Source organism: Ciceribacter ferrooxidans (genome assembly GCF_004137355.1).
GTDB classification, from domain to species: Bacteria; Pseudomonadota; Alphaproteobacteria; order Rhizobiales; family Rhizobiaceae; genus Allorhizobium; species Allorhizobium ferrooxidans.
In genome coordinates, this window is sequence record NZ_SDVB01000037.1 from 26,286 (window position 1) to 79,084 (window position 52,799).

Genomic DNA, 52,799 nt, shown 5'->3' on the forward strand with positions numbered 1-52,799 from the left:
CGCGCCCACCCACCGCCCACCACAACAGCGGGGCGGGGGGGGGGGGGGGGGGGGCGGGGTTTTTTGTGGGGGGGGGGGGGGGGGGGGGGGGGGGGGGGGGGGGGGGGGGGGCGCTTCAGCGAACCGCCTTGATGCCTTCGAGGATCAGGGTCGTTGCCACATCGGCATAGTCTTCCCGCGTGATGCGGCCGCCGTCCCGGAACCACATGTAGACCCAGTTCATCATGCCGAACAGCGACATGGTGACGGGCATCAGCAGCGGCCGTTCCTTGCTGTCGAGTTCGGGGTTGATTTCGCGAAGCAGGTTGGAGAAGCGCCGCACGATCCGGCGCTCGATCTCGGTGATCCCTGCCTTCTGCTCATCGGAAAGGGCGGAGGTCGCGTTGAGCTGCACCTTGTGCTGGTTGTCGGCGCCACGATAGTTCTCGAGCACCGCCCCGACCAACCGGCGCAAGCGCTTTTCAGCCGCCTCATCCGCGGCATCGGCTGCCTGGATCGCCTGGTCGAGTTCTTCCAGATGGGTGACGATGATCGCGTAGATCAGCGCGTCCTTGCTCGGATAGTAGTGATAGAGCAGTGCCTTGGAGACGCCCGAATGGGTTGCTATCTGGGACATGGAGGCCTTTTCCATGCCCTGTTCGGCAAATACGGCGGCGGCATGGTCCAGAATGCCGCGGCGTTTTTCCTCAAAGTCGGTTGCCCGGGTACGAGCCATGTTTTCGCTTTCCTGCTTGCAGAGGATCTGCAAAAGGGGGGCACTTATGCCCCGCCTCATTACAACAATTGTCCTTGAACTGTCACGGGTGACCGGTCAGCTCTTCGGGCGGTTGTCCACCACGCGCTTGGCCTTGCCCTCCGAACGGACGATGGACGTGGGGTCTCGGACCTCGATCTTGGTGCTGATGCCCACCACGCTCTTGATGTGGTGCGCTAGTTCCTTGGCCGACTGCGCCCGTGCCGCCGCATCCGTGTGGTCGGCCGCGCACTCGACATGCACCGTCATGTTGTCCATGCGGCCGGCGCGCGTCAGCTCGATCTGGAAGTGTGGGGCAAGCCCGCCGCATTTCAGGATCTGTTCCTCGATCTGGGTCGGGAAGACGTTCACGCCACGCAGGATGATCATGTCGTCCGTGCGTCCGGTGATCTTCTCGATACGCCGCATCGAGCGGGCCGTGCCGGGCAGCAGGCGCGTGAGGTCGCGCGTGCGGTAGCGCACCATAGGCAGGCCTTCCTTGGTGAGTGTCGTGAATACGAGTTCGCCAAGCTCTCCGTCGGGCAGCACTTCGCCTGTCATCGGATCGATGATCTCCGGATAGAAGTGATCTTCCCAGACGTGCAGGCCGTCCTTGGTCTCCACGCATTCGTTGGCGACGCCCGGCCCCATGACCTCGGAGAGACCGTAGATGTCGACGGCATGCATGTTGAACGCCTGCTCGATCTCCGAGCGCATGGCATTCGTCCAGGGCTCAGCGCCGAAGATGCCGACCTCGATCGAGCTTTCGCGCGGATCGATGCCCTGGCGGCGGAACTCGTCGAGGATCGACAGCATATAGGAGGGTGTCACCATGATGATGCGCGGCTTGAAGTCGTTCATCAGCGTAACCTGGCGCTCGGTCATGCCGCCCGAGATCGGCACGACGGTGCAGCCGAGCCGTTCGGCACCGTAATGCGCACCGAGGCCCCCGGTGAACAGGCCGTAGCCGTAGGCGACGTGCACGATGTCACCCGGCCGGCCGCCGGAGGCGCGGATCGAACGGGCGACGACATCGGCCCAGACGTCGATGTCATGCTTGGTGTAACCGACGACCGTCGGCTTGCCGGTGGTGCCGGACGAGCCGTGGATGCGCACCAGCTTTTCGCGCGGCACGGCGAACATGCCGAAGGGATAGGTGTCGCGCAGGTCGGTCTTGGTGGTGAAGGGGAACTTCGAAAGATCCGAAAGCGTCTTCAGGTCTTCCGGGTGGACGCCGTGTTCGCCGAAACGCTTCCGATAGAAGGGCGAGTTCTCGTAGCAATGCTTGAGCGAGCGCTTCATTCGGTGAAACTGGAGCGCCGAGATTTCGTCCCGCGAGGCGATTTCGATCGGATCCAGATCCTGGGGGCGGGTTACAAAGTCGAGCATGATTTCCTCCCTGGAATGCGCTGTTTCAGGCGGGATCGGGCAGGTGCGTGCCCTTCACCGTCCGCGACAGGCCGCGAAACTCGGCGACGAGGTCGCCACTCTGATTTGAAATGCGAATGTCGTAGATCCCGGACCGGCCCTTGCGCGATATCTCGCGGGCTTCGGCTATCAACCGGTCGCCTATTCTCCCGGGACTGATATAGGTGATCGTGCAGTTCTGCGCGACGGTCACCTGGTTGTAGCCGTTGCAGGCGAAAGCAAAGGCGCTGTCGGCGAGGGTGAAGATGTAGCCGCCGTGGCAATTGCCGTGGCCGTTGGACATGGTTTCGGTGATGTCCATCGACAACCTGGCCTCGCCCGGCGCGATGTGATCGATACGCATGCCGAGGTGCTGCGACGCCTTGTCGAGCTTCCACATGGCCTCTGCGCAGGCTTCGGCCATTTCCTGTGCGTTCATGGTCATTTGCCCGAAAACTCCGGCTTGCGCTTCTCGAGGAAGGCGGTAACCCCCTCGGCATAGTCGGCCGTGCGGCCGGCCTCCCGCTGGCAATCGCGCTCCATGTCGAGCTGTTCGTCGAGGCTGTTGGTGGCGGCCGCCTGGATGAGCCGCTTTGTGAGGCCGAGCCCGCGGGTTGCGCCCTCGGCGAGCGATCGGGCGAGCGTTTCCGCTTCCGCCATCAGCTGGTCGTCGTCGACGGCCTTCCAGATCAGGCCCCAGTCGGCGGCACGTTCGGCCATCAGCGGTTCGGCGGTCATGGCGAGCGCCTTGGCGCGCGGCTCGCCGAGAATGCGGGCGAGGCTCCAGCTGCCGCCGGCATCCGGGATGAGCCCGATCTTGGAAAAGGCCTGGATGAACTTCGCCGAGCGGGCGGCAAGCACGATATCGCAGGCAAACGCGATGTTGGCGCCGGCTCCTGCCGCGACGCCGTTGACCGCGCAGACGACCGGCTTTTCCAGCGAACGGATCAACCGCAGTGTCGGATTGTAGAAGGTTTCGAGCGTGTGCCCGAGATCAGGGGCAGGCCCGCCCTTGCGGGGATCGCGATCGCCGAGATCCTGGCCGGCAGAAAAGCCGCGGCCGGAGCCGGTCAGCAGAACGGCCCGGACGGCATCCTCATCGTGAGCGCGTTGCAGTCCCGCGCGCAAGGCGATGTGCATCTCTTCGTTGAATGAATTGAGTTTTTCCGGGCGGTTCAGCGTCAGCCGCAGAACGCCGCCATCCATCGCCACCAGAACAGTGTCGGATTGGTGCATCGCTGTCTCCCTTGCCCCACTCCAAATCCGGGGCTGCAAAAACCTCTTGCATAAACCGACCGGACGGTCAATTATAAACGACAGCAGAGGAGAATTTTGTCATGTCCGACCTGTTTAACCGTCATCGTGATCTCTTGGAAACAGCCGTCAAGGCTTTGTCCGAGCGTGGTTTCTGGTCACCCTTTCCGGAAGTGCCGAGCGGGAAGATCTACGGTGAGACGGCGAAGGACGATGGCGAGGCCGCCTTCCGGTCGCTCCAGGGTGTCCGGTTCGACCTGCCGGGGCATCCCGAGAGCAAGCGCCTTGGTTCGGAGAAATCGCCGTGGGGCCTCGATCTCGACGTGCTTTACCCGGCGAGCGACGTCACGACGCTCGTCGCCGCCTCGAAAGGGGCCGGTGAGGCCTGGGCGGATGCGGCGCCGCAGACACGGGTCGGCGTCTGCCTCGAAATCCTGACGCGTCTCAACCGCATCAGCTTCGAAATGGCCAATGCCGTCATGCACACGACCGGCCAAGCCTTTCCCATGGCCTTTCAGGCCGGTGGTCCGCATGCACAGGACCGCGGCCTCGAAGCGGTTGCCACTGCCTGGGTGGAGATGACCCGCACGCCGGGTCAGGCCACCTGGGAAAAGCCGCAGGGCAAGGCCCCGGCGATCATTCTCGAAAAGAACTGGCAGGTCGTGCCGCGCGGTATCGCGCTTGCGATCGGTTGCCAGACCTTCCCGACCTGGAACAGCTATCCCGGCATATTTGCGAGCCTTGCCACCGGCAATACGGTGATCGTCAAGCCGCATCCGGGCGCCGTCCTGCCGCTTGCGCTGACCGTGAGAGTGGCGCGTGAGGTGCTCGTCGAAGCCGGATTCCCGGCCGACGTCGTCCTCCTGGCGGTCGACGAGGCGGGTTCGGAGATCACCAGGGAGCTGGTCACGCACCCGGACATCGCCATCGTCGACTACACGGGCTCCAGCGCGTTTGGAGAATGGGTGCGCGACAATGCCGGTTCGGCTCAGGTGTTTACCGAGGAAGCAGGCGTCAATTCGATCGTCATCGCCGCGACCGACGACTTCGCCGGGATGTGCGCCAACATCGCCTTCTCGATTTCACTTTATTCGGGCCAGATGTGCACCGCCCCGCAGGATATCTTCGTTCCGCGCTCCGGCATCGAGACCGACGAAGGTCACAAGAGCTTTGACGAGGTCGCTTCAGCGATCGCCGCCGCCGTCGACGCGCTTCTGAGCGATCCGGCGCGCGCCTCCGGCGTTTGCGGCGCCATTGCCAATCCCGCGACACTGGCGCGGCTCGACGAGGCGCGCAGTCTCGGGCGTATCATCCGCGACTCCGCCCCCCTTGCCGGCGGCCGTAGCGCAACCCCTTTGATCATTGCCGTCGATGCGGGCGAAACGAAAGCGCATGAGGAAGAGTGCTTCGGTCCGGTCGCCTTCATCGTCGCCGCGGATAACGCAGAGGCCGCGATCGATCTGGCAGCCGGCCTCGCCCGCAGCAAGGGCGCGATCACGGCCGCGCTCTACGACACCGACGAGGCGCGCATCGCGCGCGCCGTCAGGGCCTTCGCGCGCGCCGGCGTCAATCTGTCGATCAATCTCACCGGCAACATTTTCGTCAATCAGTCGGCTGCGTTTTCGGATTTTCACGTCACCGGCGCCAACCCGGCCGGCAATGCCAGCCTGACCGACACTGCCTTCGTCGCCAACCGGTTCCGGCTGGCGATGTGGCGCCGCCCCAAGGCGGCGTAACGCCTTTCTTTCAATGTTCTCAGGGAGGAGACATAAATGAAGACGACGACAGTACTCGTCACACTCATGGCAATGGGTTTCGCCGGCGCGGCTGAGGCCGAGATCAGGATCGGCGCCACCGTATCGGCGACCGGGCCGGCTTCGTTCCTCGGCGACCCCGAGGCCAAGACGCTGGAAATGCTGGTCGAGGAGATCAATGCCAAGGGCGGGGTCAACGGCGAACAGCTCAAGCTCGTTCTCTATGACGACGGTGGCGATCCGAACAAGGCGCGCACTTTCGCAACCCGTCTCGTCGAGGACGACGAGGTGGTCGCCATCATCGGCGGCACGACGACCGGCACGACCATGTCGATCGTTCCCGTCGCCGAGGACGCCGAGGTGCCGTTCATCTCGCTCGCCGGCGCCATCGAGATCATCGATCCGGTCAAGCACTGGGTCTTCAAGACCCCGCATACCGATCGCATGGCCTGCCAGAAGATCTTCGAAGACATGAAGAAGAACGCGATCAGCAAGATAGGCGTCATTTCCGGCACCGACGGCTTCGGGGCCTCGATGCACAAGCAGTGCGTTGCCGTTGCGGGTGACTACGGCATCGAGATCGCAGCCGACGAGACCTATGGCCCGCAGGATGCCGACATGACGCCCCAGCTGACCAACATCAAGGGGACTGCCGGCGTGCAGGCAGTCCTGAACGCCGGTTTCGGCCAGGGCCCGTCCATCGTGACGCGCAACTATTCGCAGCTCGCTGTCGGCCTGCCGCTCTATCAGTCGCACGGTGTCGCCTCCGACGGCTTCATCGAGCTTGCCGGCGCGAAGGCCGCCGAGGGTGTGCGCCTTCCGGGCACCGCGCTGCTGGTTGCCGGCATCCTCACTGAGGGCGATTCCCAAAAGGCGGTGGTGACGGACTACAAGGCAGCCTACGAGAAGAAGACTGGCTCCGCCGTCTCGACATTCGGCGGCTATGCCCATGACGCCCTGCGCATCCTCGTCGATGCCATAGGCCGTGCCGGTTCGGCAGAGCCCGAAGCGATCCGCGACGCGATCGAAGGCACGTCCGGCCTCGTCGGCACCACCGGCGTGGTGACGATGGCGGCGGACAATCACCTCGGCCTCGATCTCTCGGCATTCCGCATGCTGGAGATCAAGGACGGTGGCTGGACCATCATCGAGTAAGCACCCGAAACGTTCCCTCGCGGGACATGGCACTGGTGCGGAGCCTGCGAAAGACCTGCAGGCTCCGCTTCACACACAAGCGGCCACAACGGGGTCTTCGATGCCAGAACTGATGCAGTTTCTCCTTTCCGGCGTGACGGTCGGTGCGGTCTATGCGCTCGTCGCGCTGGGCTTCACCATCATCTACAACGCCTCCGACGTCGTGAATTTCGCCCAGGGCGAATTCGTGATGTTGGGCGGCATGATCACGGTGTTCGCCTTCGACGCCGGCCTGCAGCTGCCGCTGGCGGCGCTGATCGCCATTGCCCTGACCGCGGCCATCGGCGTTGCCCTCAACAAGCTCGCCATCGAACCGGCGCGGGGCGCGCCCGTCGTCTCGCTGATCATCATCACCATCGGTGCATCGATCTTCATTCGCGGCGTGACGCAGCTCGTCTTCGACAAGCAGCTCCACCGCTTCCCCGCCTTTACCGGCGACGAGCCGATCAGGATTCTCGCCGCCACCATCCTGCCGCAGAGCCTTTGGGTGATCGCCGGCGCGGTGGTTGTGTTCGTCGCGCTCTGGCTCTTCTTCACCCGCACCCTGACCGGCAAGGCGGTGCTTGCCACCTCGAACAATCGCCTGGCAGCCCAGCTCGTCGGCATCAACACAAAGTGGGTCATGACGCTGTCCTTTGCACTGTCGGCGGCGATCGGCGCGCTTGCCGGCGTGCTCGTCACTCCGATCACGCTGACGAGCTATGATCTCGGCATTGCACTCGCTCTCAAGGGCTTTGCCGCGGCCATGCTTGGCGGCATGGGCAATCCGAAGGGTGCCCTGGTCGGTGGCCTGCTGCTCGGCCTCTTCGAAGCGCTGACTGCCGGCTTCATCAGTTCCCAATACAAGGACGCGGTCGCCTTCATCGTCATTCTCGCGGTCCTCTTCGCCATGCCGCAAGGCCTCTTCGGGCGCAATACGGTCAATCGGGTGTGACGATGCGGCTCACGACAAAACAGACCACACTTCTCGTTCTGGCGCTCATCATTGCCGCGACGCCTTTCTTCTTTCCGTCCGCGTTCTACTTCCGTGTCGGTTCGCTGGTGTTCGTCAACGGCGTGGCGGTGCTCGGTATCGTCATCCTGACCGGTTTCGCCGGGCAGATCAGCCTCGGCCATGCCGGCTTTGCCGGGATCGGTGCCTATGCCTCGGCACTGGCACCGGTGCATCTCGGCCTTCACCCCGCATTCGCGGCGCTGCTCGGCGCAGCGCTGTCCGCCCTGATCGCCTATGTCGTCGGTCGGCCGATCCTGCGCCTCAAGGGCTACTATCTCGCCGTCGCATCGCTCGGTTTTGGCATCCTGGTCTCGATGGTTTTGTCCAACGAAGCCTGGTTGACCGGTGGACCGGACGGCATTGCCGTTGCCGATCTCGGCCTGCGCCAGGCGCTCGGCCATATGGGGCTCAAGCTCTCGGCGCCGGAATTCTGGTATTTCTTCTGCGGGCTCTGCCTGCTGGTCGGTGCGTGGTTGGCGCTCAATCTGCACGACAGTCCGACCGGCCGCGCGCTTCGGGCGCTCCACGGTTCGGAAATCGCGGCGAGTACGGTCGGTGTCGACGTGCCCCGGGCAAAGCTTCAGGCCTTCGTCATCTCGGCGGTCTATGCCTCGGCCTCGGGTTCTCTGCTCGCCCTGCAGAACAAGTTCATCACGCCGGATGTCGCCGGCTACATGCACTCGATCGAGCTCGTCACCATGGCAGTGCTGGGTGGCGCCGGATCGGTGCTCGGAGCAATCTTCGGTGCCGGCATTCTCACCCTCCTGCCGCAGGTGCTGACCGTGTTCGCCGAATACGAGCAGGTTGTGCTCGGGCTGGTGATGATGCTGGTGATGATCTTCCTGCGCGAGGGCCTTCTGCCGTCGCTGATGCGTCAATTCACGGGGAGGGGAGCATGAGTCTCCTGAGCGTCGAAGGACTGGGGATCGCCTTCGGCGGCCTGAAGGCCGTCGATGACGTGAGCTTCTCGGTCAACCCTGGGGAAATCGTCTCGGTCATCGGGCCGAACGGTGCCGGCAAGACCACCCTGTTCAACATGATCTCGGGCGTCTACATGCCGAGGTCGGGGAGGGTGCGGCTGAACGGTGAGGACGTCACCGGCTACGCACCGCATCTGCTGGCGCGCCGCGGCATGTCGCGCACCTTCCAGAACCTGCAGATCTTCCAGAACATGACGGTGCTCGAAAACGCTATTGCCGGGTTTCACCTGCGGGAGAAGGGTTCGGTTTTCGCTGACCTCTTCGGGCTGCCGGGGTCGCGCCGGCGCTCCCGCGATGCACGGACGGGCGCGCGGGAGCTACTGGCGCGTGTGGGGCTTGCCAATGCGGCCGAGCTCGAAGCCGGCAGCCTTTCCTATGGTGCGTTGAAGCGGCTGGAAATCGCCCGTGCGCTCGCGCTCGACACCAAGGTCCTGTTGCTCGACGAACCGGCGGCCGGCTGCAATGCGGTCGAAACCGAGGAGATCGACCATCTGATTGCCGAGGTTGCTGCCTCCGGCGTCGCCATTCTTCTGGTCGAGCACGACATGAAGATGGTCATGCGCATCTCCAATCACATCGTCGTTCTCGATCACGGCGTAAAGATCGCCGAGGGCGAGCCCGGCGCGGTTTCGCGCGACCCGAACGTGATTGCAGCCTATCTCGGAACGAAGACAGAGGAGCCGTCCCATGCTCACGGTTGAGGGACTGAGATCGCGCTATGGGCGCATCGAAGCGCTGCACGGCATCGACCTGCACATCGATTCCGGCGAGATCGTCACGATCGTCGGTGCGAACGGCGCTGGCAAGACCACCCTGCTGCGCTGCCTGTCCGGCCTCCAGCCGGTGAGTGCCGGGCAGATCATCTTCCGTGGCGAGGCACTGACCACGACGCCCGCCTTCAAGCGCCTCGAGCGCGGTCTTGCGCAGTCTCCTGAAGGTCGGCAGATCTTCACCAATTTGACGGTGGAGGAAAACCTGCGTCTCGGTGCCTTCCTCTTCACCGACGACCGGGTCGATCGGGACATGGAGAACGCCTTCCGGATGTTCCCGATTCTCAAGGAGAAGCGCAATCTCGCCGCCGGCGGCCTGTCGGGCGGCCAGCAGCAGATGCTGGCCATCGCCCGCGCTCTGATGGGGCGTCCGTCCTGTCTGCTGCTCGACGAGCCCTCGATGGGGCTAGCGCCCATTCTGGTCCAGCAGATCTTCGATGTGGTCAGGAGCATGCGGGATCTCAAGGTCACCGTGCTGCTCGTCGAGCAGAATGCCTTCGGGGCACTGTCGGTCGCCGACCGCGGCTACGTCATGGAAACAGGCAGGATCACCATGGAAGGGCCGGCCGGCGAACTGCTTGCCGATCCTCGCGTTCGAGAAGCTTATCTGGGAATCTGATTGCACATGTCCGTCGTTACCATCGCCCGGGAGGGCAAGATCGCCGTCGTCACGATCGACAATCCGCCCGTCAACGCCTTGGGCCAGGCCGTGCGCCAGGGGCTGAGCGAGGCGGTGAGCACGCTGGACAGCGACCCGGAGGTGACCGCCGTCGTGCTGATCTGCGCCGGCCGCACCTTCATTGCCGGCGCCGACGTCAGCGAATTCGACAAGCCGCCGCAGCCGCCCCATCTGCCCGATGTCGTCTCGGCCATCGAACTGGCGGCCAAGCCCTGGATCGCGGCGATCCATGGTTCGGCGCTCGGCGGCGGCTTCGAGGTGGCGCTCGGCTGTCGCTTCCGTCTGGCCACGGCGGATGCCTCGGTGGGCTTGCCGGAAGTGACGCTCGGGCTCGTTCCGGGCGCTGGCGGAACGGTGCGCACGCCGCGTCTCGTCGGCATCGAGGCGGCCGTCGATCTGGTGACCACGGGTAAGCCGGTGCGTGGCCCCCGGGCTCTGGAGCTTGGCCTTATCGACCGTATCGTCGAGGGTGACCTGCGCGCCGACGCCGTCGCCTTTGCGCAGGACCTTCCGGACGAGCTGCCCGTTCCGCTCTCGTTACGACCGGCGCCGACGGTGCCGGAGACCTTCTGGGGCAATGCCGAAACCATCATCGCCAAACGGGTAAAGCGTGAGACAGCGCCGCTTCGCGCTCTCGCCTGCCTGCGCCGGGCAACCGAGGTCGATTTTGCCTCCGCGATGGCGTTCGAGCGGACCACTTTCCTGGACCTGCGTGCCTCCAAACAGGCTGCCGCGCTCCGCCATGTCTTCTTCGCCGAACGGGCAGCCCCACGGCCGGCGGCCCTTGCAGGTATCGAGACCCGTCCGCTGCGCAACGCCGCCGTGATCGGTGGCGGCACGATGGGGGCAGGCATTGCCGCGGCGCTCCGCGATGCTGGCCTGCCGGTCATCCTGATCGAGCGGGACGATGCGGCTGTCGAGCGGGGTCTTGCCAACCTGAAGGCGATCTTCGACGGCGCGGTGAAGCGCGGACGACTGACCGAAGCGGCCGCCGAGGCGCGGCTCGCCGGGGTCACGGGTTCGACCGACTATGGCGCGCTCGCCGACACCGACCTCGTGATCGAGGCAGTGTTCGAGGAGCTTTCCGTCAAGCGTCAGGTGTTCGACGAGCTCGGTCGCGTCTGCCGCGCCGATGCGGTGCTGGCGACCAACACCTCCTATCTCGACCCGCGATCGATCGCAGAAGGTCTGCCTCGTCCGGGCCGGTTCATCGGCCTGCATTTCTTCAGTCCGGCCAACATCATGAAGCTCCTCGAGATCGTGCCGACACCGGAGACGGACGCTGCGACCCTCGCCACGGGTTTCGCGCTCGCCCGCTTGCTCGGCAAGGTGCCGGTACGTGCCGGCATTTGCGAGGGCTTCATCGGCAACCGCATCCTCAAGCATTACCGTGCCGAAGCCGAAGCGCTGGTCCGGCAGGGCGTAGCGATTAGGGACGTCGACGCCGCAATGCGAGCCTTCGGCTTCGCCATGGGGCCCTTCGAGGCGCAGGATCTCGGTGGCCTCGACATCGCCTTTCTGCAGCGAGAAGGTGCACGGGCCGCCGGCCTGGACGTTTCTGAAACGCTCGGCGACATTCTCGTCAGGGCCGGCCGCAAGGGCCAGAAGACCGGCGGCGGCTGGTACGATTACGAGGCCGGAGACCGACGTCCGCTTCCCTCACAGGATGTTGATCAGCTGCTCCGCGATCACATCAAGCCCGGGAGCGCCCTGGATGCCGCGGCAATCGCCGATCGTCTGGTCGGTGCCATGGCGCGCGAAGGCGAGGCGATTTTGGCTGAAGGCACTGCCGAGAGGCCGTCCGATATCGACCTGGTCGAGATCCACGGCTACGGTTTCCCGCGCTGGCGCGGCGGTCCAATGTTCTGCACATCGGCAGGCACGTGATGGAACGGCTGACGGCAACGCAGTTGCCGTTTCTTTCCGCCGCTTCATTCCCGGCGACAGGCGGAGCCGCCTCAGTCCCGCAGATCGTTGCCTTTGGTCGTTCGCATGTGTCGTCGGATGATCTCCTCTGATTCTCGGAGGAAGTCGAAGTCGCAGCCTTCGTCCGCCTGTAGGACATGATCGCGGTAGAGCATGTCGTGCCGCGAGGGCCGGCCATTATCGGTCTTTCGGTCGGCCAGCCTCTTCTCCAGTTCTTCTGATAAGAGAAGACGGATCGCATTGTCCTTGACGCTGAGTGCGATCAGTGTCGGAGCGGCTTGAGATGATCTGTCTGTTGACCTCTCTAGGTCATCCGATTCTTGATATACCCGGCAATATGCCGAATATAATCTCGCCACGGAGATTAGTCATGTCCAGACCCGCAAGTGAAGTCGAAACTGCCCGCCTTGAGGCGCGCGTTCCCGTCCATGTCTATGAGCAGATGCAGCGCGCGGCCAAGCTGCGCGGCATGACACTGACGGGCTATCTCATCGCCACGGCGGGCGAGGATGCCCGCCGCGCAGTCGAGGAAGCCGACGTGCTGCGTTTGACGACGGAGGATCAGGTGCGCTTTGCGAAGGTGCTGATTGATCCACCCGCGTTCAATGCCCGTCTGGCCCGCGCCGCAAAGCGTCATGCCGACCTGATCGCGCGCCGGTGAGGCCAAGGTATGCAATAGAGGCGTTGACCACGGCTCACCAACGCACGACGTTCTCGTACGGCGATGAGCGGATAGGTCGCAACTTGCGCGAGGCCGTCACGCAGGACATCAATGTCGGCGACGTTCGTTCTCTCGACTGAGAGCCTCTGGGAAACCGCCAAGAAAGACCAACTGAACCAGATCGTCTCCGACAACTGCATTCGGCAGACTGGTCAACTTTCCATCAAACAAACTTTCAAGGGAGCTCGGGGAATGACCGGCAATCTCTGCCCTTGCCTAGGGGAGCATTTGGATGGCTTCCATGCGCCCCGCCAAGCTGTCGGCAAGGTTCGGCAGGGTTAGCACATTTGTAGAGCCGGTCAGTCAGAATCGGCCGGTACGGCAATCTTCATCAACCGACTTTTTGATCGCCAATAAAAGGTCAGGCGCTCGTTGCAATTCATCGATGATCGCTTGATCGAGACCTCGGATGAAGCCGACTGGATCATTGTTGGCGGCTTCCAGAACCGTTTGATCATCTAGGGTTATGTAGGTTCACTCAGAAGTAACCATCCTTTTGACGGGCGTTGTTTTGCCTGCCCGGCGTGGTCCAATAATCAGAACAATTGGCGTATCGGATAGCGCCTCATCCGCTCGCCGTTCAACAAACCGTCCAAACATGCGGTTCTCCGAATCCTCGCTGATCGGTACTATCGACTTCGGCTAATTGGAAGTCGAACGTCCGCAGATTGGGAATTTGGGGGCGGTGAGGCTACCACGGGGAGCGCCCGGCGATCGATCGGGAGAGGGCGGCAGTCGGCTCATTGACGAAACCGGACGATCATTTCAATCCGCCGTTGCCATCCAGGTCCAGGCCCTCGACGACGCAAGCGTCGAATGAAACCGATATGCGACGAGCCTCCCGCAGCCGGACCGCGGGAGGCAGAGGTGGTCCCGGGCATCTCCCGGATCAGATTTCCCTGACTTCGACGTCGAGGAAGGGGGCATATTGCTGCGCGCCGAAAATGTCGGCGTCGCCGGGGCTTCCGCTCGGGCGCAGACGCAGGATCGTGAACTTGATGGCATGGGCCGGATCATATTCGACGAAATCAGTCAGCCGTGCCCGATCGATGCCGAGGATGGCGCAGACCGTCTCCGGCGTCAGAGCCCCTGAACGTTTCACCCTGTCGTAGGTCTCGCGCTCGCGGAAGATGATGTCGAAGGTGATCTTGTCCGTGCCGGCATTCTTGCTGCGGATCGTCTTGGCGAGGTCGGAAAGTTTGGTCACGGTCATTGCGCAGCCTCGATCTGTCCGTTGGCGATGATGGCGGTGTGGGTGGGGAAGAGTTCCAGCGGGTCGCTGACCGACATCGTGTGATTGAGGGTCCAGCGGTAGGCCGGGCTCGCCTGCATCACCTCGTCGAGGACGAAGGAAACGCCACCGGCGGTGCCCTTGACGTCGGGAAGGCGGGCATAGAACAGCTGGCGCGTGCCGGTGATCGTCACTTCCTCGGCCATTTCCCTGGTTGGGGCGACGCCCTGGACGACGATCATCAGCTCGTGGCCCGGCTTGTCCTTGAGCGGCTCCATGTCGCCCATGATGCCGTTGCGGCCGAAGACGTTGTAATGCAGTTCCCAGCCTTCGGGACCGAAGCGTTCGCGCACCTGGGTTCTCGCCCATTCGATCACCTCGTCGACATGGGCGATGGTATAGGGATCGCGGATGCCGGCCATGCCGACGAAACGCTCGCCGATCTTGCCGGAGCCTTCGAGCTTGACCCGGAAGTCGGTTGCGGGAACGAATTCCATGCCGGTGACGCGGGTGGTCTTTTCCGACACCTGTTCATAGACGCAGTTGGTCATGTCGAGCATGCCGCCGGCGACATATTCGAAGAACGGGTTGGAGCGCTCGTACATGGCGTGGCCGGCAACCGAGGCCACGGTGCAACGCTGTTCGGGCGCCATGGCCGTTACCTCGACCCAGTCCTCGGTGATCTCGCCGAGAACCGTTTCCTTGGCGCCATATGGCTCGGCACAGAACGAGGCGCATTCGAGAACCTTGCCGAGATAGTAGGACTGGGCCTCGGGGAAGCCGCGCGCAAGGGCTGCGCAGGCAAAGACGGCGCTGTCGGAGGAGCGTCCGCCGATGATGACGTCGCAGCCCTGGTCGAGCAGGGCCCGGAAGGGATGGACGCCGGCCATGGCGACGACACGCTCCGTGGCGTCGAGTTCCTCCTCGCTCAGCGCCGGGCGAGCGTCGAGCCCCTGGATGGTCGAGCCGGAGCGGATCTTGGCGCGCACCAGTTCCTTGTCGACCTCGGAATAGAACCAGCCGATACGGAAAGGCGGCAGTTTGTGCTTCGCGGCGATCTCGCAGATCATCTCGACATACATGTCGACCCGGCGGTTGGTGCCGGTATCGCCGGCCGAGCCGATGATCATCGGCACGCCGATCCGGCGCGAGGCCAGCAGCATTTCCTCGAGGTCATGCTCCTGCCAGGCTTTCGGGCTGGCGCAGGTATCGTTGCCGAGCGGCACCGGGCCGATATCGTCGCTGCCGCTGTCGGCTGCGATGAAGTCGGGACCGGCATCGACGCCGATGTGGAAACTCTTGGGTTTCAGCGGCGCAAAACCCAGATGCCCGTTGGGGCAGATGATCTTCATAGATCGCATGCACTTTCTCCATTGAAGAACGAGAACCGTCTTGTCCTGGAGAATGCATGCAACGTGCCAAACGTGGATGCACGTCTAAGTTATTGAAATTGCATCGCGAAAAGCACCGACATAATCTGACGCCGCAGGGTTGCGCGAAACGCACGCGGCGTGTCGTGCGCTGCGCGCCGGCTCAATCGCTGATCAACCCGAGCTTGATCATCTGGTGACGCATGGCGTGCCGGCTGAGTTTCAGGGTTGCCGCAGCGCGCTGGGGATTGCCAGCCGCTGCCGCGAGCGCCGCCTCGATCAGTTGCTTCTGATAAAGAGCGGTGGCCCCGTGAAAACCGAGCGAGAGATCATCGACGGAGGCTTGCTCCTTCGGGTGAGACACGACGCCCGCAGCCTTCGCCCTGACGGTTCGCAAGATGCGGTCCGGGAGGTGTCGTGGCAGGATCAGGTCGTCGTCCTCAAGAATGAAAATGCGCTCGATCAGGTTTTCAAGCTCGCGAACATTTCCAGGCCAGGGATAGTCCAGGAATATCTGCTGGACCTCCTCGCTCATGCCTTTGATTCTGCGACTGTACTGGACGTTGAACTTGTCGACGAAGTGTTGCGCCAGGATCAAGGTGTCAGAGGCGCGTTCCCTGAGTGCCGGAAGGTTGATAGCAACCACCTGCAGCCGATAATAGAGATCCTCGCGAAAACGTCCGGAATTGACCTCGCCGAGCAGGATCTTGTTCGTCGCGGCGACGAGCCTGACGTCGACCGAGGTCGAGGTGACGGCTCCGACCCGACGGAATCTCTGCGTGTCGAGGAAGCTCAGCAACTTGGCCTGCAGCACGAGGTCCATTTCGCGGATCTCGTCGAGAAAGACCGTGCCGTGGTTTGCCATCTCGACCAGGCCGGCCTTCTTGACCTGGGCGCCGGTGAAGGCGCCGCGCTCATGTCCGAACAGTTCTGATTCCAGCAGGCTCGATGGGATGGCCGCACAGTTGATGTCGACGAACTCGCCCGAGGCCCGCGTCGACTGCTGGTGCAGCATGCGCGCTACCAGCCCCTTGCCGGTCCCGGTCTCGCCGTAGATGAGGACAGTCCGGGCAGGGCTTTTGGCCACACGCGTGATCAACTTCCGCAGGGCATCGATGCTCGCATGCTCGCCGATCAGATCACGCTCGTAATTCGCCATGGGCCGCCCTGGTTGAGACATGGCGATTATACGGTCATTTCGAACAACTGCCACTCTCCCGAACAGGGGTTCCCCTCGAGAAAATGAAGGCTCGCACTGTCGCAGCGGTAGATGACGGAGGAAATGGTCTGGGAGCCGTCGTGGTCCGGATGCTGGCAGAGCGGGGCCATGCCTGGCCCGTCCTCGGCATGGGTCGCCATCAGGTCTGCGGCCGCTTCAACGCTCCAGCGCCGGTTTGGAACCATGCGCGACAGGAAGTCGAACCGGATCGACGAATTCTCGTCGATCCGGTCGCCATGCTCGAGAAGATTGCCGTCCGCCATATTCGCCGTGACGAAATGGTTGGTCCGCCAAGATGCCGCGCCCTTCTCGATGCCGAATGATCCAGTTCCCAATTCGACTGCCGCAGTCGTCCCGCTGCGATCTGCCAATACGAGGTTTCCGCCGCCGGCATGGCGCCGTGCGGCGATGAAACTGATCGCCTCGTCGACCGTGCGGCACGTTGCCAGTATCCGGGTCATCGCAAAGTAGCGGAGCCAGCCGACCCCATGGTGGTTGGTTCCCACGTGGTTGTCGACGAGGGCGAGACCTGCCGCGTTGATCCCGCTCGAATAGGCCCCGGGGCTGCCGGCGCTACCGACACAGATCATCCGGCCGGTCGCAATGTCCGGACCCTGATGCAGGAAGACGCGCTGCACGCCGAGATGCGTCCCCGAGAAGTCACGGTTCTTCACGACAAGCGGTCCATCCTCGCTGTCGCCGACCGCCCAGGTGCTGCAACCGTCCGTGTCGATGTGTGCACCCGTCTTGAGGTCGCGAAGGACGGTGAGGTGCTGGTGGACGAAGAGATCGTCCTCAGGAACGCCGAAACCTTCAGCAATGCCGGCCAGTTCCGCCACGGTGTCAGGATCGTTGGCGGTCAGGAAGGCGCGCTGGGCCTCGATGTAACGCGAGCCATCGGCGTCGATCAGGCCGGCCGCGCGGGCCTCCTCGACACGGCCACGGATGGCGGTTCGGACCTGGGACTCGCTCACGCCAGCCTTGGCCGCTTGCGCGCGCCCGCGCTCGTAAGGGCTGCCGGAGAGGAGAACCGGAACAGCAGGAGCGGCATTGAAGAGCGGCATCGCACTACCTCAGGATCGAGAGTTTGTCATTGATCAGGTGACAGGACACAGTGTGACCGTTGCCGACCCCATGGCGGCGTGGCGCCTCCTTCCGGCACAGGTCGATCGCCAGCGGACAGCGGGTATGGAATTTGCAGCCCGGCGGCGGGTTTTGCGGCGAAGGAAGATCGCCGGTGAGCCGCACACGCTGACGCTTGCCGGGATGGTCGACGTCGGGCACGGCCGACATCAGGCTCTGCGTGTAGGGATGGCGCGGATTGGACAGTACCGCCTCGACCGGTCCCATCTCGACGATCTCGCCAAGATACATCACCGCGACGCGGTCGCTCAGGTAGCCGATGACCGAGATGTCGTGGGAGACGAAAAGATAGGTCAGGCCCATCTCGCGCTTGAGGCTGGTCAGCAGTTCGATGATCTGTGCCTGGATCGAGACGTCGAGAGCCGAAACCGGCTCGTCGCAGACGATGAACTGTGGATTGCTGATCAGAGCCCGGGCGATGCCGATACGTTGGCGTTGCCCGCCGGAGAATTGATGCGGGTAGCGATCGAGATGATTGGCCTTCAGCCCGACCTTGTCCATGATCGCCGCGACCCTGTCGCGCATGTCGCGCCGATTGGAGGCAAGCCCGTGCAGCATCAGCGGCAGTCCGATGATGTCTGCGACGGTACGACGCGGATTGAGCGATGCGTAAGGATCCTGAAAGATGATCTGCATGTCGCGACGCATTGCCTTCAACGCATCAGGCTTCAGTACGGTTATGTCTGTTCCGTTGAAGACGACCCTGCCGGAGGTCGGTTCGTGCAGGCGAAGCAGCGTGCGCCCGAGCGTCGATTTCCCGCACCCGCTTTCGCCGATCAGGCCGAGCGTCTCGCCGCGTCGCACCTCGAAAGAGACGCCGTTCAGTGCCCGAATGTTGATCGCCGGTTTCCCCGTCGCCCAGGAAATCGGGTCCCGCCGCCCGCCATAGTGCTTCACGAGGTTGTCGACGGTGATAAGCGGCGTAGTCATCCTCTCGTTCATGCCTTGCCCTCCGACAGCCGAATACAGCGCGCACGGCGTTGTTCACCCAGGTCGCGCATGTCGATGCGTTGCCGGCAGGCGTCGATGCGTTCGCCGCAGCGGGAATAGAAGCGGCACTGCGGCGGGAGGTCGATCAGATCGGGTACCTGGCCTTCAATCGGGCTGATCTTCTGCCCGCGCAGAGAAAGCCGCGGAATGGATTGGAGGAGGCCGCGCGTATAGGGATGCAGTGGCTCCCGGATGACGGAGGCGGTCGGGCCTTCCTCGACCACCTGGCCCGCATACATGACCATCACCCGGTCGCAATACTCGGAGACCACGCCGAGGTCATGGGTGATCAGAACGACGCTCATGCCGAGGCGCGCGCGGATATCGGCGATCAGTTCGAGCACCTGGGCCTGGATCGTCACGTCAAGCGCCGTGGTCGGCTCGTCGGCGATCAATAACTTCGGCCGGCAGGCGAGCGCGATGGCGATCATAATCCGCTGGCGCATGCCCCCCGAAAACTCGTGGGGGTAATATTTGAGGCGGTCGCCGGCCGAGGCGATTCCGACGAGTTCGAGCATGTCGACCGCCTTGGCGCGTGCCGCCCTTTGCCGTGCGAGACGGCCCTTCGGAAGCGTCTCGTCATGGGCGTAGAGCACTTCGAGGATTTGCTCGCCGACCGTCAGTGCGGGATTGAGTGCCGTCAGCGCGTCCTGCATGGTCATGGCGATGTCGCGACCGCGAATCCTGCGCATGTCGTGGACCGAAAGACCCCTGAGGTCGCGCCCTTCGAACGAGATCGAGCCGTTGACGATGCGTCCCGGTGCGCGCACCAGTCTCATCACCGAGGAAAAAGTGACGCTCTTGCCAGAGCCACTTTCGCCGACGACGCCGAGGCATTCGCCCGGATGGACGGTGACGTCGACGCCGTCGACTGCGAAGACACGGCCGGCACGCGTCTCGAACACCGTCCTGAGGTCCTGCACCTGGAGGAGGGGCGTTGCGGTGGTCGTCATTCGTTGAACCTCGGATCGAAAGCGTCGCGCAGGCCCTGGCTTGCCACGTTGATCACCAACACGAGAAGAAGGATGGCAAGGCCGGGAAAGGTCGAAACCCACCAGGCCTCGAGGATGAAAGCGCGTCCGTCCGCGACCATCGATCCCCAGGAGGCAGTCGGCGGCTGTACGCCGAGACCGAGGAAGGAGAGGCTCGCCTCCAGGATGATGACGTCGGCCATGCGGATGGTCGAAACGACGATCACCGGCGACAGGATGTTCGGCATGATTTCGTGCAGCATGATGTGGAAGCGCGAGGCGCCGATGGCGCGAGCCGCTTCGACATACTCGAGTTCGCGGGCTGCAAGCGTCTCACCTCGCACCACACGACAGGGGATGACCCACTCCTTGTAGGCGAGCGCAAGGATGATATTGACCAGCCCAGGCCCCATCATCGCCATCAGGCCGATGGCGAAGATCAGGTACGGAAAGCCGAGCAGAATGTCGACGAGCCTGGATATGGCAATGTCGACCCAGCCACGCAGGTAGCCGGCGGCGAGCCCAGCAATGATGCCGACCATGGTCGCGATGAGAATGACGGCGGTGCCGATGAAGATCGAGATGCGCGAGCCGTAGATGATGCGCGAGAGGATATCGCGGCCGAGCCCGTCGCAGCCAAGAAGATAGCTCCATTCTCCGCCGGCCGCCCAGCCTGGCGGTTGCAGACGTCTGAAAAGATCGGTCTCGTTCGGGTCATGCGGGGCGATGAGGGGGGCGAAGATCGCCATCAATACGAAGAGGAGCATGAGCACGGCGCTGGCGAGCGCCAGTCGGTTCTCCGCAAAGACACTGAGATTGCGGCGGAACAGAGTGGTCCCCTGTTCGGTCGCGATGGCCGGTGCGGCGGTATCTTCGGCGACCGTCATAGTTTCACCCTCGGATTGAGCAGTGTGTAGAGGAGGTCGGCGACAAAGTTCACCAGCACGTAGGTTACGGCGTAGAACAGCACGGCCGCCTGGACGAGTGGATAGTTGCGCACGAAGATGCTTTCGACCACGAGCCGGCCGAGCCCCGGCCAGCCGAAGACCGTCTCGACGATCATGTTGCCGCCGAGCAGCGAGCCGGTTTCGAGGGCCGCGACCGAGACCGTCGGGATCAGGGCGTTCTTCAGGGCGTGGCGGAAGAGGATTCGCCGACGGCTGAGGCCCTTTGCTTCGGCGAAGGCAACATAGTCCTGCCGCAGCACTTCGAGCATCGAGGTGCGGGTGACGCGCGTCAGGATCGCCGTCATCGGCAGCCCCAGCGTGATCGCCGGCAACAGGATGTGCGACAGCGCGTCCCAGAAGGCATCAAGGCGCCCGCGCAATAGCGTATCGATCAAGAGAAAATGGGTGATCGGCGCGACCTCGCTGTCGAAACCGATGCGGCCGGACACCGGCAGAAGCCTCAATTGCACGGCAAACAGCATCAGCAGGAGAATGCCGAACCAGAAGCCCGGGAGCGAAACGCCAAGCAGCGAACCGACCGTGGCGATGCGGTCGATGATCGTATTCTTCCTGATTGCCGCCATCACGCCGAGCGGAATGGATGTGGCGAGCGCGATGATGAGTGCCACGAGGCTGAGTTCGATCGTTGCCGGCAGACGCTCGACGATCACGTCGAACACCGGCCGCCGGTGGAACAGGCTCGTCCCGAAGTCGCCGGTAACCGCGTTTTCGAGGAAGACCAGGAAGCGCTCGCCCATCGGCTTGTCGAGTCCGAGGTTCTGGCGAAGCGTCAGTTCCTCGGCGGCTGTGATCGGCTGGTCGCCGATCATGATCTCGACCGGATCTCCCGGTGTCAGCGCCATCATCAGAAAGACGATGGTGCTGACACCGAGGAGAACGGGAACGAGCTGCAGAAGACGCTCGACCAGTTTACCCAGATGCATGGTCCGTTCCCGCCCTATGCCGGCTACTCAACACAGGCGTCGTGCAGGTTGATGCGGCTGTCGGCGCTCGGCGACCAACCCTTCAGGCGCTTGGACACCCCGTAGATGTCCTTCGGAACCCACAGGTAGATGTAGGGAAGGTCCGCATTCACGATCGCTTCGGCCTTCTGGTAGAGGGCCGCACGCTTGGCCGGATCGAGTTCGACCGCGCCCTGGTCGAGGAGGGTGTCGACCTCCTTGTTGGAGTAGCCGGAGGCATTGCCGCGGCCCATCGTGTAATGCGTGGGCACGAATATGTCGAACGGGTCGAGCGAGCCGTTACCCCACGACGTGAAATACATGTCGCCGTCGTTCTTGTCGTTCTTCGGATCCCACTTCGCGTCGACCTGGGCACTTTCTCCGACGGCAACCTTGGCCCGGATCCCGGACTTGGAGAGAACTGAGGCAATCGCCTCGACCGTGTCCTTGTCGGCGCCTTCGGTATCGATCGTTATGTCGATGCCGTCAGGGAAACCGGCTTCAGCCAGCAGTGCCTTTGCCTTTTCCGGGTCGTAGTCGTGCTTCGGAAGGTCGGTCGACGCAGCGAAGGCGGCGGGGCTGAGGATGCCTTCAATCGGCACGGCGTTCCCGCCGAGGATCTTGTCGACGATCAGCTGCTTGTCGAGCGCATACGCGACCGCCTGGCGAACCTTGATGTCGTCGAACTTGTCTCCATGCAGGTTGAGCGCGAGGAAAACACTGCGCGTGCCGTTGACCGTCATAACCTTCGTATTGGGGTTCTGCTCCACCTGGGCGAGCGAGAAGGGCGGCAGCCCGTTGATGATGTCGACGTCGCCGGAGAGCAGGGCCGCCACGCGCGAAGCCGTTTCAGGAATAACCTTGAAGATCACCCGGTCGACGCAGGCCTTGCCAACCGGTGCAATGTCCGGCGAGCCGCCGTAATAGTCGTCGAAGCGGTCCATGATGATGGAGTCGCCCTTGCGCCATTCGACGAGCTTGAAGGGACCCGCACCATTCTCGGCAGTCGCCATGCCGGCAGTGCCGACTTTCTCTACGAAGGCCTTCGAGACAAACTCCTGGAAAGGCAGCATGGCCGGCAGCAGCGGCCAAGGCTCGCTGAGATTGATGCGGATCGTGTTGTCGTCGACGATCTCGATGTCCTTGACCGGTCCCAGCAGGCTCTTGCGCGGACTCGTCTGCCCGTCGCCCATTGCGCCTTCGACGGTCAGGCGGTCGAGAGTGAATTTCACGTCCTCGACGGTAAGTCCCGAACCGTCATGGAACTTGATGCCCTTGCGTATCTTGAACTCGAAGGTCGTCGGCGATGTCTGGGTCCAGGATTGGGCAATCTCAGGAACGACCTTCATTTCGGGATCGCGGGTCAAAAGCCCGTCATACATGTTGCGGATGATCGTCTCGGTCTCGCGATTGCGATGATTGGCCGGATCGAGCGTGAGTGCATCGGCCGTGAAGCCGACCCGTATTTCGGACGCCGGCAGCGCGGTCGCCGAAAGCGCAAGGGTGGCCGCGGTGGTGATCAAAAGACGTTGGAAGTTCCCCATTCTTATATCTCCTTGTTCGAGAAGAGCCGCGGCGTTCTTATGTTTCCGCTGGTTCACCGACATTTCTGCAAGCCGCGTGCCATCTCTGATCGGCCTTGGTGATCACGCGAAAAACCTTGCTTTCTCAATTTTTTGGTAACCCACCTCCGTCGACCACCACGCCAGTGCCGAATGGTGCGCGTGAAATACACGCACGATGTGCTCAATACGCGCGCAATGAGTGAACCGATGTGTTCCGCGTCGGAGCCGATATTTTCTCACATAACCCGCGCTCAATTGTCCATGTTCGCTCACAGGATGATCCCGAATACCGCAAGGGGCACCGCGCCCCGAGGGCAAATCGACAGCGGTGGAGGCGTCGTTGAGGCCGCGTCGGCGCCGGCGCAAATACGACCATGGACCCGATTGAAAGGGGTGGTTCGCTTGGGGTTGTCAACCGCCGCTTAGCCGGTGGACTCCGGCAGCCAGCGTCCGTGAAGAACGGTTACATCTTGTGAAAAAGGCTTCTGCTGACCAAGGCGCATGAAATCTGATGCTTGTTCATGAAAAATAATGACGGGTGCAGATTCTTATGAAAAACGATAACAGGCAACACGAATAAGCTTCGTGTCAATGTCAAGAGCGACTTTCAAAGAGGATTCAGTGTCGCGGAAATCCCGTGAAAGCAGCACCTGTTTTCCTGACTTCTGCAACCTCGCAGAACAAAAGTGGTTCGCGATGCCAGCAATGTCTCCTGTTGGCCCATTCGGTCACGAAACCGTCTCTTCGCTTGGGATACACCTCGAGCCCTGCGTGCAGCTCGTCTAGCGTTCAACGTCTTTTCGCGGGCCGTGCTTCTCTCCGGGACCGGCGTTTAACCTCCCATGACGGCAAATCTGTACAGCATCCGATGCATGACCGCGAGACGGCGTGCCGATGCGACTTTTGCCTTCTTACTGCCGTGTCGCCTGGCAATATTCATTGCCCCTGCCTTCAACCAGCACCATTTCGCCACGCGCTTCATCATCGACTGAGCGGCCTCGTAGAGCAGCTTTCGCACTATCGCATTCCCCCGTAGAGAGACTTGGCGATCGTGTCTCAGGGTGTGGTGTAGCTTCCGGCGGACAACCGTGCTTTCCGGCGAGAGCCGGAGGGGATATCAGCGTGCGACTGCAGGCAGGCTGATTTGTGGATCATCGCTCATCGACGCCATTGTCTCAAGTGTCATATATCGCGCACGCTGCACCGCCCATTCATCGTTTTGCTCGAGCAGCAATGCGCCGACGAGACGGACAATGGCTTCGTCGTCGGGAAAGATGCCGACGACCTCTGTGCGCCGCTTGATTTCGCCATTGAGACGTTCGATCGGATTGGTAACCGGTATAAGACCTGCGGTGGTGATGTCCCGCTGCAGTTTTGAGAATTGCGGCGTATGCTGTGAGCATCCGGGACAGAGGCACCGGGAGCACGAAGGTGCGGGCAGGCCGATACATTGGATGAGCTGTGAGCTCGTGTTAGTAGCTGGCCGCCTCTGCGACTCGCCCGGTTGCGCCGAGAGCGCGAATCCGTAGTTGTCGTGTCGCCCGCAGCTCCCGTTGTTCAAACGACAGGAGATGCTTATGCGACGGGTTATCGGAATTGATATCCACCGAACGTTTGGCGAGGTGGTATTCTGGAAAGACGGCCGGCTCCGGCATGGTGGCCGCGTCGACATGACACGAACAGCTCTTGAGGGGTTCGGCAAGACACTTACGTCGACAGACGATGTTGTCATCGAGGCGACGGGAAACTGCATGGCTGTATCTCGCGTCCTTTCGCCGTTCGTGCGACGGGTCGTGATTGCTAATCCCCTGCAGGTGAAAGCGATCGCACAGGTGCATGTAAAGACCGACAAGATCGATGCTGGCACACTGGCCAATCTTTATGCTGCTGGATATCTGCCGGAAATCTGGACACCAGACGCCGCCACAGAACGCATGAGGAGGCTGGTGGCCCGTCGCTATCAGGTTGTGCGACATCGGACGCGGATTAGAATGAGGTCCATTCTATCTTGAATGCTCACCTGATCCCGAAGTGCCCACATGCCGACCTGTTCAACGGGCGCGGGCGTGAATGGCTTAAACATCAGCCTCTGCCTGACGATGAGCAGATGGCGGTCCAGCGGCATGTAGGCGAACTCGACAGGCTCGGTGAAGATCTTGCGCTGCTCGATCGGCAAATTGCCAAAGGCACGATGGATGATCCCGCGGTCAAACGGCTGCTCACGATCACAGGCGTCGATCTCACCGTGGCGACAGGATTGATGGCCGCCATAGGCAATATCGGCCGCTTTGAAAGCCCGCAGAGGCTGGTCAGCTACTTCGGGCTCAATCCGCGGGTTCGCCAGTCTGGACTTGGCGCTGCCCACCACGGACGCATCAGCAAGATCGGTCGTAGTCATGCGCGGGCCATGCTGGTGGAGGCAGCATGGGCGGCAGCAAAAGCGCCAGGGCCGCTGCACGCCTTCTTCGTCCGGATCAGAGCCAAACGCGGCCACCAGGTCGCAGCCGTCGCAGTGGCACGAAAGCTCGCGGTTCTGGTCTGGCACATGTTGACCAAGCAGGCCGACTATCTCTGGGCTCGCCCGAGTCTCGTGGCACACAAGATTCGGGCACTGGAATTACTGGCCGGGAAACCGCAGAAGAAGGGAAACAAGCCTGGCCCTGCCTATACCTATAACGTCAAGAAGCTCCGCGACCAGGAGATGCGCGTCGCTGAGCAAGCGCAAAAGAGCTATGAACGCTTCGTCGATACGTGGCGTCCGCGCCCGCCTGATGAAAAGGCGCGCGGACGCCTCAATCCGGCAAGGCTCGGGTAAGGTGGCCTGACGGTGCTTTCAGCCGATGCACCGCACTTCACCACGAGGTCATCCGCGCAGGAGAAAAATACCATATTTTTGAGCAAAACGCTTGTCGATCTGATCCGTCGAATGCAGCTTGGCCCGGTGCTCTTTCGGGAAGGTCATGTAGGCGAGCACATCCTCTTCGGCATCATCCATGATGGCGGCGAGCTTCGGCACTTTCGGTCGTATCTGGTCGGCGACATTGCGCCACTGGGTGCTCGCAGCCTCCGATGTATCCTGAGCAAAGGCGGTGGCGATGAAGGCGGAGACGACGCGCCTGCCGCTCTTGCCGGCGTGCGCCAGCACGTTCCTCATGAAGTGAACCCGGCATCTTTGCCAAGTGGCACTGAGAACCTTGGTGACGGCGGCCTTGAGCCCCTCGTGGGCATCGGAGACGACGAGCTTCACACCGCGCAGACCTCGACGTGTGAGCCTGCGCAGGAACTCCATCCAGATCGGCTCGGCTTCGGACGTGCCGACTTCCATGCCCAGAACCTCGCGCCGGCCATCGGTGTTGACACCAACGGCGATGATGACGGCAACGGAAACTATGCGACCACCGCGTCGGACCTTCAGGTAGGTGGCATCGATCCAGAGATAGGGCCAATCCCCCTCGATAGGTCTTTCGAGGAAGGCCTTCACCTTGACATCGATCTCTTCGCACAGGCGGCTCACCTGGCTCTTGGAGATGCCGCTCATGCCCATCGCCTTGACGAGATCGTCGACGGAACGCGTCGAGATGCCCTGGATGTAAGCTTCCTGGATAACGGCCGTCAGAGCCTTCTCCGCCATGCGACGCGGTTCCAGAAAGCTCGGGAAATAGCTACCTTTGCGCAGCTTCGGGATGCGCAGCTCGACCGTTCCAGCCCGTGTCTCCCAGTCCCGGTCACGGTAGCCGTTGCGTTGGGCGAGCCGCATCGGGTTCTTCTCGCCGTAGCCAGCACCGGTCGCGCTGCCGATCTCCAGCTCCATAAGCCGCTCGGCCGCAAAGCCAATCATCTCGCGCAACAAATCCGCGTCGGCGCTCTTCTCAACAAGCGAGCGCACGTTCATCATATCGTCGGTCATCGGTGGTCTTTCCATCAGGTTGGTCTTGAACAACCCGACCCTGCCGGAAAAACACTGATGGCCACCTAATCTTCAGGATCTACACCACCTGGCGGGACACGATCCCGGACGCTAGCATAGTGAAATAACCTAGCTCCAAACCACGATTTCGGCGCGTTGTTCATACGAGTTGCCGCCCTGAAACTCCTCTTGGTCCCGCGATCTTCCGACCACGAGCGAAAGGCCTGAGGGTGCTGACTATAGCGTATTGCTATTTGCGCTACAAGGCACTATCTTCGGGTTCAAAGGAGGTGACTCATGGCCACCACAGCTGACCGTAAGGAATATCCCATCTCGATGCGACTGCCGGAATCGGATGTCGCGATGATTGACCGGGCCGCCACGTTGCGAGGCCGATCACGCACGGATTTCGTGCGTGACGCCGCCGTTCGTGCCGCCGAAGAGGTCGTGATGGAAAACCGGCTAATCCGCATGAGCCCTGAAGGTTTCGCCGATTTCATGGATGTCCTGTCCCGTCCGGCGGCCCCGGTTCCCGAGATGGTCGATCTAGCCAAGCGGCCCGCGCCGTGGGAGCACGGCTACGTCGCCAAGCGGTGAGACGTGGCTCTATCAGTTCCAGAAGCGCTCACCGCTGTGCATGAAGTCTCCGAATTCTCCTGCGGTAAACCCGCGCTCGATCACTGGCTAAAGACGCGGGCACTTTCCAACCAGGAGAAGGGCTTTACTGCTGTCATGGTCGTCCACGATGAGGACCGTGTCGTCGGATACTACGGCTTGGCGCCAACGGCAGTCGTTCCTTCGGTATTGCCTCGCTCGGTCAGAACAGGCCAGCCACCAGATCCCGTTCCCTGTCTTCTTCTCGGCCAATTGGCCACCGACACCGCTTGGGCTGGTCACGGGATCGGCACAGGGCTGCTGAAGCACGCACTGCAGCGGTGCGTCCAAGCAGCCGCACTCGTCGGGGGACGTGCGCTGATGGTCAACGCCGTCGATGCGGAGGCGGCGCAGTTCTGGCAGCGCCGCGGTTTTTTACCTTCGAAAGACGACCCGCTTGTTCTGTTCCGCCCGATTGCCGACATCGCCGCGTCGATCGCAGCAACAAGGCGCTGAGAATCGAGTATGGCCCTTCGCGATCAACACAGATGAAGAGTTTCAGCAATGCCGACAGATAAATTGGCCAAGCGGGCCATTCCCCACATCCAGCGGCAGCCACCGGCCATCGGAAGCCGTGTCAAGGTCTGGTTCGACAAGGCGTCGAAGGATCTTCTCATTGAAAGCGAAGCGGGCGTCATAACACGCGATATCTATGGCATATGCCTCGAAGACGTTCTGTTCGACGCTGAGAGGACTGCTCGCGGCGCAGTGCGCTGCTTTGCGACAGGACGCCTCCTAGCTGTCCCCGGAACGCGGGAGAGCACAGAGATGGAACATGGAATACGACAGGCCGCGCAGGGGCACCTCGACTTCTACTGGTGGCGGGACAAGGCGTGGCCGATCGCCAAGGCGCGCCAGGCCTATATCGCGCCACCCCATGGCGGTTTCCCGACCAACCTTGCCGTCGATCCAGTCGGAGCCGCAAATCCGTGAGCCGCATATTCGATGTCGATGGCAACAATCTCGATCCGGGCTTCGTCAATATCAAGGCGCAGCAATACCGGGCCGAACAGGAAATGTACGAGCTCATCGAGGCGAGGTGGGAGACCTACGAGCCCTACGCCGATCCCGATTTTCGCCACGGCTTCGCTCGCGACGTCGATGGCCGCTTCTGGGAAATGTACCTCGGCTGCACATTGCTGGAAGCTGGGCGCGCGCTTCTGCCTGCGGCCGAGCGTCTCCGCGAAGGGGGCAGCCCGACCTTTGCATCGTGGAGGACGGCCGCCGGATCTGGATCGAGGCGATCACACCAGATGACGGCGAGCCTGGACAGGACCAGATCGTGCGTCCCGTGCCCATCAACGAGGGCGGGGGATTGATTGCTGCGCCCGTTCGTCAGGCTCAACTTCGCACGACGAGCGCCTACTGGACGAAATCACGCGCGATTGCGCGCTATCTGGGCGAGGGTGTCATCGCGGCGGACAATGTCCGCATCATTGCCATCAGCGCGAGCCGTTTCGGGCCGTATGTCGGCGAAGATTCACCTCTGATCATAAGCTCGCTCTATCCGATCGGCGACGCCTATGTCGCCATCGACCGCGAGACCGGCGAAATCGTTGACCAAGGGTTTCACGCTGCGCCAGACATTGAACGCGACGGTGATCCGATTCCGCGAACGGCCTTTCTTGACGAGCGCTTCGCCGACATCTCGGGTGTTGTTTGGTCGCGCATCGGCCTCGGCAATATATCCCGTCGCGTTCGTCCTCTCACCTATGTGCACAATCCGCTCGCACACCGTCCGCTTCCAGAACTATGGGGCGTGTGGGACCGGGAGTTCGTTGCGACGCGGGATGGTGAGAACTGGCAAGTCACGGACATGCCCGCAAGCGCCATCGCAACAAGGCCCAGGGCACGGACCTGTCCCATGCGCTCGTCCCCAACGATCTGTGGTGCGTCGACTTCAAGGGCGAGTTCAAACTGGGGGATGGCCGATACTGTTACCCGTTGACGGTGACCGACCAGGCGTCACGCTATCTTCTGGCCTGCGAGGCCTTCTCGTCGAACAAGGAGCTTCCCGTCTTCGAGGCTTTCCGCCGGCTGTTTGCCGAGCGTGGCCTGCCGGGCGCGATCCGCAGCGACAACGGCGTCCCCTTCGCCAGCCCGAACGGCCTCTACAATCTGTCGAAGCTCTCCGTCTGGTGGCTCAGGCTCGGCATCGCCATCGAACGCATCAAGCCGGGCCATCCGCAACAGAACGGCCGGCATGAACGCATGCATCTGACGCTCAAGAAGGAAGCCACCCGCCCCGCGGGCATGAACATGCTCCAGCAGCAGGCGCGATTCGACGCTTTCATCAGCGAATTCAATACGGAACGGCCCCATGAGGCGCTCGACATGAGAACTCCGCAAGACATCTACACCGCCTCCGCGCGACCCTATCGAGGACTGCCGGAAATCGACTATCCGTTCCACGACAGAGATGTCCTCGTGACCACGTGCGGGCGCATCTGCATGCATCGCAAGAAGATCAACATCTCAATCGTCATGGCCGGCCAAAGGCTCGGCATCAAGGAAGTCGATGACGGCATTTGGCTCGTCAGCTTCATGCAGTATGATCTGGGATATATCGACCTGGAGCAGAGGACTTTGCAAACCATCGACAACCCGTTACCGAACAAGTCAAGTGGAACGCCCCGAACTTTTGTTGGGATGGCCAGGACCGCATCACGATGCGGCTGCATCCCGGTGACCGGCTGGAACTAATTCTCCACCGCGGTCCGAAAGTCCGGGACAATGCGGATTTCGCTTTCATTGATCCAACGGGCAAGATCGAATGGGCTGCGCCAGATCGCGGTATCGTTCGTATCACCGATCCTCTGGAGCAGCGTGGTGAAATCGTCGAGCTCGTTGCCGACTGGATCTCGGCTACTGGAGCCAACCCCACCGAGTAAGATCAAACTGGCAGCGGGCCAAGTCGACGAGGCAGGGCGAAAAGCCTGCGCCCCGCAGATGGGGAACCGAAAAGACGCATCGACGCGGGTTTCGGCACGGCCCCGTTTGCGGGGCGGCGAATTCGCCAATCCCCCGAAAACGCCCGACTACCCTAATCGCTCATCAGGAACGAAAGCAGGTTCTTGACTTAATACGTACGAACGTATTATTTTAGGATCATAGTGACCCAGGCTGAACGCTTGAGCTTCGCCTTGGCAATCGAAACAGATCAATAGAGGTCAAACGCATGCAATTCGACATCTCTCTTCCTCATCGCGCGGTGCTAGATTCCCACATGGCCTATCGGGAGGCGGGTGCGCAGGAGGAGCCCGTCGCCCTCTTCCTGCACGGCAATCCCACCTCGTCCTACATCTGGCGCAATATCCTGCCGCACGTGGCGCCGGTAGCCCGATGCATCGCTCCCGACCTCATCGGCTTCGGCCAATCGGGCAAACCCGACATCGACTACCGCTTTGCGGATCACGCCCGCTATCTCGATGCGTTCATCGAAGCCCAAGGAATCGGTTCGGCATATCTCGTCGCCCAGGATTGGGGAACGGCGCTCGCCTTTCATCTGGCGGCTCGCAGGCCCGATTTTGTTCGCGGCCTCGCCTTTATGGAGTTCATCCGGCCGATGCCGAGCTGGGATGATTTCCATCAGGTAGAGGCGGCGCGTGAGACGTTCCGCAAGTTCCGCACGCCGGGCGAAGGCGAGCGGATGATCATTGAGGGAAATGCGTTCGTCGAGCGTGTATTGCCGGGTTCCGTGATCAGGAAGCTCAGCGAGGAGGAAATGGCGGTTTATCGCGCTCCGTTCGGCACGCCGGAATCGCGCAAGCCCACCTGGCGCCTTCCGAACGAACTGCCAATCGCCGGCGAGCCTGCGGACGTGAATGAAATGCTGGAGCAAGCGCACCGCGCTCTCGCGAGCTCGCGCTATCCCAAGCTGCTCTTTGCCGGGAATCCGGGCGCTTTGGTTTCCCCGCCCTTCGCTGAAGCGTTTGCCGCAAAACTGCACGATTGCCAACTCGTCCATCTCGGGGCGGGAGCACATTACCTGCAGGAGGACCATCCTGAAACCATCGGCCTTACCGTCGCCGTGTGGATCGCAAGGAACGAGACGCGCGATGCGGCCTAGGGCGCCTGCCCTGCATTCAAGCGGACTGTCGCCGGAATGGGCCTGCGACGTTCCGCTAATCTGGAGCGCGACACGAACAAGGGACCCGGTATGATCGACCTGCACTACGCGGCAACGCCAAACGGCCACAAGGTTCGCATCTTCCTCGAGGAGGCGGGCCTCGCCTATCGAATCGTGACGGTGAACCTCTCCAAGGGAGAGCAGCGCCGGCCAGAGTTCCTCGCGATATCCCCGAACGGGCGCATCCCGGCCATTGTCGACCGCGCTCCGGCGGGGCGTAGTCGGCCCGTGTCGGTATTCGAGTCAGGTGCAATCCTCCTCTATCTCGCCGAGAAAGCCGGGATGTTCCTGCCCGCCGAGCCGGACGCCCGCCTCGATGTCCTTCAGTGGCTCTTCTGGCAAATGGCAGGCCTGGGGCCGATGGCCGGTCAGATCGGCCATTTCAACGTCTATGCGAACGAGAAGATTCCTTATGCGATCGAGCGCTACCGAAGCGAGACCGCTCGGCTCTACGGCGTACTGGACAGACGCCTGACTGACCTATCCTACATTGCGGGCGACTATTCCATCGCTGACATGGCCTGTTTTCCGTGGATCGTTCCCCACGCTGCGCACGGTCAACGCCTGCAGGACTATCCAAACCTCTTTCGTTGGTTCGAGGCGATCCGCACCCGTGCCGCGGTTGTGAGAGCCTATGGCGACAGCAAGGAAGTGTACACCGGTCGACCGCTGCAGGTCCCAGATAGGCCTGTTTCCGGCGCGAACGCGGATGAGCATGACCATGGACGGCATTGAAACCGACGTGGCACTCGTCTCAGCCTTCCGTGACGAGGCTCAACTCGCCGGACTCTACGCCGCCGCGCGGCTCGGAGATCGGCCTGCCTCCGCCATCGTCGAAGCTTTTCGCAACAGCCGGTACCGCATCTTTGCGCTGCACCACGACAGGCTCATCGGCGCCGGACGCGCTTTTGGCGACTTAGTCGACTGCGCCGTTATTTGCGACATGGCGGTTCATCCCGATTTCCAGGGATACGGTCTCGGCTCCCGTATCCTCGAAGCGCTGAAGCAAAAGGTGCGGCATCACAAGCGGATCATCCTCTACGCCCGGCAAGGCAAGGAAGATTTTTACCTCAAACGCGGATTCAACCGGATGCGGTCCGCGATGTTGTGCTCTTTCGTCGTTCCAGCCGAGCGCAACCGGGAAAACGGAGTCATCGAATAGCACATGCGGTGCCGCCGATCAGGCGACGCCCTCCCCCTATCACTCAGTCCGGCATCGAGGAAAGGACCGAAACGATGAACGAAGTCATGATCACTTATTGCAAGCCGTGCGGATATGGAAAGCGAGCAGCGGAAGCTGTCGATGCGCTCCAACGCGACCTGTCGGTCACCACGAATCTTGTGGCCGGGAAAGGCGGTATCTTCGAAGTGCGCGTCGATGGCGAGGTCGTGGCCAAGCGCATCAAAGGGCACTTTCCAGACACCGCTGAAATCGTCGGATCCGTCCGAGCGGCGATGAAATAGCTGAGCAGCCGAGGAAAAGCGACCCGCAAGGTCTGGTCTATTTCAAGAATACATAGCGGATATTCTCATGGAACCTGTAAACAACCGCCATCGTGTGCTTGTCGACGCGATCGAGAAGCGCATTTCGGCCAACTATTACGATTCGTCTCACATATTGCCGGATAGCGAACTGACCGAAATCATTCGGCTCGCTACGCTTGCACCGACCGCATTCAATTTCCAGAAGTGGCGCTTCATTGCGGTCCGGACACCAGAGGCCAAGCGAAAATTGTGGGAGGCCGCCAGCGGGCAGGCAAAAGTCCTTGAGGCCTCGGCGACCTTCATCATCTGCGGCCAGTTGCCCGATCATTCCGTTCTGGCGGAAAGGCTCCGCCCTTCCGTCGAAGCGGGGTTCATGCCGGCGGCGACGTCCGAGGCCTGGGTGCAGGGCGCGGATGCGCTTTACACAGGCAATGCCCGTATGCAGCGCGACGAGGCCATCCGATCCGCCACATTCGGGGCTGCGACCCTGATGTTCGCTGCGGCGGCCAACAACCTCGCAACGGGCGCAATGGTCGGCTTCGATCCCGACAAGGTCGTACAGGAGTTCGGCCTTGGTCCGAACGAGGTCCCTGTACTGCTCATGACTATCGGCAGAGCTTTGCCCGACAACTGGCCGCAAAAACCGCGGCGGCCTCTGCAGGAAGTCCTGGAGTTCGCATGACGAGCAATTCCGCACCTGTCGCTGATCCGGTAGTGCCGCAGGCACCGTCGATACGCGGATTCGATATTCTGTCGACGGCGATCGCGCCGGCCATCTGGGGCAGCACATATGTCGTGGCCACCGAGTTGCTGCCCGCAGGTATCCCTCTCACCGTCGCCATGCTGAGAGCGCTGCCGGCAGGCATCGCGCTGCTTGTGATCGTTCGGACGTTGCCGCGCGGGGTCTGGTTGTGGCGCAGCTTTCTGCTCGGCGCATTCAACTTTGCGATCTTCTGGTGGCTCTTGTTCGTCTCGGCCTATCGGTTGCCAGGCGGAGTTGCCGCCACGGTTGGCGCCATCCAGCCGCTCATCGTTCTCGGCCTTTCGCGCGTTGTCCTCGGCAGTCCGGTGCGACAGGCGGCAATCGCATCGGCTTTTGTCGGCATCGTGGGGGTGGCGCTTCTCGTTCTGACGCCGGCGGCAAGGCTTGATCCGATCGGGATCGCGGCCGGCCTTGGCGGCGCTCTGTCGATGGCCTGCGGAACGGTTCTGAGCAGGAAGTGGCAGCCGCCGGTATCCGCACTCACCTTTACCGCTTGGCAGTTAACCGCCGGGGGCTTGCTGCTCCTGCCGATCGCGCTTTCGCTGGAGCCGTTTCCATCAGACCTGACGGTGGCCAATGCACTCGGCTTTGCCTGGCTCGGCCTAATCGGCGCGGCGGCAACCTATTTCCTGTGGCTGCGGGGAATCGCTCGACTGGAGCCGGCCGTGGTGTCCTTCCTGCTCTTCCTCAGCCCGCTGACGGCGGTCGTGCTGGGCTGGCTTTTCCTCGATCAGACGCTCTCGCCCGCCCAGTGCTCGGGAATGGTCCTGATCGTCGGCGGCATCTGGTTTGGCCAGCGTTCGCAGAAGAAGGTCGTGTCTCAGAGGCTGATCGGAAACTAAGCATTTTAATATCAGCACGTTACACCGAAATCGCGAGCCACCTCCGATTCCAGCAAACAGTCTGCTCCCATGCAGCAAGCAACTGCTTGGCAATTGAGTCGAGGCATGATACTTAATTTTTTACTTAAGTGATTCAAGATATCATGCAGCCATCCATCGACCTCTTATTCCATGCACTCGCCGATCCCAGCCGGCGCAAAATAATTGAGCGGCTGAGCCGCGGTCCAGCGACGGTGAGCGAACTGGCACGCCCACTCGACATGTCCCTCCCGGCGGTGGTGCAGCATCTGCAGCTGTTGGAAGCGTCAGGCATCGTCACCACAAAAAAGATCGGCAGGGTAAGAACCTGCTCGCTCGACGCCATGTCCTTATCCCGAGCCGAGCAATGGCTAAACGAGCGCCGCAATGCGGTGGTCCAACGCCTAGGTCGCCTCGGCGAATATCTCGAATCGACCCAATCCGACCCCAAAAAATAGGAGAACGGCCAATGTCCGCACCGGATACCATCCAACGTAAGACGACCCACGGAACTTTTACCGTCAAAAGGACCTACGATGCCTCATCCGCACGTGTGTTCCAGGCATTCGCGGATAAGGAAGCCAAGGCGAAGTGGTTCTCTGGCCCGCAAGGCGTCGAAGAGGCCGGTAGCAAGTTCGACTTCCGCGTCGACGGGCAGGAAATCGTTTTTGGGCGCCATGCCAATGATATTCGGACCGCCTTCTACGCGGTTTATCAGGACATCGTGCCCGACGAGCGCATTATCTATACTTATCGCATGACGTTGAACGGCACGCCGATTTCAGCATCGCTCGCCACCATCGAAATCACCCCCTGCAGCGACGGAACGCAGGTTTCCTGGACCGAATACGGCGTCTATTTGGACGGCTTCGACAATCCTGCAGTGCGTGAGGAAGGCACCGGCTGGCTGATGGACAAGATTGGTGCAAGCCTAAACGATTGAAGTATAGCAGCACATCGCAGTCACGGTGTCCGATAAATTCTCTATGGATCAACGATGTGGACCGATACCACTCGTGCCGTTCATGCGCGAAGCGGGTTAACTTTGCCAAGCGACTTGACCGATGCCGAGTGGGCGAGCCTGGAGCCGCTGCTACCCCCGGCATCGCATGTGGGGCGGCCTCGCAAATGGCCGCTGAGGCGGATCATCGAGGCGATCCTGTATCTGCTGCGCGGCGGCTTACCGTGGCGGATGCTGCCGCCGTGCTTTCCTCCGGTCTCGACCGTGCGGCACTGGTTCTATCTGTGGCGCGACAACGGCCTGTGGCTGACGCTCAACCATACGCTGCTCATGGCATCGCGTCAGGCGATTGACCGCGAGGCCTCCCCATCTGCCGGGGTAATCGACAGTCAAAGCGTGAAAGCCACAGAAGGTGGCGGACCACGGGGCTATGACGCGGACAAGAAGACCAAGCGCCGCAAGCGCCATATCCTCACCGACACTGAAGGAAATCTGGTTCACGCAGTGATCCACACTGCCGACATTCAGGACCGCGACGGGGCACCGCTGGTGTTGCGGGGAATCATCCGGCGTTTCCCCTGGTTGCGGCATGTTTTTGCCGATGGCGGTTATGCCGGCGACAAGCTCGGGGACGCACTGCGCCGGATGGGCAAGTGGACTGTCGAGGTCATAAAGCGATCCGACTCCGCCAAAGGCTTCGAAGTATTGCCACGCCGATGGGTCATCGAACGCACATTGGCATGGCTCAACCACAACCGTCGTCTCGCAAAGGACTTCGAACAAACCATCGCCTCGGCAACCGCGTGGCTCTATATCGCATCTGTGCAATTCTTCATCCGGCGTATCGCAAGAGCATGAAATCACTTCGGATTAATTTGAATCAGACTCTCAGTTTGAAGTTCGGCTTCGCTGATTGACTCGCCTTATCGCGAAATTGCTTTTTGAACCGACGCAATAGCTCAGATGGAGAAAAAAATGACGGAAGACGAACAGGCGATCCGGCAAGTCATTGCCACTTGGATCGGGGCAAGCCAGTCCGGTGACACCGCCACGATCCTCTCGCTTATGACCAATGACGTGGTCTTCATGGTCCCTGGCCAGGAGCCGTTCGGCCGAGAGGTTTTCGAAGCGACCGCCAACCAGTTCGGTGCAGCGGGGCTGCAGATCGACGGAATCAATGACGTCGTCGAGCTTCAGATCCAGGGAAATTGGGCGTTCACGCGCAACCGGATCAACTTGAGCATCACTCCCGCAGCCGGCGAGCCGATGCAGCGTGCGGGCTACACCCTGACACTGTTCCGCAGGGAAGCGGATGGCCGCTGGCGGGTCGCGCGTGACGCCAACCTTTTGATGCCGAAAAGCTAAGGTGAACTCCAGGATGGTTGGAAGTCGGGGATCAAATTGAGGCATTAGTCAGAAAACTGGTACTGTCGCGTTGCACCCGGACGGGTACTGACAGGTATTGTCCATTCGGATCAACAAGGATACAAGGCGGCGCCCGCGGGCTATTGCGCCAGCTTTGTTCAGCCGATCAGCCGGATATTGATGACATCGAAGCGAGTATTCGCAGCCGATTGCATGTCGCCGGCTTTTTGGGCCCGCGGTTCCGAATCTGACAACCGCAGTTCTGATTGCCCGGGTATTCATCTTCGCCTTCGAAGCTTTCGCCATAAAGGATCGCTATCCGGAATGGACCGCTTCGACCGTAGAGGGCAGCCGTCTGAAAATCTCACGGGCTGTGATGCCGAATGATTGGCACGGTTCCCACGGTGAATAACACTTCGCTACATGGTGAAGTATCGAGCCTCTGCGATGGATCGCACATTCTCTGCCCTTTCCGATCCCACTCGGCGAAGCATCCTCTCGCGACTAAAGGACGAACCGGGGCTTTCGGTAAGTGAGCTAGCCCGGCCGCTCTCGCTGAAGCTTCCCGGCATCATGAAGCATCTGGATGTCTTGTCGACTGCGGGACTGATCACGCGCACCAAAACCGGCCGCACCGTGGCGATCAGTTTGTCGGTCGAGCCAATGCAAGAGGCAATGGAGTGGCTCAACCAGTATGAGCGCTTCTGGACGGCGAGCCTCGACCGGCTTGTTGCGTTCGTGGAAAAGGATGGCGGGGAATGACGAAGAACCTCCCCAGCATAACCATCGTTCGGAGAATCAAATCTTCTCCCGCGAAGGTTTACGCGGCGATCACCTCGCCTGAACTGATAATGCAATGGTGGGGCCCGGACGCCGGTTCGACACTCAAAGCCGTGGCCGATGTACGACCTGGCGGCCGCTTCAGCATCGTATTTCGGATGCTGAACGGAAGTGAGCACAATCCCACCGGGGTTTACCGGGAAGTGGTTCCCGAGGAGAAGCTCGTTTTCACATGGGAATGGCCCGGGAAGCCGGAGCGAGAATCGCTGGTCACGTTTCTGCTCAAACCGTTCGATGGCGGCACCGAACTGACACTCATCCATGAGCGCCTTCGCGATGAGGACGCGCGCGAGAGCCACGAGGCAGGCTGGAACGGCCTTCTCGATAAGTTACAGATTTTCCTTGGAGATGCAGAATGGGCGACATGATCCTCACCACCTACGATTGGGTTCCCGAGTTCCCTCGGGGCTATGTACGCGACACCCGTGTGCGTTGGGCACTGGAAGAGGCCGGGTTGCCCTATCGGGTCGAGAGCACGTCGTTTGGCGATCGGCAGCCGGCACATTTCGCGCGCCAGCCTTTCGGACAAGTGCCCTGGTTGACTGATGGAGACATCTCGATCTTCGAGAGTGGTGCGATCCTTCTGCATCTGGGCGAGCGAAGTGAAAAGTTGATGCCTGCCGATCGGCAGGGTCGCAACAAGGTGGTGGAATGGCTGTTCGCAGCGCTCAATTCAGTCGAAATGGCGAGCCTGCCTTGGTCCATTTTTCAAATATCCGGCAATTGTAGAGCGACAATCTGGGTGAGATCAGCGCGACAATCTGGATGAGATTCTGGTGTCGCGGTTGCGGGCGACCGTATCATCGTGATTGACGCTGGCAAGGGCATCGTCGGCTTCTGATTGTCGCGCAGCGTCAATCTCGGTGGTGTTTCTGATTGTCGCGGAGGCGGCCGGCCTTTGACCTGCCACTGAACTTTCATCCGGCTGCGATTAGAGGTCCAGCGTTTTCTGATACGCCGAATGGCGCGTTGGTAGCAACCGGCGGAAACGCGTAGCTTTCATCTTGCGCAGCGTTGGAGCCGGTTGCGGCGATGGTCCCGGCATAGACTGCCGGGGTTTGGTATCCGAGCGACGAGTGTGGCCGGAAATTGTTATAATCGTCGGCCCATTCGGCAATGGCACTACGAGCATGATCGAGGCCGAAGAACAGACTTTCGTTGAGCAACTCGTCGCGCATCCGGCCATTGAAGGACTCAACATAGCCGTTCTGCATAGGCTTTCCCGGCGCGATATAGTGCCACTCGACCTTGTGGTCCTTCGACCAGGCGAGGATCGCATTCGAGGTGAGTTCCGTGCCGTAGCACATCGGGAATCTTGCTCTGACATGGCCGACGGCGCGCGAAGCCATGCGTAGCGCAGCGCGCCGTCCTGGGTGGTCATGGCCAGTCGACAGGTCTCTAAAGTGAAGTTGTCGAGACAACACTTTGGAGGCGACAAGCCATGACCAAATATCTTTCTACTGCCACAAGCGCCGTGCTGGTAGCGATCGATATGTCGAAGCACCGTCAGGAGGTTCTCATCGAGCGGCCGGAGGGTGGGCGGCGCCGGCGTATGACGGTGATGGCGACCAAAGATGACTATGACCGCTTGGTTGAGGAACTCGCCTCCATGGCACGACCAATCGTCGTCGGCTTTGAAGCTACCGGCAATTATCACCGTGCTCTGGCGCATAAGCTGCTTGTGGCAGGGTTCCAATTGCGACTGATCTCTTCAGTTGCATTGGCCAGAACGCGGGAGGCGCTTCATAACGGCTGGGACAAGAACGATCCGAAAGATGCACAGGTTATCCTGCACATGCTGCGGATCGGGGCCACCCAGGTTTACGTCGATCCGCTTGAAGCTGGCATCAACGATTTGCAGGAACTGTCGAAGACGCACGAAGTCATCTCCAAAGCCAAGACGCAGACCTGGCACCGCATCCTGAACCACTACCTGCCGCTCTATTTTCCCGAGATCGCCCGCTTCGCTGGCAACAGCCGGTCCGACTGGTTTTTGGCATTGATCGAACGCTTCCCGACGCCCACCTGCATCACCTCACTCGGGCGCGAGGCGTTCGTTGCACAGGCGTGGTCGCTCGTCGGCCGTAAAGTCTCAAAAGCACGATTAATCAATGACATCTTTGAGACGGCTTCCTCGTCGATGGCCCTGCCTATAGCCGAAGACGCCGTCGCGATCAGCATGTTCCGCATGATTATTGGCCAAGGGCGAAGCCTGATCCGTGAGCGCAACCGCATCGAACAAATCGCTCAGTCGCTGCTGGCAGACCATCAGGATTATCAACTCCTGTGCAAAATTCCCGGGATAGGACCGATCAATGCTTTGACCATTTTGGCGGAAGCAGGTGACTTGCGCCGTTTCCGGCACCATCGCCAGTTTCTGAAGTTTTGCGGTCTCGACCTTGCGACCTCGCAGTCGGGCACCTTCCGAGGCCGGACCAAGTTATCGAAGTACGGAAACGCTCGTCTCCGCCGAACGTTCTGGATGGCTGCCCAAGTCGCATCCCGCCAACGGGATAACAGCTTCCGCGACAAGCTTGGAAGATACATGGCTGGCAACGCCAATGATGCAGACCGCAGACGTAAGGCAATGACCGCTCTTACTGCCAAGATGGCACGCGTCGCTCACGCGGTCATCAAAACACAGACAGAATACCGGCCGTTCGTTGAACGACCGGGAACCAGGTGGAAGGACCCCTCTCTGCAAGTGCCGTGAGGGCGCGATTGCGACCCTGTAGATAATGTTCGGGCCTTCCACCTGGGCACGTATCCCATCTTAAGGACGGTGAGGACCACGGCCAGTGACACGCCGATGGATCCTGTGTTTGCTATGGCAGGGAACGATTCCGTTGACGGTGGAAACCATCTGGAGCAATCTTATGAAAGCGTCGGCAATCGCCGATGCAAGGAGACCTGTTGGCCTGTTCTCGTTTTGCTTGCCCACATAGGACGTTGTCGGAAACGATCATGCCGGGCTTGCCGCGTCGTTCGATGAGTGCTGTCAGCTCTCGGGCAACGCGACGTCCCGAGATTGATGTATCGGGGATTGCCGCCAGACATTCACGTGTCACGTCATCGACGATATTGAGCACCCGAAATCGTCGTCCGCAGGCGAACTGGTCGTGGACAAAATCCAGAGACCAGCGGGCATTAGCCTTGGCTTCGACCAGGATCGGCGCACGCGTACCCACGGCACGCCGTCTGGCTTTGCGCTTGCGAACGGAAAGGCCTTCCTCCCGATACAGCCGGTAGATGCGGTTGACGCCGGACAGCTCTCCATCACGCCGAAGCAAAATGAACAGTCGTCTGTATCCGAAACGCCGCCGCTCATTGGCCAGATCGCGCAGCTTCGTTCGCAATTCGACCTCCGGCGGTCGGCAGGACCGATAGCGGATCATCTTGCGATCAGCCGACACAATCTGGCAGGCCCGCCGTTCCGAAAGACCCATAATGTCCCTCAGATGCGCAACGGCGTCACGCTTGGCGGCAGGCCCTACCATTTTTTTGCGAGAAGCTCGCAGAGTGCGGCCACATCCAGCATCTGTTCGGCCAGCAGTTTCTTCAGCTTGGCATTCTCCTCTTCGAGCGCCTTCAGTCGCTTCGCCTCGGAGACTTCCATGCCGCCGTATTTGGCTTTCCAGTTATAAAAGGTCGCGTCTGAAATCCCGTGCTTGCGGCACAAGTCGGCCACCTTCGCGCCCGCCTCCTGCTCCTTCAGCACCAAAATAATCTGCTCTTCTGTAAATCTCTGCTTCTTCATGTGTCCGTCCTCAATGGGCCGGACTCTAATCCATTCTGGAGGAAATTCTCAGTGGCAGGTCACCTTCCGCGTTGACGTTTGGCTTCGATGGCGGATCGACGCCTGTAGCTTTCGACATTCATCTCGAAGATGGTCGCGTGGTGGACAAGACGATCTACGGCGGCGAGCGTCATAGCGGGATCAGGGAAGACGCTGTTCCATTCTCCGAACGGCTGGTTGGCGGTGATCATGATGGACCGCCGCTCGTAGCGCGCGGAGATGAGCTCGAAGAGCACGCTCGTTTCTGCCTGGTCCTTGGTCACATAGGCGAGATCATCGAGGATGAGCAGATCGAACTTGTCGAGCTTGGCGATGGCGGATTCGAGCTGGAGTTCACGACGGGCCACCTGAAGCTTCTGAACGAGTTCGGTCGTGCGCATGAACAGCACTCGCCAGCCGTTCTCGATCAGCGCAAGGCCGATTGCAGAGGCGAGATGGCTCTTGCCGCCACCGGGCGGGCCGAACAACAGGATGTTGGCTCCTTTGGCGAGCCAGCTATCGCCGGCGGCGATCGCCATGACTTGCGCCTTGGAGACCATCGGCACGGCGTCGAAGTCGAAACTGTCGAGCGTCTTTCCCGGTGATAATCGCGCCTCGGCGAGATGGCGTTCGATGCGGCGGCGATCGCGTTCGGCGAGTTCGTGTTCGGCAATCGCGCACAGGAACCGCGCCGCCGGCCACCCTTCCTTGTCTGCACGTTCGGCAAAGTCCGGCCAGAGGACTTTGATGGCCGGCAAGCGCAGTTCATTGAGCAGCGTGCTGAGCCTGGCTGCATCGATGACAGGAGCGTTTCTCATGCGGCGTCCTCCAGATGACGGGCGTCGATCAGAGCCTCATAACCCTGGAGGGAAGCGAGACGGACGTTGACGGTCGGCAACTGCGCTGGATCGGGGGCGAAGAAGGTCCGCAGCGCGACGATGTCGGGCAGTTCGCCCTCATCGAGAATTGTGGCCAGACGCTCTGCGAGCTCCCGCTCGCAGCCCCGATCGTGGGCCAAGGCCAGAAGCTCGACCGTGATCTTGCAGGCCTGCTTGTCGGAAAACCGGTCGATGAGAACCTCGAAGGCCCTGCGATATTCCTGCCGCGGAAACAGCTTGTCGCGATAGACAAGTTGAAGCAGCGCCATCGGCTTTTTGCGCAGCGAATGGATGACATGCCGGTAATCGACCACCTGATCGTGCTTGCCGCTGGCATGCGCACGACCTCTTTGGAGCGTCATCAGATGCGTGCCGGCGATAAAGACATCGAGACGGTCGTCGTAAAGGCGCACGCGTAGCCGGTGACCGATGAGCCGTGATGGCACGGTGTAAAAGACCTTGCGCAAGGTGAAGCCGCCGCTGCGGGAGACCCGCACGACAATCTCCTCAAAGTCGCTGGTGCGTGTCCCCGGTAACGGCTGCAGTGCCGCACGCTCGGCGTCAATGCGCTTGCCATAGCGGGCATTGCGCCGGCTGACGATCTCATCGATGAAGCAGCGGTAGCCATCGAGATCGTCGAAATCACGGGTGCCGCGCAGCAACAGGGCATCGCGGATCGCATTCTTGAGGTGACCATGCGGGCTCTCAATCGCACCGTTCTCGTGGGCAACGCCCTTATTGTTGCGGGTTGGCGTCATCCGGTAGTGCGCGCAAAGCTCCGCATAGCGCCGCGTCTGATCCTCCTTGGCATCGGCATCGAGATTGCGAAAGGCCGCCGACAGGCTGTCGCTGCGATGGTAAAGCGGCGCGCCGCCAAGAAACCAGAGAGCGTTCTGCAGCCCTTCGGCCAACGCCACGAAGCTTTCGCCACCGAGAACGATGTGAGCGTGTTCGAAGCCGGAATAGGCCAGCCGGAAATGGTAAAGCAGGTGATCGAGCGGGTGGCCTGCGATCGTGATGTCCAGTTCGTTCATATTGGTGAAGTCGGAAAGCCCCAATCGACCGGGTTCATGCACCTGGCGAAAGATGACTTCCTGCTCTTCGCCATTGATCGCTCGCCAGGAACGGATCCGCCGTTCCATGGTCCGGCGTACGCCTTCGCTTAGGTCGGGATGACGGCGTAACATCTCCTCGAAGACGGCGACAGCGCGAATGCCAGGTGCCGCCTTCAAGAGCGGAACAACCTCTGCCTCGAAGATGTCGGCGAGCGGATCGGGACGCCGGCGGCCGCGCGGCTTCCTCACTTGTGATGGCAGTTGCGGGTTCTTCTCGATGCGATAGGCCGTTGCTCTACTGATCGACGCCTTCGCGGCGGCGACCTCGACCGTGTGCTCTTGTCGTAACTTCATGAAAAGCCTCATCTGATGATCGGTTATCTGACGACCGGGCACAAAGGTGGTTCTCCGTTCTTCGAAAAACCCACCGTACCGGTCGAACCGTAATCACCAGACGCAAAATTGGCGCGCCAGCAGCGGTAGAACTCCGTTCGGGCTACGCCCTCTCTGCGTTCCACCGCTGCTGCCGAGTCTCATCCTAATTGACGCTGCATCTCACCTTGTTTGCCGCGCTGCAGGCAATGCAGGCGATACTCCAGGATGGAAGAGTCTGGACGACTTCCTAATGGTGTCCCGCCTCAAACACCTTGAGCCGGTCCTGGCTGGGCGCGAATGGCTGACTGAAAACTTCTCTATTGCCGACATCGCCATGGCGGACATACTGCGTCTAGTCAACCGGTTCGGCGGTTTGGCGCAACATCCCGCCTGCCGCGACTATGTCACAAGGGCAACTGCTCGTTCGTCCTTTGCAAAGGCATATGCGGACCAGATGGCTCATTTCGGCGCAGCGGATGCCGCCTGAACCTATCTGGTGCGGAGGCTGACTAGCCCAGTTTCAACGCCGTAGGTCCCGTTTGTTCGGAACCAGACGGATCCCTCGGCGCGCTCCCTGCCGTCAGCGCAGGTGAATCTATGGGGATGGGCCAGCTATCGCAGCGGGCCTCGAACGTATCATGCAATGCGGCGTCATGCCGCTCGTCACCCTTGTCGCTTCGCCCGCATCTCCTGCATAAGCCGCCAGCTCTTGCCTTGATCGACAGAACGTTCGTTGCACCAGCGAAAGCTGTTTCGCGTGATGTCGCGATAAACCCACCGGGTCAGCGACCCCGAGGCATCGACATCAGCCAATTGTATGATCTCGTCACCGACCTTGCGAGCAAGCTGCCGGGTGATGTATCCGCCCGGAGGGTTGATCCAGATGATGTGCCAGGCGTCAATCTTCGGATCGTAGACCCGTAATGTCGTCGAATATCGGTTCCCGGGTTCGGACCAGCGGACCTCAGTACCGTTCCTGACCGGTGTGATCCAGAGATCCTGGATCGCACGCCCTTCGAGCACCCAGTCGAACCGAATATCCCATTGGGAATGGGTGACAGTGCCGTCCGCTGAGAATTCAACCGTTTCCGCCAACCAGTCGCCGACGAATTGTCCGTAAAGCATAAGTTGGTCGGCGTATTCGGCGGCAGGTCCACTGGCCGTGAGGCCTTCGATAAAGCTGCGAGGGTTTGAGATGATCGCTGTGTCCATTGGCTCACCACTTTCCTATGCAAATTGCTCTTACGTGATCGTCCGCCTTCGCCGGAAGGCACAGCCATTTCCGGGCAGACGGCCCGGTCAACCCCTTGCGTTGCCGAGACATGCCACGATCGCCTTGGCGTAGCGTCGGTCCGGATCTTTGTCGGGGTCGTAAATCGTGATGTCGACGCCGATGACGGGAATATGGCGTATCAGGAGGGAGACAAGCTGGGCCACTTGTTCGAAATCCAGCCCCGGCTCCCCCGGCGAATCCACCGCGGGCATGACGGCTTCCGCAAGGACGTCCACGTCGAGATGCAGCCAATAGCGCGAAAGGTCACCACGGGATGCCCATGCCGCGACCCTTTTTGCGGTCGCCAGCATTCCCTCTCGAAGCATTTCCTGAACGATGATCCGATTGATCGCCGTGTTGCGAATGTCCCCGTAGTGCTGGGCGTAGTCTGGGCTGAGAGCCTCACGCTCACCCATCTGCGTCACGTCGTCGTCCTGAACGAGAGGTCCGTCGATACCTGGCCATTCGGTGAGAAGTTTCTCCCCACGCCCTGTCGCAAGCGCGAGGTCCATTCCCGCCACGGTTCCGAGGCGGCTCTGCACATCGTAATTCCCGGGATGGAAATAGTCGCTATGGCCATCGATATGAAGCAGTCCGACGCGACCAGAAGCTCTGGCACCCGCGAGGCAGCCGAGCAGGATGCTGCAGTCTCCGCCGATAACGACCGGGAATTTGCCGTCGGATAGGCGCGCCTGGACGAGATGCGCCAAGTCGAGGCTGTAACTGCGGATCGCATGACCATTGCGGATGCGCGTGTTCTCCTCCGGGTCGAACCGATACGCGGGACGAGGCAGCCACTCGACATCTGTTGCTTGAATAACGGCCTGCAGCCCCTCCGACAGCAGGACGAGCGGCGCTTCCCAGGTTCCCGGCTCCCTGCCGCCTTCCTCGGGGCGCAGGCCAAGGTTGCTCGGAGCGCAGATGATTGTCTTGCTTCCCACCATTTCAGAATAACTCTTCGTTGAAACGCCTCAGCCGCGTGGAATCCCCGATATCCAGCCGCGGGTGACCTTTGATGCCATCTCCCAACCGGTATTTGAAATTTAACTGGTGACATTGAACTGTCAACCAGTAATATGGATTTTATCGGTTGATCCTGTGTACGCCTCCCGGCAGATTCGTGCCAGGAAATCCACACCGGCAACCGACGGGCATTGAGATAGCTTTTCTTCCTCAAGCAGCCCAAGACGATGGCAAATGAAATGCGGGACCTTCCATGGATATTACTGCACCCAGCTACAGCCATAAACTGACCACTGTGAACACACGACAGCCCGAGCGACCGTTCCAGCCTGATATAACAACTGGTCAAAACGTTCCGGGCAGCCCCGCGAGAGCTGCCGAACAGGTGCCTTTGGTGGCGAAATCAACGCCCGTTCAGTTTAGCGTGTCGATGTTGCTCGCCCTGATGAATGCCCAACCGGAGAATCGGAAACCTGAAGGAACGAGCGTAACAGTCTCAAGCGATCAGGTCCCGCTCCAACTAGAGGAAATCGACGCCGCTGATGCTGCACAGCAGATTATGGATTTGGTCGGATCAGGCGGCGAACTTTGTTTGTCCAGCGTTGAACAATTACTCGGGGTAACGAAACCCGAAAGGGAAGAATTTTCCCCCAAGGCTGTGATCGAGCGAGACTGGAACAGCCTGACGGGCGGCAGCGACACCTTATCGACATCGCAGCTTGCCGCTGCGATCAAGCATTTGTCAGGCGCTCATCTTCAGCCCGCCGACCACGGCGATCAGATCGTTGACACCTCGGTTCTTCAGCCCATTCCTTCCAGGCTTGGAGGTAACCCTGCTCGTCCGCCTTATTGAGCGTGAATACGTTGATGAGCACGACAGGCGAGGCATCGACGGCGAGTCCGAAGAAACAGTTTAGCCGCTGCAGTGCTACCGACTGAAGGAGCTGGAGCCGAATGTTGTGTTCCGGAAAGACGCAAGCGCAAGCTCCATAATCTAGCGCCCGCGCGTCGGCGGTCGCGACTGGGCCATCGACGCCGGTCCGCTGGGCGATATCTTACAATATCGTCTCTTGTCTCAGAGAAAGGAGACGCCGAGATGACTGTCCTGCAAGCGCTCTTGATGCGCGCGTTTGGCCGCCCCCAAGGAATTCTCGGGCGAATGGGCGGTGCCATCATGGCGCGTACAAACGAGAATTTTGGCGTTTGGGTCAGCAGCCTCCTCGATGTTGGCCCAACCGATGCCATTCTCGAAGTGGGATTCGGACCTGGCGTTGTTATTCAGCGATTGTCGGCGCTTGCAGCGGAAGGCCACATCGCGGGCATCGACGTCTCAAGGGAAATGCTCAAACAAGCACGCGCTAGAAGCGCCACGGCTATCCGAAGGGGTCGTGTCGACCTGCGACAGGGTTCCGTGGAGAACTTGCCTTTCACCGACGCCAGCTTCGACAAGGCGCTGGCGGTCAACTCGATGCAGGTCTGGCCGGATACCGCAGCAGGGTTGCGGGAAATATGGAGAATCTTAAAGCCGGGTGGGAAGATCGCTCTCGGCTTTTCTGTCCATTCTGGCCAATCGGGCGAAGGATTGACGGACAAGGTCGAGGCCGCCGGCTTTAAAAATGTGCGCATGGCGACGGCCCAGAATGGGCTCTGCGTTGTGGCGACGAAACCAGACCAACCGGACCGCGCTATCAACCAGTAATATGGATTTTATCGGTTGATTGTGTGGGTGCGTTCCGTTAAATTCGCGCCAGGGAGTTCACACGGCGAACAGGGCGAAATCCACATGACCGGCGAAGAGCCGCTGATCGAACAGCACCAATTCCGCGAAAGCGACTTCATCGGTGATCATCCGGCCATTGATTTTGTCAACACGGTGACTGGATGGGATGCGCGACCGAGGGACTGGATCCCGAACTACGCCGCGCTGGTGGACTGGGCCCGGATCAGCGGCATCATCGCTCAGGCAGATGCAGCTCACCTTCAGGAACTCGCAAAGGCGTCGCCGCGCGCAGCGGCGACCGCCCTGACCAAGGCCAAGGAATTACGTCTGGCCATGCACGGGCTCCTGACGGCGCGGGTTGAGGGCACAGCCCCTCGGGCGAACGATCTTGCTGTGGTCGAGCGGATGTGGCGAAGCTTTAACAGCCACTGCGAATTGGCGATCGACCCGCTAACAGGAATCCACATTCGAGCGGGTGATACCGGACTAGACGTCATTTCCAGGACGTTGGCCGATGCCTTTATCCGGCTCGGCGAGGATTTCACATCACCTCGCCTCAAGCGCTGTGCCGGCGCCAATTGCGGCTGGTTCTTTTTTGACAGGTCAAAGCCGGGTCGTCGCCGCTGGTGCGACATGGCCACATGCGGCAACGCGGCAAAATATGCCCGCCATCAGAAACATCTTGAATGACGATTATTGTGAAAACGATCCAAACGGAGCGGCTGATGTTGCGTCAGTGGCGAGAGGAGGACTTTGAGGCCTCTGCTCAGTTCTGGGCCGATGCCGGCAACATGGCCTTCGTTGGTGGGCCCATCCCGCGTGAGGATGCATGGCGCAGGATGCTGTATTTCATCGGTCATTGGCAGTTGCGCGGATTCGGCTTCTTCGTTGTCGTGGACAGTGCGACCGGGGAAATGGCGGGCTACTGCGGGGCGCAGCGTCCGATGGACAAGCTGGAACCTGAATTGGGCTGGGGCGTTTTCCCCGGTTTCCAGGGACGGGGCTATGCGACCGAAGCGATGCACGCCGTCCTCGGCTTTGCATTCAGCCAACTTGGCTGGACGACGGCGATTAGCCTGATCGCTGACGACAACCTCGCCTCTCGGGCGGTCGCGAGGAAACTTGGCGGCTCGGTCGAGCGCTACACTGACATAGACGGCAGGTGCTACGGCGTCTACCGGCACGTCATTCCACGCCACAATGATTCCTGGTGAGAGATCGCTCTGGATTGAGGTGATCCCGCTTTTGCTGCCCGATAGCAGGAAAAACCGGAATGACAGCGCGCACAAAGCGCGAGCTTGAGACTGCCGTTCTGATCCATGTCGGCCGCAGACAAGAGTGCGGTGGCGCGCATTCGGGCAACGCAGCCGTAGCAGTCAGATGTTTCTCGGTCGCAATTACCCGTGCCGGGCGGCCAGGGGTGTAGGCGTCCTGCCAGCCCAATTCGATGGAAACAAATGGAAAGCGACATGACGAACAATACCGGGTCAATCGTCCAAGCGCGATTACCCGATGGGATGACTCTACCGTGGTGGATGTGACAAACCCCGCATTCCGAATCGACGAAAGCTCGGCTAGCCTTGACAAGCTGCGCGCATCAATTGTGGCGTCGGTCAACCGGCCCGCTGTCGCACGTGCTGACACGATCGGGCCAATACCCGATCTTCTGCAGCGCATGTTCGCCTCGCAAGCGCAATATCTGGACGGGCTGACGACCTACCTCCTCAAGATCGGCGCAGACAATCTCCCCGCGCAGTGCAACACCGAAATCGAACGCCGCCTGGCTTCCTCGCCGAATGCCGTGGCGCTACGGATCCGCTTGCAGCAGCTATCCCGTCTCATGGCAAAGGCGTTAAATATGCTCCACCTTCCATGCCGCTACGTCTCCTTGCAATCGGAGGTGGCACGGCGATCGAAGCCTTGAATGCGTTGATCATTCTCAAGGGCGACTGCGGGAACCCGGTTCACGATGTCGCAATCGATGTGTTGGATATCGAGGACAAAGGGATACTCCTAGGCAAAGCGGCTCTCGCCGCATTATGCGAAACGAAAGGGCCTCTCGCCGGAATTGCCGCGACTATGACCTTCGTTCCCTATTCATGGGACCAGCCTTCTTCCTTGGCATCTGCACTGCACGACTGGAAGATCGGAGGAGAATATGTCCTGGCTTCATCCGAAGGCGCCCTGTTTGAATACGGTTCTGACAGAGCGGTAATCGCTAATCTATCGCTTTTGCGCGAGGCTGGTGCGATCCCAATTGCCGGCAGCGTTATTCGGGACGATGCCACCGGGCGGGCAATGGTCGCTCGAAGCCCTTTCCCGCTGAAGGCGCGCGGCCTTCGCAACCTTGAGTCACTAGTCAGCGCCGCGGGCTACCGGATTTCTGACGCGATAGAAGGAGTGGCGAGTGACCAATTTCTGCTGAGGGCGGATTAGGCCGCATGTCGGTGAACGCCGACATGGGTCGAGTCGATCGCGACGCATCGCCATTGTGAGTGCCGGGTCCGATCTGGCGAACAGAGACCCCTATCCGGAAGCAGAGTGCAGTATTCCACCCGCTCCCACGTTAAGTCGTGTCAGGCAGCTTCGAGCAGCCCTTCGGCAAGCCTCGGCAGCACGACGTCGCGCCAGCCCGGCCCCATGTTCTCGAATGCAAAGCGGTGCCGAGGATTCTCAAGGTCGAAACCGCGATGCTCAAGCCTGAGAATCGTCGCCTCTCCCTGAGGAACGATCTCCCAGTGCAGTTCGAAATCGCCGAAGGTGTAGGCCAATCTGCGCTCCTCCTCGACAGCGATGACACGGCACGGGATTATCCCTCATTTCTCCATGTCCATCGTGAATTCATGCCCTTCAACCGGCGCAATGTTTCCGGGTCGCCACCAGCGCGCGATGCCGTCTGGTGTTGAAATCCGTTCCCATACGCGCGCTGGCGACGCTTTGATAACCTGTTCCACGGTCACGGTTTGTCGTTTCATTCGTTCGTCTCCTCAAGGTCCCTCGCCAAGTCCGCGAGGCGCGCCTTCCAATAGTCTTCGTAGGGTGCGAGCCAATCGCGAAGCGCGACCAGCGGTTCGGCATTGAGCGAATAGATCCGTTCCCGCCCGACTTTGATTTCTTGAACGAGTTGCGCCTGACGCAGGACGCCCAAATGTTCGGACACTGCGGATCGGCTGATATCGAAAGCCTCTGCGATTGACCCCGCGCTCCTCTCTCGTGAAAGCAAGAGCATCACTACCTTTCGGCGGACAGGATTGGCGAGCGCGGAGAAGATGGCTTCTTTCATCATGGCTCTAATATGTCGGGATTTTCCGACATGTCAACATTTTCCGACATATCTGGTGATGTTCGCACTGGCGCCCCTTCACGTCAGGAGGATCACGAACGAATGCGACCGCGCGGGCTCGGCGCTGCGCATCTACGATCTTTCCCAGCAGTACCCGTTCCTGACCTCCAACCAGCTTGCCCAGAAAACGGGTTTGTCGGCGCCGACAGTCAATGCGGCCTTGGCCGATCTGGATAAGATGGGTACCGTCGAGGAAATCACCGGGCACAAGCGGGGGTGTGTTCAGCTACCAGCGCTATCTTGCGATCCTCAGCGAGGGAACCGATCCACCGCCCGCCGGTAGCTGAAGTTCCGTTCGCTGACACCGCCCGCCCGAGACCGAGTTGAGTGCCCGTCTGCGCGAGCTTGCCAACCAGCGCCGCCAGTTCGACTACCGGCGGCTGTTCATCCTGCTGCGGCGGGAGGGCGAGACCTCCGGTATCAATCGCATCTACCGGCTTTATCGGGAGGAAGGGCTGACGGTCCGCAAGCGCAGGGCCCGGCGGCGGGCCGTCGGAACCCGCGCCCCGATCATGGTCGAGGCCAAGGTCAACGCACGCTGGTCGCTCGACTTTGTCCACGACCAGTTCGCTCTTGGCCGGCGCTTCCACATCCTGAAGTCGTCGACGACGTGACGCGCGAATGCCTGCCGGCGATCGCCGGCGTTGGTCCCGCCACGGTTCACCGGACGAATTGACATGCAGTAAGAAGACTGCATAAACTCTGCTATGCAGGATGATCAGATTGATCTCGTCTTCAAAGCGCTGGCGCATCCGGAACGGCGCCGCATTCTGGCTTCCCTGCACCAGCGACCCGGCCGGTCGCTTTTTGAAATCTGTGCGTCATCGGTTGCTGAAAATGGAGAACCGCTTTCCCGGCAAACGATCTCCCAGCATCTGGACGTGCTGGAACGAGCGGGACTGCTTGAAATCACCTGGAAAGGCCGAACCAAGACCCATGCAATCAACCTCGACCCGCTGCGGGCGGCCGTCGAGGCAGCAATCAATCGCTACCTGTGAGAAAAGGAATCGGAAATGCGAATCTACATCACAAGCGTCTTTGTCGACGATCAGGCGAAGGCATTGGATTTCTACACAAACAAGCTGGGGTTTGAAGTGAAGCACGACATCCCCATGGGCGAACATCGCTGGCTGACCGTGGTGTCGGAAGAACAGCCAGGCGGGACGGAATTGTTGTTGGAGCCAAGCGAACATCCTGCGGTGAAACCTTACAAGAATGCGTTGGTCGCGGATGGGATTCCCGTGGCTTCATTTCAGGTCGATGACCTGGACGCCGAGTCCGAGAGACTTGCGGCCATCGGTGTTGAATTTTCCGTCAAGCCCATGGATGCCGGTCCTGTAAGGATGGCCGTCATCGATGACACCTGCGGGAATCTCATTCAGTTGGTGCAGATGGTCGGCAGGTAGCAATGACATGAACTTGCGAACCGACAATAATCAGCTAGCAAGCAAATCAGTCGGTGGCATCCGTTAATCTGCTCTCGCTCTGGACGATTCTCAAGGTTTTGAAAGTCGTCATAAAACGCGCGAAAGGCGCATCATGCCGCCCTACCTTTCAGATGCTGTGTGAACAGCGCCTTGCGGTTTGCTACTGCCGTGGCAAAATTTCCGCCGGGCGGCGCTGCCGGGATGGTTTTCATGCTG

At 60.9% G+C, this 52,799-nt stretch carries 53 protein-coding genes and 13 pseudogenes; 40 read left to right on the forward strand and 26 right to left on the reverse strand.

The genetic code is table 11. The features are described from left to right. Positions 1 to 115: 115 nt before the first annotated feature. The 4 genes from EUU22_RS00440 to paaG form a co-directional block, all read right to left on the reverse strand. Positions 116 to 715: a TetR/AcrR family transcriptional regulator gene (locus tag EUU22_RS00440; protein ID WP_129330168.1), complete on the reverse strand. Its 600-nt coding sequence runs from the start codon at positions 713 to 715 to the stop codon at positions 116 to 118. Between the two features lie 96 nt (positions 716 to 811). Continuing rightward, positions 812 to 2,122: a phenylacetate--CoA ligase PaaK gene (gene paaK / locus EUU22_RS00445; RefSeq protein ID WP_129330169.1), complete on the reverse strand. Its 1,311-nt coding sequence runs from the start codon at positions 2,120 to 2,122 to the stop codon at positions 812 to 814. A 25-nt stretch (positions 2,123 to 2,147) separates the two neighbouring features. Further along, complete coding sequence (gene paaI / locus EUU22_RS00450; RefSeq protein WP_205687802.1) at positions 2,148 to 2,585, reverse strand: hydroxyphenylacetyl-CoA thioesterase PaaI; 438 nt, start codon at positions 2,583 to 2,585, stop codon at positions 2,148 to 2,150. Further along, positions 2,582 to 3,376: a 2-(1,2-epoxy-1,2-dihydrophenyl)acetyl-CoA isomerase PaaG gene (gene paaG / locus EUU22_RS00455; protein WP_129330170.1), complete on the reverse strand. Its 795-nt coding sequence runs from the start codon at positions 3,374 to 3,376 to the stop codon at positions 2,582 to 2,584. Before paaG ends, paaI begins: the two co-directional genes overlap by 4 nt. Positions 3,377 to 3,477: 101 nt before the next feature. Here paaG and paaN point away from each other — a divergent pair, with 101 nt between their 5' ends. The 8 genes from paaN (at position 3,478) to EUU22_RS00495 (ending at position 12,352) form a co-directional block, all read left to right on the forward strand. Beyond that, entirely contained in the window at positions 3,478 to 5,130 is a 1,653-nt protein-coding gene (gene paaN / locus EUU22_RS00460; RefSeq protein WP_129330171.1) for a phenylacetic acid degradation protein PaaN, read from the forward strand. Positions 5,131 to 5,166: 36 nt separating this feature from the next. Continuing rightward, on the forward strand, positions 5,167 to 6,303 hold the full coding sequence (locus EUU22_RS00465; protein ID WP_129330172.1) for an ABC transporter substrate-binding protein: 1,137 nt from the start codon (positions 5,167 to 5,169) through the stop codon (positions 6,301 to 6,303). Between the two features lie 100 nt (positions 6,304 to 6,403). Further along, on the forward strand, positions 6,404 to 7,276 hold the full coding sequence (locus EUU22_RS00470; RefSeq protein ID WP_129330173.1) for a branched-chain amino acid ABC transporter permease: 873 nt from the start codon (positions 6,404 to 6,406) through the stop codon (positions 7,274 to 7,276). 2 nt (positions 7,277 to 7,278) lie between these two features. Next, positions 7,279 to 8,235 (forward strand): branched-chain amino acid ABC transporter permease, encoded by a 957-nt coding sequence (locus EUU22_RS00475; RefSeq protein ID WP_205687803.1) that lies wholly within the window; start codon positions 7,279 to 7,281, stop codon positions 8,233 to 8,235. Next, a complete protein-coding gene (locus tag EUU22_RS00480) occupies positions 8,232 to 9,017 on the forward strand; it encodes an ABC transporter ATP-binding protein (protein ID WP_129330175.1) in 786 nt (261 codons plus the stop codon). Before EUU22_RS00475 ends, EUU22_RS00480 begins: the two co-directional genes overlap by 4 nt. Next, positions 9,004 to 9,705, forward strand: coding sequence for an ABC transporter ATP-binding protein (locus EUU22_RS00485; RefSeq protein ID WP_129330176.1), 702 nt, complete (start codon positions 9,004 to 9,006; stop codon positions 9,703 to 9,705). The genes EUU22_RS00480 and EUU22_RS00485 overlap by 14 nt, the downstream gene beginning before the upstream one ends. Positions 9,706 to 9,711: 6 nt before the next feature. Next, positions 9,712 to 11,652, forward strand: a complete 1,941-nt coding sequence (locus EUU22_RS00490) for a 3-hydroxyacyl-CoA dehydrogenase NAD-binding domain-containing protein (protein WP_129330177.1) — start codon at positions 9,712 to 9,714, stop codon at positions 11,650 to 11,652. Between the two features lie 409 nt (positions 11,653 to 12,061). Then, the gene (locus EUU22_RS00495) at positions 12,062 to 12,352 is read left to right on the forward strand and encodes a type II toxin-antitoxin system TacA family antitoxin (RefSeq protein ID WP_165351014.1); all 291 of its coding nucleotides are present in this window, start codon (positions 12,062 to 12,064) and stop codon (positions 12,350 to 12,352) included. Positions 12,353 to 12,466: 114 nt separating this feature from the next. On the opposite strand, the pseudogene EUU22_RS25755 reads toward EUU22_RS00495, so the two are convergent. The 12 genes and pseudogenes from EUU22_RS25755 to EUU22_RS00560 form a co-directional block, all read right to left on the reverse strand. Then, positions 12,467 to 13,012, reverse strand: a pseudogene (locus EUU22_RS25755) (ATP-binding protein); the annotation flags it as partial. Between the two features lie 289 nt (positions 13,013 to 13,301). Further along, positions 13,302 to 13,625, reverse strand: a complete 324-nt coding sequence (locus EUU22_RS00510) for a DUF4387 domain-containing protein (RefSeq protein WP_129330178.1) — start codon at positions 13,623 to 13,625, stop codon at positions 13,302 to 13,304. Next, positions 13,622 to 15,004 carry an acyclic terpene utilization AtuA family protein gene (locus EUU22_RS00515; RefSeq protein ID WP_129330179.1) on the reverse strand — a complete coding sequence of 461 codons (1,383 nt, stop codon included), beginning with the start codon at positions 15,002 to 15,004 and terminating at the stop codon, positions 13,622 to 13,624. Before EUU22_RS00515 ends, EUU22_RS00510 begins: the two co-directional genes overlap by 4 nt. 172 nt (positions 15,005 to 15,176) lie before the next feature. Next, positions 15,177 to 16,172 (reverse strand): sigma-54 interaction domain-containing protein, encoded by a 996-nt coding sequence (locus EUU22_RS00520; protein ID WP_129330180.1) that lies wholly within the window; start codon positions 16,170 to 16,172, stop codon positions 15,177 to 15,179. Between the two features lie 26 nt (positions 16,173 to 16,198). Next, positions 16,199 to 17,296: a C45 family autoproteolytic acyltransferase/hydrolase gene (locus EUU22_RS00525; RefSeq protein ID WP_129330181.1), complete on the reverse strand. Its 1,098-nt coding sequence runs from the start codon at positions 17,294 to 17,296 to the stop codon at positions 16,199 to 16,201. 4 nt (positions 17,297 to 17,300) lie between these two features. Next, a complete protein-coding gene (locus EUU22_RS00530) occupies positions 17,301 to 18,317 on the reverse strand; it encodes an ABC transporter ATP-binding protein (protein ID WP_245484867.1) in 1,017 nt (338 codons plus the stop codon). Then, a complete protein-coding gene (locus EUU22_RS00535; protein WP_129330183.1) occupies positions 18,314 to 19,318 on the reverse strand; it encodes an ABC transporter ATP-binding protein in 1,005 nt (334 codons plus the stop codon). Before EUU22_RS00535 ends, EUU22_RS00530 begins: the two co-directional genes overlap by 4 nt. Then, on the reverse strand, positions 19,315 to 20,223 hold the full coding sequence (locus EUU22_RS00540; protein ID WP_129330184.1) for an ABC transporter permease: 909 nt from the start codon (positions 20,221 to 20,223) through the stop codon (positions 19,315 to 19,317). The genes EUU22_RS00535 and EUU22_RS00540 overlap by 4 nt, the downstream gene beginning before the upstream one ends. Then, positions 20,220 to 21,227, reverse strand: coding sequence for an ABC transporter permease (locus EUU22_RS00545; RefSeq protein WP_129330185.1), 1,008 nt, complete (start codon positions 21,225 to 21,227; stop codon positions 20,220 to 20,222). Before EUU22_RS00545 ends, EUU22_RS00540 begins: the two co-directional genes overlap by 4 nt. A 23-nt stretch (positions 21,228 to 21,250) precedes the next feature. Next, positions 21,251 to 22,789: an ABC transporter substrate-binding protein gene (locus tag EUU22_RS00550; protein ID WP_129330186.1), complete on the reverse strand. Its 1,539-nt coding sequence runs from the start codon at positions 22,787 to 22,789 to the stop codon at positions 21,251 to 21,253. An 853-nt stretch (positions 22,790 to 23,642) separates the two neighbouring features. Continuing rightward, a pseudogene (locus EUU22_RS25760) lies at positions 23,643 to 23,852 on the reverse strand (hypothetical protein); the annotation flags it as partial. 75 nt (positions 23,853 to 23,927) lie between these two features. Beyond that, positions 23,928 to 24,143: pseudogene (locus EUU22_RS00560) on the reverse strand (transposase); the annotation flags it as partial. A 262-nt stretch (positions 24,144 to 24,405) separates the two neighbouring features. On the opposite strand from EUU22_RS00560, the pseudogene EUU22_RS00565 reads away from it, so the two are divergent. Beyond that, positions 24,406 to 25,625, forward strand: a pseudogene (locus tag EUU22_RS00565) (IS110 family RNA-guided transposase). Between the two features lie 63 nt (positions 25,626 to 25,688). Here EUU22_RS00565 and EUU22_RS00570 read toward each other — a convergent pair. Continuing rightward, positions 25,689 to 26,717: pseudogene (locus EUU22_RS00570) on the reverse strand (IS256 family transposase); the annotation flags it as partial. A 297-nt stretch (positions 26,718 to 27,014) separates the two neighbouring features. On the opposite strand from EUU22_RS00570, the gene EUU22_RS00575 reads away from it, so the two are divergent. The 19 genes and pseudogenes from EUU22_RS00575 to EUU22_RS00665 form a co-directional block, all read left to right on the forward strand. After that, positions 27,015 to 27,314 (forward strand): type II toxin-antitoxin system TacA family antitoxin, encoded by a 300-nt coding sequence (locus tag EUU22_RS00575; RefSeq protein ID WP_129330187.1) that lies wholly within the window; start codon positions 27,015 to 27,017, stop codon positions 27,312 to 27,314. Positions 27,315 to 27,317: 3 nt separating this feature from the next. Beyond that, positions 27,318 to 27,827 carry a GNAT family N-acetyltransferase gene (locus tag EUU22_RS00580; RefSeq protein ID WP_129330188.1) on the forward strand — a complete coding sequence of 170 codons (510 nt, stop codon included), beginning with the start codon at positions 27,318 to 27,320 and terminating at the stop codon, positions 27,825 to 27,827. Between the two features lie 48 nt (positions 27,828 to 27,875). Beyond that, positions 27,876 to 28,304: a hypothetical protein gene (locus tag EUU22_RS00585; RefSeq protein WP_129330189.1), complete on the forward strand. Its 429-nt coding sequence runs from the start codon at positions 27,876 to 27,878 to the stop codon at positions 28,302 to 28,304. After that, positions 28,301 to 28,690, forward strand: a complete 390-nt coding sequence (locus EUU22_RS25460; protein WP_205687804.1) for a hypothetical protein — start codon at positions 28,301 to 28,303, stop codon at positions 28,688 to 28,690. Before EUU22_RS00585 ends, EUU22_RS25460 begins: the two co-directional genes overlap by 4 nt. A 499-nt stretch (positions 28,691 to 29,189) precedes the next feature. Then, positions 29,190 to 30,074, forward strand: a pseudogene (locus tag EUU22_RS00595) (transposase); the annotation flags it as partial. Then, positions 30,041 to 30,262, forward strand: coding sequence for a hypothetical protein (locus tag EUU22_RS00600; RefSeq protein WP_129330190.1), 222 nt, complete (start codon positions 30,041 to 30,043; stop codon positions 30,260 to 30,262). The pseudogene EUU22_RS00595 and the gene EUU22_RS00600, both read left to right, overlap by 34 nt. Before the next feature lie 287 nt (positions 30,263 to 30,549). Next, positions 30,550 to 31,440: a haloalkane dehalogenase gene (locus tag EUU22_RS00605; protein ID WP_129330191.1), complete on the forward strand. Its 891-nt coding sequence runs from the start codon at positions 30,550 to 30,552 to the stop codon at positions 31,438 to 31,440. A 90-nt stretch (positions 31,441 to 31,530) separates the two neighbouring features. Further along, positions 31,531 to 32,235: a glutathione S-transferase N-terminal domain-containing protein gene (locus EUU22_RS00610; RefSeq protein WP_129330192.1), complete on the forward strand. Its 705-nt coding sequence runs from the start codon at positions 31,531 to 31,533 to the stop codon at positions 32,233 to 32,235. Continuing rightward, positions 32,222 to 32,662 (forward strand): GNAT family N-acetyltransferase, encoded by a 441-nt coding sequence (locus EUU22_RS00615; RefSeq protein WP_129330193.1) that lies wholly within the window; start codon positions 32,222 to 32,224, stop codon positions 32,660 to 32,662. The genes EUU22_RS00610 and EUU22_RS00615 overlap by 14 nt, the downstream gene beginning before the upstream one ends. A 74-nt stretch (positions 32,663 to 32,736) precedes the next feature. Beyond that, on the forward strand, positions 32,737 to 32,964 hold the full coding sequence (locus EUU22_RS00620) for a SelT/SelW/SelH family protein (RefSeq protein ID WP_129330194.1): 228 nt from the start codon (positions 32,737 to 32,739) through the stop codon (positions 32,962 to 32,964). A 67-nt stretch (positions 32,965 to 33,031) separates the two neighbouring features. Beyond that, positions 33,032 to 33,667 carry a nitroreductase family protein gene (locus EUU22_RS00625; protein WP_129330195.1) on the forward strand — a complete coding sequence of 212 codons (636 nt, stop codon included), beginning with the start codon at positions 33,032 to 33,034 and terminating at the stop codon, positions 33,665 to 33,667. Further along, a complete protein-coding gene (locus tag EUU22_RS00630; RefSeq protein ID WP_129330196.1) occupies positions 33,664 to 34,590 on the forward strand; it encodes an EamA family transporter in 927 nt (308 codons plus the stop codon). Before EUU22_RS00625 ends, EUU22_RS00630 begins: the two co-directional genes overlap by 4 nt. A gap of 143 nt (positions 34,591 to 34,733) precedes the next feature. Continuing rightward, a complete protein-coding gene (locus EUU22_RS00635; protein ID WP_205687805.1) occupies positions 34,734 to 35,066 on the forward strand; it encodes an ArsR/SmtB family transcription factor in 333 nt (110 codons plus the stop codon). 11 nt (positions 35,067 to 35,077) lie between these two features. Then, the gene (locus EUU22_RS00640; protein ID WP_112688235.1) at positions 35,078 to 35,551 is read left to right on the forward strand and encodes an SRPBCC family protein; all 474 of its coding nucleotides are present in this window, start codon (positions 35,078 to 35,080) and stop codon (positions 35,549 to 35,551) included. Between the two features lie 54 nt (positions 35,552 to 35,605). Then, positions 35,606 to 36,427: an IS5 family transposase gene (locus tag EUU22_RS00645; protein ID WP_129330197.1), complete on the forward strand. Its 822-nt coding sequence runs from the start codon at positions 35,606 to 35,608 to the stop codon at positions 36,425 to 36,427. Positions 36,428 to 36,544: 117 nt separating this feature from the next. After that, positions 36,545 to 36,934, forward strand: coding sequence for a YybH family protein (locus EUU22_RS00650; protein WP_129330198.1), 390 nt, complete (start codon positions 36,545 to 36,547; stop codon positions 36,932 to 36,934). Positions 36,935 to 37,381: 447 nt separating this feature from the next. Beyond that, positions 37,382 to 37,696, forward strand: coding sequence for an ArsR/SmtB family transcription factor (locus EUU22_RS00655; RefSeq protein WP_245484868.1), 315 nt, complete (start codon positions 37,382 to 37,384; stop codon positions 37,694 to 37,696). Beyond that, entirely contained in the window at positions 37,693 to 38,142 is a 450-nt protein-coding gene (locus EUU22_RS00660) for an SRPBCC family protein (RefSeq protein WP_129330200.1), read from the forward strand. Before EUU22_RS00655 ends, EUU22_RS00660 begins: the two co-directional genes overlap by 4 nt. Then, positions 38,130 to 38,495 (forward strand): annotated as a pseudogene (locus tag EUU22_RS00665) (glutathione S-transferase N-terminal domain-containing protein); the annotation flags it as partial. The gene EUU22_RS00660 and the pseudogene EUU22_RS00665, both read left to right, overlap by 13 nt. A 196-nt stretch (positions 38,496 to 38,691) precedes the next feature. On the opposite strand, the pseudogene EUU22_RS00670 reads toward EUU22_RS00665, so the two are convergent. Further along, positions 38,692 to 39,072: pseudogene (locus EUU22_RS00670) on the reverse strand (integrase core domain-containing protein); the annotation flags it as partial. A gap of 143 nt (positions 39,073 to 39,215) precedes the next feature. Here EUU22_RS00670 and EUU22_RS00675 point away from each other — a divergent pair. After that, positions 39,216 to 40,509, forward strand: a pseudogene (locus EUU22_RS00675) (IS110 family RNA-guided transposase). Positions 40,510 to 40,722: 213 nt separating this feature from the next. On the opposite strand, the pseudogene EUU22_RS00680 reads toward EUU22_RS00675, so the two are convergent. The 3 genes and pseudogenes from EUU22_RS00680 to istA all read right to left on the reverse strand — a co-directional run. After that, positions 40,723 to 41,531: pseudogene (locus EUU22_RS00680) on the reverse strand (IS3 family transposase); the annotation flags it as partial. Positions 41,532 to 41,590: 59 nt separating this feature from the next. Continuing rightward, entirely contained in the window at positions 41,591 to 42,367 is a 777-nt protein-coding gene (gene istB, locus EUU22_RS00685) for an IS21-like element helper ATPase IstB (protein WP_165351015.1), read from the reverse strand. Next, positions 42,364 to 43,878 (reverse strand): IS21 family transposase, encoded by a 1,515-nt coding sequence (istA, locus tag EUU22_RS00690; RefSeq protein WP_129330202.1) that lies wholly within the window; start codon positions 43,876 to 43,878, stop codon positions 42,364 to 42,366. The genes istB and istA overlap by 4 nt, the downstream gene beginning before the upstream one ends. 178 nt (positions 43,879 to 44,056) lie before the next feature. Here istA and EUU22_RS00695 point away from each other — a divergent pair. Next, positions 44,057 to 44,344 (forward strand): annotated as a pseudogene (locus EUU22_RS00695) (glutathione S-transferase family protein); the annotation flags it as partial. A 176-nt stretch (positions 44,345 to 44,520) separates the two neighbouring features. Here EUU22_RS00695 and EUU22_RS00700 read toward each other — a convergent pair. Further along, a complete protein-coding gene (locus EUU22_RS00700; protein ID WP_245484869.1) occupies positions 44,521 to 45,069 on the reverse strand; it encodes a hypothetical protein in 549 nt (182 codons plus the stop codon). An 87-nt stretch (positions 45,070 to 45,156) separates the two neighbouring features. After that, positions 45,157 to 46,074 carry an arginase family protein gene (locus EUU22_RS00705; protein WP_129330203.1) on the reverse strand — a complete coding sequence of 306 codons (918 nt, stop codon included), beginning with the start codon at positions 46,072 to 46,074 and terminating at the stop codon, positions 45,157 to 45,159. 272 nt (positions 46,075 to 46,346) lie between these two features. Here EUU22_RS00705 and EUU22_RS00710 point away from each other — a divergent pair, with 272 nt between their 5' ends. From EUU22_RS00710 to EUU22_RS00735, 6 genes are all read left to right on the forward strand, one after another. Next, complete coding sequence (locus EUU22_RS00710) at positions 46,347 to 46,946, forward strand: hypothetical protein (protein WP_129330204.1); 600 nt, start codon at positions 46,347 to 46,349, stop codon at positions 46,944 to 46,946. Between the two features lie 243 nt (positions 46,947 to 47,189). Then, entirely contained in the window at positions 47,190 to 47,792 is a 603-nt protein-coding gene (locus EUU22_RS00715) for a class I SAM-dependent methyltransferase (protein WP_129330205.1), read from the forward strand. An 84-nt stretch (positions 47,793 to 47,876) separates the two neighbouring features. Then, complete coding sequence (locus EUU22_RS00720; RefSeq protein ID WP_129330206.1) at positions 47,877 to 48,503, forward strand: CGNR zinc finger domain-containing protein; 627 nt, start codon at positions 47,877 to 47,879, stop codon at positions 48,501 to 48,503. After that, complete coding sequence (locus tag EUU22_RS00725; protein WP_129330207.1) at positions 48,500 to 49,027, forward strand: GNAT family N-acetyltransferase; 528 nt, start codon at positions 48,500 to 48,502, stop codon at positions 49,025 to 49,027. Before EUU22_RS00720 ends, EUU22_RS00725 begins: the two co-directional genes overlap by 4 nt. A gap of 314 nt (positions 49,028 to 49,341) precedes the next feature. Continuing rightward, positions 49,342 to 49,737, forward strand: a complete 396-nt coding sequence (locus EUU22_RS00730) for a hypothetical protein (RefSeq protein WP_129330208.1) — start codon at positions 49,342 to 49,344, stop codon at positions 49,735 to 49,737. Next, positions 49,734 to 50,249: a hypothetical protein gene (locus tag EUU22_RS00735; protein WP_165351017.1), complete on the forward strand. Its 516-nt coding sequence runs from the start codon at positions 49,734 to 49,736 to the stop codon at positions 50,247 to 50,249. Before EUU22_RS00730 ends, EUU22_RS00735 begins: the two co-directional genes overlap by 4 nt. A gap of 140 nt (positions 50,250 to 50,389) precedes the next feature. Here EUU22_RS00735 and EUU22_RS25465 read toward each other — a convergent pair whose 3' ends face one another. Genes EUU22_RS25465 through EUU22_RS00745 form a run of 3 tightly spaced genes read right to left on the reverse strand, consistent with a single transcriptional unit; the run spans position 50,390 to position 51,096 of the window. Next, entirely contained in the window at positions 50,390 to 50,626 is a 237-nt protein-coding gene (locus tag EUU22_RS25465; protein WP_342635394.1) for an SRPBCC family protein, read from the reverse strand. A gap of 3 nt (positions 50,627 to 50,629) precedes the next feature. Further along, positions 50,630 to 50,788 carry an SRPBCC family protein gene (locus EUU22_RS25470; RefSeq protein WP_205687808.1) on the reverse strand — a complete coding sequence of 53 codons (159 nt, stop codon included), beginning with the start codon at positions 50,786 to 50,788 and terminating at the stop codon, positions 50,630 to 50,632. After that, positions 50,785 to 51,096, reverse strand: a complete 312-nt coding sequence (locus EUU22_RS00745) for an ArsR/SmtB family transcription factor (protein ID WP_205687809.1) — start codon at positions 51,094 to 51,096, stop codon at positions 50,785 to 50,787. The genes EUU22_RS25470 and EUU22_RS00745 overlap by 4 nt, the downstream gene beginning before the upstream one ends. Before the next feature lie 88 nt (positions 51,097 to 51,184). Here EUU22_RS00745 and EUU22_RS00750 point away from each other — a divergent pair. The 4 genes and pseudogenes from EUU22_RS00750 to EUU22_RS00765 all read left to right on the forward strand — a co-directional run. Beyond that, positions 51,185 to 51,443, forward strand: a pseudogene (locus EUU22_RS00750) (winged helix-turn-helix domain-containing protein); the annotation flags it as partial. A gap of 18 nt (positions 51,444 to 51,461) precedes the next feature. Then, a pseudogene (locus EUU22_RS00755) lies at positions 51,462 to 51,793 on the forward strand (IS3 family transposase); the annotation flags it as partial. Between the two features lie 70 nt (positions 51,794 to 51,863). Further along, positions 51,864 to 52,154 (forward strand): ArsR/SmtB family transcription factor, encoded by a 291-nt coding sequence (locus EUU22_RS00760; RefSeq protein WP_205687810.1) that lies wholly within the window; start codon positions 51,864 to 51,866, stop codon positions 52,152 to 52,154. A gap of 15 nt (positions 52,155 to 52,169) precedes the next feature. Then, complete coding sequence (locus EUU22_RS00765; protein ID WP_129330211.1) at positions 52,170 to 52,562, forward strand: VOC family protein; 393 nt, start codon at positions 52,170 to 52,172, stop codon at positions 52,560 to 52,562. Positions 52,563 to 52,799 lie beyond the last annotated feature (237 nt).

Bases quoted from the DNA above. Each gene is read 5' to 3' on its own strand.
- EUU22_RS00475 (WP_205687803.1), top strand. From the start codon at position 7,279: ATGCGGCTCACGACAAAACAGACCACACTTCTCGTTCTGGCGCTCATC.
- EUU22_RS00525 (WP_129330181.1), bottom strand. From the start codon at position 17,296: ATGCCGCTCTTCAATGCCGCTCCTGCTGTTCCGGTTCTCCTCTCCGGC.
- EUU22_RS00495 (WP_165351014.1), top strand. From the start codon at position 12,062: ATGTCCAGACCCGCAAGTGAAGTCGAAACTGCCCGCCTTGAGGCGCGC.
- EUU22_RS00760 (WP_205687810.1), top strand. From the start codon at position 51,864: ATGCAGGATGATCAGATTGATCTCGTCTTCAAAGCGCTGGCGCATCCG.
- EUU22_RS00705 (WP_129330203.1), bottom strand. From the start codon at position 46,074: ATGGTGGGAAGCAAGACAATCATCTGCGCTCCGAGCAACCTTGGCCTG.
- EUU22_RS00520 (WP_129330180.1), bottom strand. From the start codon at position 16,172: ATGGCGAATTACGAGCGTGATCTGATCGGCGAGCATGCGAGCATCGAT.
- EUU22_RS00545 (WP_129330185.1), bottom strand. From the start codon at position 21,227: ATGCATCTGGGTAAACTGGTCGAGCGTCTTCTGCAGCTCGTTCCCGTT.
- EUU22_RS00650 (WP_129330198.1), top strand. From the start codon at position 36,545: ATGACGGAAGACGAACAGGCGATCCGGCAAGTCATTGCCACTTGGATC.
- EUU22_RS00480 (WP_129330175.1), top strand. From the start codon at position 8,232: ATGAGTCTCCTGAGCGTCGAAGGACTGGGGATCGCCTTCGGCGGCCTG.
- EUU22_RS00720 (WP_129330206.1), top strand. From the start codon at position 47,877: ATGACCGGCGAAGAGCCGCTGATCGAACAGCACCAATTCCGCGAAAGC.
- EUU22_RS00615 (WP_129330193.1), top strand. From the start codon at position 32,222: ATGGACGGCATTGAAACCGACGTGGCACTCGTCTCAGCCTTCCGTGAC.
- EUU22_RS00440 (WP_129330168.1), bottom strand. From the start codon at position 715: ATGGCTCGTACCCGGGCAACCGACTTTGAGGAAAAACGCCGCGGCATT.
- EUU22_RS00765 (WP_129330211.1), top strand. From the start codon at position 52,170: ATGCGAATCTACATCACAAGCGTCTTTGTCGACGATCAGGCGAAGGCA.
- EUU22_RS00635 (WP_205687805.1), top strand. From the start codon at position 34,734: ATGCAGCCATCCATCGACCTCTTATTCCATGCACTCGCCGATCCCAGC.
- EUU22_RS00745 (WP_205687809.1), bottom strand. From the start codon at position 51,096: ATGAAAGAAGCCATCTTCTCCGCGCTCGCCAATCCTGTCCGCCGAAAG.
- EUU22_RS00605 (WP_129330191.1), top strand. From the start codon at position 30,550: ATGCAATTCGACATCTCTCTTCCTCATCGCGCGGTGCTAGATTCCCAC.
- paaG (WP_129330170.1), bottom strand. From the start codon at position 3,376: ATGCACCAATCCGACACTGTTCTGGTGGCGATGGATGGCGGCGTTCTG.
- EUU22_RS00630 (WP_129330196.1), top strand. From the start codon at position 33,664: ATGACGAGCAATTCCGCACCTGTCGCTGATCCGGTAGTGCCGCAGGCA.
- EUU22_RS00610 (WP_129330192.1), top strand. From the start codon at position 31,531: ATGATCGACCTGCACTACGCGGCAACGCCAAACGGCCACAAGGTTCGC.
- EUU22_RS00655 (WP_245484868.1), top strand. From the start codon at position 37,382: ATGGATCGCACATTCTCTGCCCTTTCCGATCCCACTCGGCGAAGCATC.
- EUU22_RS00530 (WP_245484867.1), bottom strand. From the start codon at position 18,317: ATGAACGAGAGGATGACTACGCCGCTTATCACCGTCGACAACCTCGTG.
- EUU22_RS00710 (WP_129330204.1), top strand. From the start codon at position 46,347: ATGGATATTACTGCACCCAGCTACAGCCATAAACTGACCACTGTGAAC.
- EUU22_RS00465 (WP_129330172.1), top strand. From the start codon at position 5,167: ATGAAGACGACGACAGTACTCGTCACACTCATGGCAATGGGTTTCGCC.
- EUU22_RS00535 (WP_129330183.1), bottom strand. From the start codon at position 19,318: ATGACGACCACCGCAACGCCCCTCCTCCAGGTGCAGGACCTCAGGACG.
- istB (WP_165351015.1), bottom strand. From the start codon at position 42,367: ATGAGAAACGCTCCTGTCATCGATGCAGCCAGGCTCAGCACGCTGCTC.
- EUU22_RS25470 (WP_205687808.1), bottom strand. From the start codon at position 50,788: ATGAAACGACAAACCGTGACCGTGGAACAGGTTATCAAAGCGTCGCCA.
- EUU22_RS00575 (WP_129330187.1), top strand. From the start codon at position 27,015: ATGGCCACCACAGCTGACCGTAAGGAATATCCCATCTCGATGCGACTG.
- paaN (WP_129330171.1), top strand. From the start codon at position 3,478: ATGTCCGACCTGTTTAACCGTCATCGTGATCTCTTGGAAACAGCCGTC.
- EUU22_RS00725 (WP_129330207.1), top strand. From the start codon at position 48,500: ATGACGATTATTGTGAAAACGATCCAAACGGAGCGGCTGATGTTGCGT.
- EUU22_RS00510 (WP_129330178.1), bottom strand. From the start codon at position 13,625: ATGACCGTGACCAAACTTTCCGACCTCGCCAAGACGATCCGCAGCAAG.
- EUU22_RS00485 (WP_129330176.1), top strand. From the start codon at position 9,004: ATGCTCACGGTTGAGGGACTGAGATCGCGCTATGGGCGCATCGAAGCG.
- EUU22_RS00585 (WP_129330189.1), top strand. From the start codon at position 27,876: ATGCCGACAGATAAATTGGCCAAGCGGGCCATTCCCCACATCCAGCGG.
- EUU22_RS00600 (WP_129330190.1), top strand. From the start codon at position 30,041: ATGCGGCTGCATCCCGGTGACCGGCTGGAACTAATTCTCCACCGCGGT.
- EUU22_RS00625 (WP_129330195.1), top strand. From the start codon at position 33,032: ATGGAACCTGTAAACAACCGCCATCGTGTGCTTGTCGACGCGATCGAG.
- EUU22_RS00490 (WP_129330177.1), top strand. From the start codon at position 9,712: ATGTCCGTCGTTACCATCGCCCGGGAGGGCAAGATCGCCGTCGTCACG.
- EUU22_RS00700 (WP_245484869.1), bottom strand. From the start codon at position 45,069: ATGGACACAGCGATCATCTCAAACCCTCGCAGCTTTATCGAAGGCCTC.
- paaI (WP_205687802.1), bottom strand. From the start codon at position 2,585: ATGACCATGAACGCACAGGAAATGGCCGAAGCCTGCGCAGAGGCCATG.
- EUU22_RS00550 (WP_129330186.1), bottom strand. From the start codon at position 22,789: ATGGGGAACTTCCAACGTCTTTTGATCACCACCGCGGCCACCCTTGCG.
- EUU22_RS00715 (WP_129330205.1), top strand. From the start codon at position 47,190: ATGACTGTCCTGCAAGCGCTCTTGATGCGCGCGTTTGGCCGCCCCCAA.
- EUU22_RS00470 (WP_129330173.1), top strand. From the start codon at position 6,404: ATGCCAGAACTGATGCAGTTTCTCCTTTCCGGCGTGACGGTCGGTGCG.
- EUU22_RS00515 (WP_129330179.1), bottom strand. From the start codon at position 15,004: ATGCGATCTATGAAGATCATCTGCCCCAACGGGCATCTGGGTTTTGCG.
- EUU22_RS00660 (WP_129330200.1), top strand. From the start codon at position 37,693: ATGACGAAGAACCTCCCCAGCATAACCATCGTTCGGAGAATCAAATCT.
- EUU22_RS00620 (WP_129330194.1), top strand. From the start codon at position 32,737: ATGAACGAAGTCATGATCACTTATTGCAAGCCGTGCGGATATGGAAAG.
- paaK (WP_129330169.1), bottom strand. From the start codon at position 2,122: ATGCTCGACTTTGTAACCCGCCCCCAGGATCTGGATCCGATCGAAATC.
- EUU22_RS00540 (WP_129330184.1), bottom strand. From the start codon at position 20,223: ATGACGGTCGCCGAAGATACCGCCGCACCGGCCATCGCGACCGAACAG.
- EUU22_RS00645 (WP_129330197.1), top strand. From the start codon at position 35,606: ATGTGGACCGATACCACTCGTGCCGTTCATGCGCGAAGCGGGTTAACT.
- EUU22_RS00640 (WP_112688235.1), top strand. From the start codon at position 35,078: ATGTCCGCACCGGATACCATCCAACGTAAGACGACCCACGGAACTTTT.